This window comes from Streptomyces sp. NPDC004266 (assembly GCF_042874095.1).
Taxonomy (GTDB): Bacteria; Actinomycetota; Actinomycetes; order Streptomycetales; family Streptomycetaceae; genus Streptomyces.
On record NZ_JBIAMM010000001.1, the window covers coordinates 619,814 to 675,928 of the forward strand.

53 protein-coding genes and 1 riboswitch (2 of these 54 only partly in view) are annotated in these 56,115 nt (G+C 71.6%); of the genes, 35 read left to right on the forward strand and 18 right to left on the reverse strand.

Annotation, left to right across the window (positions count from 1 at the left end; genetic code table 11):
* The 3 genes from ACFYUZ_RS02765 to ACFYUZ_RS02775 all read left to right on the forward strand — a co-directional run.
* Nucleotides 1-271, forward strand: the 3' portion of a protein-coding gene (locus ACFYUZ_RS02765) for a sensor histidine kinase (protein WP_389305673.1). Its footprint begins 1,010 nt before the window's first position; the window shows 271 of its 1,281 coding nt (coding positions 1,011-1,281); its start codon lies off the left edge, out of view; its stop codon occupies nt 269-271.
* On the forward strand, nt 268-957 hold the full coding sequence (locus tag ACFYUZ_RS02770) for a response regulator (RefSeq protein WP_389305675.1): 690 nt from the start codon (nt 268-270) through the stop codon (nt 955-957). Before ACFYUZ_RS02765 ends, ACFYUZ_RS02770 begins: the two co-directional genes overlap by 4 nt.
* Nucleotides 958-1,134: 177 nt before the next feature.
* Nucleotides 1,135-4,263: an efflux RND transporter permease subunit gene (locus ACFYUZ_RS02775; protein ID WP_389305677.1), complete on the forward strand. Its 3,129-nt coding sequence runs from the start codon at nt 1,135-1,137 to the stop codon at nt 4,261-4,263.
* 87 nt (nt 4,264-4,350) lie between these two features.
* On the opposite strand, the gene nadA is transcribed toward ACFYUZ_RS02775, so the two are convergent.
* On the reverse strand, nt 4,351-5,547 hold the full coding sequence (gene nadA / locus ACFYUZ_RS02780; RefSeq protein ID WP_389305679.1) for a quinolinate synthase NadA: 1,197 nt from the start codon (nt 5,545-5,547) through the stop codon (nt 4,351-4,353).
* 228 nt (nt 5,548-5,775) lie between these two features.
* On the opposite strand from nadA, the gene ACFYUZ_RS02785 reads away from it, so the two are divergent.
* Nucleotides 5,776-6,132: an iron-sulfur cluster assembly accessory protein gene (locus ACFYUZ_RS02785; protein ID WP_015033024.1), complete on the forward strand. Its 357-nt coding sequence runs from the start codon at nt 5,776-5,778 to the stop codon at nt 6,130-6,132.
* 72 nt (nt 6,133-6,204) lie between these two features.
* On the opposite strand, the gene ACFYUZ_RS02790 is transcribed toward ACFYUZ_RS02785, so the two are convergent.
* Both ACFYUZ_RS02790 and ACFYUZ_RS02795 read right to left on the reverse strand, forming a co-directional pair.
* Nucleotides 6,205-7,680, reverse strand: coding sequence for a hypothetical protein (locus ACFYUZ_RS02790; protein WP_389305681.1), 1,476 nt, complete (start codon nt 7,678-7,680; stop codon nt 6,205-6,207).
* 68 nt (nt 7,681-7,748) lie between these two features.
* Nucleotides 7,749-7,955 (reverse strand): hypothetical protein, encoded by a 207-nt coding sequence (locus ACFYUZ_RS02795; protein ID WP_389305683.1) that lies wholly within the window; start codon nt 7,953-7,955, stop codon nt 7,749-7,751.
* 178 nt (nt 7,956-8,133) lie between these two features.
* Between ACFYUZ_RS02795 and ACFYUZ_RS02800 the strand changes: the two genes are divergently transcribed.
* Nucleotides 8,134-9,108: a carbohydrate kinase family protein gene (locus tag ACFYUZ_RS02800; RefSeq protein WP_389305685.1), complete on the forward strand. Its 975-nt coding sequence runs from the start codon at nt 8,134-8,136 to the stop codon at nt 9,106-9,108.
* Between the two features lie 344 nt (nt 9,109-9,452).
* Here the strand turns inward: ACFYUZ_RS02800 and ACFYUZ_RS02805 are convergent, their stop codons facing one another.
* On the reverse strand, nt 9,453-10,838 hold the full coding sequence (locus ACFYUZ_RS02805; protein ID WP_389305687.1) for a cysteine desulfurase/sulfurtransferase TusA family protein: 1,386 nt from the start codon (nt 10,836-10,838) through the stop codon (nt 9,453-9,455).
* A gap of 542 nt (nt 10,839-11,380) precedes the next feature.
* On the opposite strand from ACFYUZ_RS02805, the gene coxB reads away from it, so the two are divergent.
* The 4 genes from coxB (at nt 11,381) to ACFYUZ_RS02825 (ending at nt 15,850) form a co-directional block, all read left to right on the forward strand.
* Nucleotides 11,381-12,346, forward strand: coding sequence for a cytochrome c oxidase subunit II (gene coxB, locus ACFYUZ_RS02810; protein ID WP_389305688.1), 966 nt, complete (start codon nt 11,381-11,383; stop codon nt 12,344-12,346).
* Nucleotides 12,343-14,079, forward strand: a complete 1,737-nt coding sequence (gene ctaD, locus ACFYUZ_RS02815; RefSeq protein WP_389305690.1) for a cytochrome c oxidase subunit I — start codon at nt 12,343-12,345, stop codon at nt 14,077-14,079. The genes coxB and ctaD overlap by 4 nt, the downstream gene beginning before the upstream one ends.
* The gene (locus tag ACFYUZ_RS02820; RefSeq protein WP_086822830.1) at nt 14,076-14,474 is read left to right on the forward strand and encodes a cytochrome c oxidase subunit 4; all 399 of its coding nucleotides are present in this window, start codon (nt 14,076-14,078) and stop codon (nt 14,472-14,474) included. Before ctaD ends, ACFYUZ_RS02820 begins: the two co-directional genes overlap by 4 nt.
* Before the next feature lie 122 nt (nt 14,475-14,596).
* Nucleotides 14,597-15,850 carry an Ig-like domain-containing protein gene (locus tag ACFYUZ_RS02825; protein ID WP_389305692.1) on the forward strand — a complete coding sequence of 418 codons (1,254 nt, stop codon included), beginning with the start codon at nt 14,597-14,599 and terminating at the stop codon, nt 15,848-15,850.
* 17 nt (nt 15,851-15,867) lie between these two features.
* Here the strand turns inward: ACFYUZ_RS02825 and ACFYUZ_RS02830 are convergent, their stop codons facing one another.
* Nucleotides 15,868-16,269, reverse strand: a complete 402-nt coding sequence (locus ACFYUZ_RS02830) for a hypothetical protein (protein ID WP_351180481.1) — start codon at nt 16,267-16,269, stop codon at nt 15,868-15,870.
* Between the two features lie 202 nt (nt 16,270-16,471).
* On the opposite strand from ACFYUZ_RS02830, the gene ACFYUZ_RS02835 reads away from it, so the two are divergent.
* The 6 genes from ACFYUZ_RS02835 to ACFYUZ_RS02860 all read left to right on the forward strand — a co-directional run bounded on the left by ACFYUZ_RS02835 (nt 16,472) and on the right by ACFYUZ_RS02860 (nt 23,651).
* A complete protein-coding gene (locus ACFYUZ_RS02835; protein ID WP_030693915.1) occupies nt 16,472-17,092 on the forward strand; it encodes a heme-copper oxidase subunit III in 621 nt (206 codons plus the stop codon).
* Nucleotides 17,093-17,166: 74 nt separating this feature from the next.
* Nucleotides 17,167-17,976 carry a c-type cytochrome gene (locus ACFYUZ_RS02840; protein ID WP_389305694.1) on the forward strand — a complete coding sequence of 270 codons (810 nt, stop codon included), beginning with the start codon at nt 17,167-17,169 and terminating at the stop codon, nt 17,974-17,976.
* The gene (locus ACFYUZ_RS02845; protein WP_389305696.1) at nt 17,973-19,025 is read left to right on the forward strand and encodes a Rieske 2Fe-2S domain-containing protein; all 1,053 of its coding nucleotides are present in this window, start codon (nt 17,973-17,975) and stop codon (nt 19,023-19,025) included. The genes ACFYUZ_RS02840 and ACFYUZ_RS02845 overlap by 4 nt, the downstream gene beginning before the upstream one ends.
* Entirely contained in the window at nt 19,022-20,647 is a 1,626-nt protein-coding gene (locus tag ACFYUZ_RS02850; protein WP_389305698.1) for a cytochrome bc complex cytochrome b subunit, read from the forward strand. Before ACFYUZ_RS02845 ends, ACFYUZ_RS02850 begins: the two co-directional genes overlap by 4 nt.
* A 128-nt stretch (nt 20,648-20,775) precedes the next feature.
* Entirely contained in the window at nt 20,776-21,840 is a 1,065-nt protein-coding gene (gene trpD, locus ACFYUZ_RS02855; RefSeq protein ID WP_389305700.1) for an anthranilate phosphoribosyltransferase, read from the forward strand.
* Between the two features lie 87 nt (nt 21,841-21,927).
* A riboswitch (SAM riboswitch) is annotated at nt 21,928-22,044 on the forward strand.
* Nucleotides 22,045-22,253: 209 nt separating this feature from the next.
* Nucleotides 22,254-23,651 (forward strand): aminotransferase class V-fold PLP-dependent enzyme, encoded by a 1,398-nt coding sequence (locus ACFYUZ_RS02860; RefSeq protein WP_389305702.1) that lies wholly within the window; start codon nt 22,254-22,256, stop codon nt 23,649-23,651.
* 71 nt (nt 23,652-23,722) lie between these two features.
* Here the strand turns inward: ACFYUZ_RS02860 and ACFYUZ_RS02865 are convergent, their stop codons facing one another.
* Entirely contained in the window at nt 23,723-24,004 is a 282-nt protein-coding gene (locus tag ACFYUZ_RS02865; protein ID WP_017238849.1) for an Lrp/AsnC family transcriptional regulator, read from the reverse strand.
* Nucleotides 24,001-24,735 carry a rhomboid family intramembrane serine protease gene (locus ACFYUZ_RS02870; protein WP_389305704.1) on the reverse strand — a complete coding sequence of 245 codons (735 nt, stop codon included), beginning with the start codon at nt 24,733-24,735 and terminating at the stop codon, nt 24,001-24,003. Before ACFYUZ_RS02870 ends, ACFYUZ_RS02865 begins: the two co-directional genes overlap by 4 nt.
* Nucleotides 24,736-24,895: 160 nt before the next feature.
* Between ACFYUZ_RS02870 and ACFYUZ_RS02875 the strand changes: the two genes are divergently transcribed.
* The 5 genes from ACFYUZ_RS02875 (at nt 24,896) to ACFYUZ_RS02895 (ending at nt 30,361) form a co-directional block, all read left to right on the forward strand.
* On the forward strand, nt 24,896-25,138 hold the full coding sequence (locus ACFYUZ_RS02875) for a hypothetical protein (RefSeq protein WP_055644001.1): 243 nt from the start codon (nt 24,896-24,898) through the stop codon (nt 25,136-25,138).
* 33 nt (nt 25,139-25,171) lie between these two features.
* Complete coding sequence (locus tag ACFYUZ_RS02880) at nt 25,172-26,536, forward strand: NYN domain-containing protein (RefSeq protein ID WP_389305706.1); 1,365 nt, start codon at nt 25,172-25,174, stop codon at nt 26,534-26,536.
* 255 nt (nt 26,537-26,791) lie between these two features.
* On the forward strand, nt 26,792-27,826 hold the full coding sequence (locus tag ACFYUZ_RS02885) for an NlpC/P60 family protein (RefSeq protein WP_389305708.1): 1,035 nt from the start codon (nt 26,792-26,794) through the stop codon (nt 27,824-27,826).
* Between the two features lie 196 nt (nt 27,827-28,022).
* Nucleotides 28,023-29,054, forward strand: a complete 1,032-nt coding sequence (locus tag ACFYUZ_RS02890) for an NlpC/P60 family protein (RefSeq protein WP_389305710.1) — start codon at nt 28,023-28,025, stop codon at nt 29,052-29,054.
* Nucleotides 29,055-29,089: 35 nt separating this feature from the next.
* Nucleotides 29,090-30,361, forward strand: a complete 1,272-nt coding sequence (locus ACFYUZ_RS02895) for a hypothetical protein (protein WP_389305712.1) — start codon at nt 29,090-29,092, stop codon at nt 30,359-30,361.
* A 22-nt stretch (nt 30,362-30,383) separates the two neighbouring features.
* Here the strand turns inward: ACFYUZ_RS02895 and ACFYUZ_RS02900 are convergent, their stop codons facing one another.
* Complete coding sequence (locus ACFYUZ_RS02900; protein ID WP_389305714.1) at nt 30,384-30,908, reverse strand: helix-turn-helix transcriptional regulator; 525 nt, start codon at nt 30,906-30,908, stop codon at nt 30,384-30,386.
* Nucleotides 30,909-31,010: 102 nt separating this feature from the next.
* On the opposite strand from ACFYUZ_RS02900, the gene ACFYUZ_RS02905 reads away from it, so the two are divergent.
* Nucleotides 31,011-32,348, forward strand: coding sequence for an MATE family efflux transporter (locus ACFYUZ_RS02905; RefSeq protein WP_389305715.1), 1,338 nt, complete (start codon nt 31,011-31,013; stop codon nt 32,346-32,348).
* Here the strand turns inward: ACFYUZ_RS02905 and ACFYUZ_RS02910 are convergent.
* The gene (locus ACFYUZ_RS02910) at nt 32,309-33,637 is read right to left on the reverse strand and encodes a glycosyltransferase 87 family protein (protein ID WP_389305717.1); all 1,329 of its coding nucleotides are present in this window, start codon (nt 33,635-33,637) and stop codon (nt 32,309-32,311) included. The two genes, ACFYUZ_RS02905 and ACFYUZ_RS02910, sit on opposite strands and share 40 nt — an antisense overlap.
* A gap of 73 nt (nt 33,638-33,710) precedes the next feature.
* Here ACFYUZ_RS02910 and ACFYUZ_RS02915 point away from each other — a divergent pair, with 73 nt between their 5' ends.
* Nucleotides 33,711-34,853, forward strand: coding sequence for a glycosyltransferase family 4 protein (locus ACFYUZ_RS02915; protein WP_389305719.1), 1,143 nt, complete (start codon nt 33,711-33,713; stop codon nt 34,851-34,853).
* A 66-nt stretch (nt 34,854-34,919) separates the two neighbouring features.
* On the opposite strand, the gene ACFYUZ_RS02920 is transcribed toward ACFYUZ_RS02915, so the two are convergent.
* Nucleotides 34,920-36,716 (reverse strand): AMP-dependent synthetase/ligase, encoded by a 1,797-nt coding sequence (locus tag ACFYUZ_RS02920; protein ID WP_389305721.1) that lies wholly within the window; start codon nt 36,714-36,716, stop codon nt 34,920-34,922.
* A gap of 255 nt (nt 36,717-36,971) precedes the next feature.
* Here ACFYUZ_RS02920 and ACFYUZ_RS02925 point away from each other — a divergent pair, with 255 nt between their 5' ends.
* The 6 genes from ACFYUZ_RS02925 (at nt 36,972) to ACFYUZ_RS02950 (ending at nt 41,817) form a co-directional block, all read left to right on the forward strand.
* Nucleotides 36,972-37,739, forward strand: coding sequence for a metallophosphoesterase (locus ACFYUZ_RS02925; protein ID WP_389305723.1), 768 nt, complete (start codon nt 36,972-36,974; stop codon nt 37,737-37,739).
* Between the two features lie 89 nt (nt 37,740-37,828).
* Nucleotides 37,829-38,269 carry an SRPBCC family protein gene (locus tag ACFYUZ_RS02930; protein ID WP_030693933.1) on the forward strand — a complete coding sequence of 147 codons (441 nt, stop codon included), beginning with the start codon at nt 37,829-37,831 and terminating at the stop codon, nt 38,267-38,269.
* Between the two features lie 90 nt (nt 38,270-38,359).
* Nucleotides 38,360-39,481, forward strand: coding sequence for an ArsA-related P-loop ATPase (locus ACFYUZ_RS02935; protein WP_389305725.1), 1,122 nt, complete (start codon nt 38,360-38,362; stop codon nt 39,479-39,481).
* Nucleotides 39,482-39,525: 44 nt separating this feature from the next.
* On the forward strand, nt 39,526-39,987 hold the full coding sequence (locus tag ACFYUZ_RS02940) for a DUF5304 domain-containing protein (protein ID WP_389305727.1): 462 nt from the start codon (nt 39,526-39,528) through the stop codon (nt 39,985-39,987).
* 66 nt (nt 39,988-40,053) lie between these two features.
* The gene (locus ACFYUZ_RS02945; protein WP_389305729.1) at nt 40,054-40,995 is read left to right on the forward strand and encodes an ROK family glucokinase; all 942 of its coding nucleotides are present in this window, start codon (nt 40,054-40,056) and stop codon (nt 40,993-40,995) included.
* A gap of 78 nt (nt 40,996-41,073) precedes the next feature.
* Nucleotides 41,074-41,817: an endonuclease/exonuclease/phosphatase family protein gene (locus ACFYUZ_RS02950; protein ID WP_389305731.1), complete on the forward strand. Its 744-nt coding sequence runs from the start codon at nt 41,074-41,076 to the stop codon at nt 41,815-41,817.
* A 10-nt stretch (nt 41,818-41,827) separates the two neighbouring features.
* On the opposite strand, the gene ACFYUZ_RS02955 is transcribed toward ACFYUZ_RS02950, so the two are convergent.
* Both ACFYUZ_RS02955 and ACFYUZ_RS02960 read right to left on the reverse strand, forming a co-directional pair.
* On the reverse strand, nt 41,828-42,481 hold the full coding sequence (locus ACFYUZ_RS02955; protein ID WP_389305732.1) for a hypothetical protein: 654 nt from the start codon (nt 42,479-42,481) through the stop codon (nt 41,828-41,830).
* Complete coding sequence (locus tag ACFYUZ_RS02960; RefSeq protein ID WP_389305734.1) at nt 42,474-43,256, reverse strand: alpha/beta hydrolase; 783 nt, start codon at nt 43,254-43,256, stop codon at nt 42,474-42,476. Before ACFYUZ_RS02960 ends, ACFYUZ_RS02955 begins: the two co-directional genes overlap by 8 nt.
* A gap of 172 nt (nt 43,257-43,428) precedes the next feature.
* On the opposite strand from ACFYUZ_RS02960, the gene ACFYUZ_RS02965 reads away from it, so the two are divergent.
* The 4 genes from ACFYUZ_RS02965 (at nt 43,429) to ACFYUZ_RS02980 (ending at nt 47,179) form a co-directional block, all read left to right on the forward strand.
* A complete protein-coding gene (locus ACFYUZ_RS02965; protein ID WP_174518248.1) occupies nt 43,429-44,175 on the forward strand; it encodes a 1-acyl-sn-glycerol-3-phosphate acyltransferase in 747 nt (248 codons plus the stop codon).
* Nucleotides 44,176-44,205: 30 nt separating this feature from the next.
* Complete coding sequence (gene macS / locus ACFYUZ_RS02970) at nt 44,206-45,426, forward strand: MacS family sensor histidine kinase (RefSeq protein ID WP_389305736.1); 1,221 nt, start codon at nt 44,206-44,208, stop codon at nt 45,424-45,426.
* Between the two features lie 20 nt (nt 45,427-45,446).
* Nucleotides 45,447-46,094, forward strand: coding sequence for a response regulator (locus ACFYUZ_RS02975; RefSeq protein WP_389306258.1), 648 nt, complete (start codon nt 45,447-45,449; stop codon nt 46,092-46,094).
* Nucleotides 46,095-46,180: 86 nt separating this feature from the next.
* Nucleotides 46,181-47,179, forward strand: coding sequence for a 2-hydroxyacid dehydrogenase (locus ACFYUZ_RS02980; RefSeq protein ID WP_389305738.1), 999 nt, complete (start codon nt 46,181-46,183; stop codon nt 47,177-47,179).
* On the opposite strand, the gene ACFYUZ_RS02985 is transcribed toward ACFYUZ_RS02980, so the two are convergent.
* The 3 genes from ACFYUZ_RS02985 to ACFYUZ_RS02995 form a co-directional block, all read right to left on the reverse strand.
* On the reverse strand, nt 47,176-49,047 hold the full coding sequence (locus tag ACFYUZ_RS02985; protein WP_389305739.1) for an anthranilate synthase family protein: 1,872 nt from the start codon (nt 49,045-49,047) through the stop codon (nt 47,176-47,178). The genes ACFYUZ_RS02980 and ACFYUZ_RS02985 overlap by 4 nt on opposite strands.
* Before the next feature lie 106 nt (nt 49,048-49,153).
* Nucleotides 49,154-49,210 (reverse strand): trp operon leader peptide, encoded by a 57-nt coding sequence (locus ACFYUZ_RS02990; protein WP_101392327.1) that lies wholly within the window; start codon nt 49,208-49,210, stop codon nt 49,154-49,156.
* A gap of 94 nt (nt 49,211-49,304) precedes the next feature.
* Nucleotides 49,305-52,106: an N-acetylmuramoyl-L-alanine amidase gene (locus ACFYUZ_RS02995; protein ID WP_389305740.1), complete on the reverse strand. Its 2,802-nt coding sequence runs from the start codon at nt 52,104-52,106 to the stop codon at nt 49,305-49,307.
* A 168-nt stretch (nt 52,107-52,274) separates the two neighbouring features.
* Here ACFYUZ_RS02995 and ACFYUZ_RS03000 point away from each other — a divergent pair, with 168 nt between their 5' ends.
* Nucleotides 52,275-53,627, forward strand: a complete 1,353-nt coding sequence (locus ACFYUZ_RS03000; protein ID WP_389305742.1) for a class II 3-deoxy-7-phosphoheptulonate synthase — start codon at nt 52,275-52,277, stop codon at nt 53,625-53,627.
* A 122-nt stretch (nt 53,628-53,749) separates the two neighbouring features.
* Nucleotides 53,750-53,998 carry a bacterioferritin-associated ferredoxin gene (locus ACFYUZ_RS03005; RefSeq protein ID WP_389305743.1) on the forward strand — a complete coding sequence of 83 codons (249 nt, stop codon included), beginning with the start codon at nt 53,750-53,752 and terminating at the stop codon, nt 53,996-53,998.
* A 16-nt stretch (nt 53,999-54,014) separates the two neighbouring features.
* Here the strand turns inward: ACFYUZ_RS03005 and bfr are convergent, their stop codons facing one another.
* Nucleotides 54,015-54,491: a bacterioferritin gene (gene bfr, locus ACFYUZ_RS03010; RefSeq protein WP_041128810.1), complete on the reverse strand. Its 477-nt coding sequence runs from the start codon at nt 54,489-54,491 to the stop codon at nt 54,015-54,017.
* A 178-nt stretch (nt 54,492-54,669) separates the two neighbouring features.
* Between bfr and ACFYUZ_RS03015 the strand changes: the two genes are divergently transcribed.
* Nucleotides 54,670-55,326, forward strand: coding sequence for a sulfite oxidase-like oxidoreductase (locus ACFYUZ_RS03015; protein ID WP_389305745.1), 657 nt, complete (start codon nt 54,670-54,672; stop codon nt 55,324-55,326).
* 31 nt (nt 55,327-55,357) lie between these two features.
* Here ACFYUZ_RS03015 and ACFYUZ_RS03020 read toward each other — a convergent pair whose 3' ends face one another.
* Both ACFYUZ_RS03020 and ACFYUZ_RS03025 read right to left on the reverse strand, forming a co-directional pair.
* On the reverse strand, nt 55,358-55,987 hold the full coding sequence (locus ACFYUZ_RS03020) for a DUF4396 domain-containing protein (RefSeq protein WP_389305746.1): 630 nt from the start codon (nt 55,985-55,987) through the stop codon (nt 55,358-55,360).
* Between the two features lie 84 nt (nt 55,988-56,071).
* Nucleotides 56,072-56,115, reverse strand: partial view of a deoxyribonuclease IV gene (locus ACFYUZ_RS03025; protein ID WP_389305748.1) — the final stretch only. It continues 817 nt past the right edge of the window; 44 of the gene's 861 nt are visible here — the last part of the coding sequence; the start codon falls outside the window, past its right edge — the gene reads right to left on this strand; its stop codon occupies nt 56,072-56,074.

The window sequence follows — 56,115 nt, forward strand, 5'->3', positions numbered from 1 at the left end:
GGCCGAGGTGAGCGTCGTCCGGGTGGGCCGTACGGTCGAGGTCACCGTCCTCGACGACGGCGCGCCCCCGGCCGATCCGCTCCCGCATGCCGACCCGCCCCCGGCCGCCGAGCAGCCCCCGGCCGGCGGCCACGGGCTGCTCGGCATGCGGGAGCGGGTCGGCGCGCTCGGCGGCACCCTCACCGCGGCGCCCCGCTACGGCGGCGGCTTCCGCGTGCAGGCGATACTGCCGGTGACGTCCCGCACGGGGAAGGACGGGGAGGACACATGACGATCCGGGTACTGCTCGCCGACGACCAGGCCCTGCTCCGCAGCGCCTTCAAGGTCCTGGTGGACTCCGAGCCCGACATGGAGGTGGTCGGGGAGGCGCCCGACGGCGACGGGGCGGTCGCGCTGGCCCGCTCCACGCGGCCGGACGTCGTCCTGATGGACATCCGCATGCCGGGCACCGACGGCCTCGCCGCCACCCGGATGATCACGGAGGACCCCGAGCTGGCCGACGTGCGGATCGTCATGCTGACCACCTTCGAGGTCGACGAGTACGTCGTGCAGTCGCTGCGCGCCGGCGCCTCCGGCTTCCTCGGCAAGGGCGCCGAGCCGGAGGAGCTCCTCGGCGCCATCCGGATCGCCCACGCCGGCGAGGCGCTGCTGTCCCCGGCCGCCACCAAGGGCCTGATCGCCTCCTTCCTCGCCCAGGGCCCGGGCGCGGACGCCGCGGGAGCGCCGGGCGGGGCCCGCGCCGAGCGGCTCGCCGCGCTCACCGCCCGGGAGCGCGAGGTCCTCGTCCTCGTCGCGGGCGGTCTGTCGAACGACGAGATCGCCGAGCGGCTCGACGTCAGTCCGCTCACCGTGAAGACGCACGTCAACCGGACCATGGCCAAGCTCGGCGCCCGCGACCGGGCCCAGCTGGTGGTCACCGCGTACGAGTCCGGTCTCGTACGTCCCCGGGTGGAGTGAGCGCGTACTCCAGACGCGGTATGCGCGGCGTAAGGAAGTGGACCCGGGGGCCGAGGACTTCCGGCCGCGGATGGCAGATCGTATGGACGGGGGGCACCTCCGGCGGATCCAGCGGGTCCGGGCCGGGGTCTTGGCTGCTCCCGCCTGTCGACGAGTACGCCACAGAAGAGAGACCCCATGTCCTGGCTGTCCAGATTCAGCCTCGCGCAACGGGCCCTGATCGGGCTGATGTCCATCGTCGCGATCGTGTTCGGGGCGATCGCGATCCCGCAGCTGAAGCAGCAGTTGTTCCCCTCGATCGAGCTGCCCATGGTCTCGGTCCTGGCCCCGTACCAGGGCGCCTCTCCCGATGTGGTCGAGAAGCAGGTCGTCGAGCCGCTGGAGGACAACCTCAAGGCCGTCGACGGCCTCAAGTCGGTCACCTCCACCGCCTCCGAGGGCATGGCCGTCGTCATGGCCTCCTTCGACTACGGCGACGAGTCGACGAAGCAGCTCGTCGCCGACGTCCAGCAGGCCGTGAACCGGGCCCGCGCCCAGCTGCCCGACTCCGTCGACCCGCAGGTGATCGCCGGTTCGACGGACGACATGCCGACCGTCGTCCTCGCCGCCGCCTCGGACAAGGACCCGCAGGCACTCGCCGACCAGCTGGAGCGGACCGTCGTGCCCGCCCTGGAGGACATCGAGGGCGTCGGCCAGGTCTCCGTCAGCGGCGTCCAGGACCTCCAGGTCTCCGTGACCCCGGACGAGCGGAAGCTCGCCGCGGCCGGGCTGAACACCATGAAGCTCGCCGAGGCCCTCCGCTCCGGCGGCGCCACCATGCCGGCCGGCGCCTTCTCGGAGGCGGGCAAGTCCCGCACGATCCAGGTCGGCGGCGGCTACACCTCGCTGAAGCAGATCGAGGACCTGCGCATCCCCGCGGCCGTCCCCGGCCGGGGCAAGGCGGTGCGCCTCGGCGACGTCGCCACCGTGAAGCAGGAGGAGTCCCCGCGCACCTCCCTCACCCGGACGAACGGCAAGCCCAGCCTCGCCGTGTTCGCCACCATGGACAAGGACGGCAGCGCCGTCGCGATCTCCGACGCCGTCGAGAAGAAGCTCCCCGAGCTGCGCCGCGACCTCGGCGCCGGCGCCGAGCTGACCGTGGTCTCCGACCAGGGCCCGGCCGTCGCCAAGGCCGTCTCCGGCCTGACCACGGAGGGCGCGCTCGGCCTCGTCATGGCCGTCCTGGTGATCCTGGTCTTCCTCGCGTCGATCCGCTCGACCCTGGTGACCGCGGTCTCCATCCCGCTCTCGGTCGTCCTCGCCCTCATCGTGCTGTGGACCCGCGACCTCTCGCTGAACATGCTGACGCTCGGCGCGCTCACCATCGCCATCGGCCGGGTCGTCGACGACTCGATCGTGGTCCTGGAGAACATCAAGCGGCACCTGGGCTACGGCGAGGAGCGCCAGAGCGCGATCCTCACCGCGGTCCGGGAGGTGGCGGGCGCCGTCACCTCCTCGACCCTCACCACCGTCGCCGTCTTCCTGCCGATCGGTCTGACCGGCGGCATGATCGGCGAGCTGTTCGGCTCGTTCTCGCTGACGGTCACGGCGGCCCTGCTCGCCTCGCTGCTGGTCTCCCTGACCGTGGTCCCGGTCCTCTCGTACTGGTTCCTGCGCGCCCCCAAGGGCACCTCGGAGGACCTGGCGGAGGCCCGCAGGCTGGCGGAGGAGAAGGAGGAGAGGAGCCGCCTCCAGCGCCTGTACGTGCCGGTCCTGCGGTTCGCGACCCGGCGCCGCTTCATGAGCCTGGCCATCGCGCTCGTCGTCCTGGTCGTCACCTTCGGCATGGCCCCGCTCCTGAAGACGAACTTCTTCGACCAGGGCGAGCAGGAGGTCCTCAACATCCAGCAGGAGCTGGCGCCCGGCACCGGCCTGAGCGCCTCGGACGAGGCCGCGAAGAAGATCGAGAAGGTCCTCGCGGAGACCGAGGGCGTGAAGGACTACCAGGTCACCGTCGGCTCCTCCGGCTTCATGGCGGCCTTCGGCGGCGCCACCGGCTCCAACCAGGCCTCGTACAAGGTGAGCCTGGACGACTCCGGTGCGTACGAGAAGACCCGTGACGCCATCGAGAAGGGCCTCGGCGCCCTCGACGGCATCGGTGACACCACCATCGCCGCGGGCGACGGCTTCGGCTCGGGCGACCTGCGCGTGATCGTGAAGGCCGCCGACCCGGAGGTCCTCAAGAAGGCCTCCGAGCAGGTCCGGACCGCGATCGCCGGCCTCAAGGACGTCACCGACGTCCAGAGCGACCTCGCGCAGTCCGTCCCGCGGATCTCGGTGAAGGCGAACGCCGGGGCGGCCGACGCCGGCTTCGACACCACCTCGCTCGGCGCGATCGTCGCCCAGTCCGTCCGGGGCACGCCGGCGGCGAAGGCGATCCTCGACGACAGCGAGCGGGACGTCCTCATCACCTCGGCCCACCCGGCCACCACCCTGGCCGCGCTCAAGGCGCTGCCGCTCGGCCCGGTGAGGCTGGGCGACATCGCCACCGTCGAGCTGGTCCCCGGCCCGGTCTCGATGACCCGGATCGACGGCGCCCGCGCCGCGACGATCACGGCCAAGCCCGTCGGTGACAACACCGGTGCGGTGAGCGCCGCCCTGCAGTCGAAGATCAGCGCGCTCGACCTGCCGGAGGGCGCCACCGCGACCGTCGGCGGTGTCTCCGAGGACCAGGACGAGGCCTTCCTCAACCTGTTCCTGGCGATGCTGGCGGCCGTCGCGATCGTCTTCATGCTCCTGGTGGCGACCTTCCGGTCGCTGGTCCAGCCGCTGATCCTGCTGGTCTCGATCCCGTTCGCGGCGACCGGAGCGATCGGCCTGCTCGTGCTCACCGGCACGGCGATGGGCGTCCCGGCGATGATCGGCATGCTGATGCTCATCGGCATCGTCGTCACCAACGCGATCGTCCTGATCGACCTGATCAACCAGTACCGGGCGCAGGGCCTGGGCGTCGTCGAAGCGGTGGTCGAGGGCGGCCGGCACCGGCTCCGCCCGATCCTGATGACCGCCCTGGCGACGATCTTCGCCCTGCTGCCGATGGCCCTCGGCATCACCGGCGAGGGCGGCTTCATCGCCCAGCCGCTGGCGGTGGTGGTGATCGGCGGCCTGATCACCTCGACGCTGCTGACCCTGCTCCTCGTCCCGACGCTCTACGCGATGGTGGAGCTCCGCAAGGAGCGCCGCGCGAAGAAGAAGGCGGCGAAGCGGGCGGCGCGGTCCGGCGAGGTGCCGGTCCCGCCGCAGGCGAAGGAGCCGACGGCGGTCTGATCCGTACGGCACGAGGAAGGGGCGCCCCACGAGCTCGTGGGGCGCCCCTTCCGGCGTACGAACGGCAGAACCGTGACGGCAGAACCGTTACGGCAGGGCCAGCATCCGCTCCAGGGCGAGCTTGGCGAAGCTCTCCGTCTCCTTGTCGACCTGGATCTGGTTGACGAGGTTGCCCTCGGCCAGGGACTCCAGGGTCCACACCAGGTGGGGGAGGTCGATGCGGTTCATGGTCGAGCAGAAGCAGACCGTCTTGTCGAGGAAGACGATCTCCTTGCCCTGGTCGGCGAATCGGTTCGCCAGCCGCCGGACGAGGTTCAGCTCCGTGCCGATGGCCCACTTGGAACCGGCCGGGGCCGCCTCCAGGGTGTTGATGATGTACTCGGTCGAGCCCACGTAGTCCGCGGCGGCGACGACCTCGTGCTTGCACTCGGGGTGGACGAGCACGTTCACGCCCGGGATGCGCTCGCGCACGTCGTTGACCGAGTCCAGCGAGAAGCGCCCGTGCACCGAGCAGTGGCCCCGCCACAGGATCATCTTGGCGGCGCGCAGCTCCTCGACGGTGAGCCCGCCGTTCGGCTTGTGCGGGTTGTAGAGCACGCAGTCGTCCAGGGACATGCCCATGTCGCGGACGGCGGTGTTGCGGCCCAGGTGCTGGTCCGGCAGGAAGAGCACCTTCTCGCCCTGCTCGAAGGCCCAGTTCAGGGCCCGCTCGGCGTTGGACGAGGTGCAGATCGTGCCCCCGTGCTTGCCGGTGAAGGCCTTGATGTCGGCCGAGGAGTTCATGTACGAGACGGGCACGACCTGCTCGGCGATGCCGGCCTCGGTCAGCACGTCCCAGCACTCGGCGACCTGCTCGGCGGTGGCCATGTCGGCCATCGAGCAGCCGGCCGCGAGGTCGGGCAGGACGACCTTCTGCTCGTCGCCGGTGAGGATGTCGGCCGACTCGGCCATGAAGTGCACGCCGCAGAAGACGATGTACTCGGCCTCGGGCTTGGCGGCGGCGTCGCGCGCGAGCTTGAAGGAGTCACCGGTCACGTCGGCGAACTGGATGACCTCGTCGCGCTGGTAGTGGTGGCCGAGCACGAAGACCTTGTCCCCGAGCTTCTCCTTCGCGGCGCGGGCGCGCTCCACGAGGTCAGGGTCGGAGGGCGACGGCAGATCGCCAGGACACTCCACGCCGCGCTCGCTCTTCGGGTCGGCCTCGCGACCGAGCAGGAGCAGGGCGAGCGGCGTCGGCTGGACGTCGAGTTCATGACGGGGTTGGGCCGTGGTCACGTCACGCACCCTTTCTTCGGGGAACCTTTTCGTCGAAATGACGCTATCTATCATAACCCGCTTCACGTCATGTTGACGATGTCCATAGTGTCGATGTGACGAATTCGCCGTCCGCGCTCCGGGACGGGGTGTGCGAGCATGAAAGAGGGAAGACCCCACTCGGCCCGGAATGAATCCGGGGCACCGTCGGTTGCAACCGTCGGCAAGCAGTCTCCGTACACACCGGGAGAGAAGCAGATGTCCGTATCGGACGAGAAGACCACTGTCAGCGACGGCATCCTCCTGTCCGACGCCGCCGCGGCCAAGGTCAAGGCCCTCCTCGACCAGGAAGGCCGCGAGGACCTGGCCCTGCGCGTCGCCGTTCAGCCCGGCGGCTGCTCCGGCCTGCGTTACCAGCTGTTCTTCGACGAGCGTTCGCTCGACGGCGATGTCGTGAAGGACTTCGACGGCGTCAAGGTCGTGACCGACCGCATGAGCGCCCCGTACCTCGGGGGCGCGTCGATCGACTTCGTCGACACGATCGAGAAGCAGGGCTTCACCATCGACAACCCGAACGCCACGGGCTCCTGCGCCTGCGGCGACTCGTTCAGCTAAACCCGCACGTGCGTGAGGGCGGCGGCCCCGGGGATGCCCGGGGCCGCCGCCCTCATGTGTGTCCGGGAAGCGTCAGCGCCGCGGCACCGGCTCCCCGCTCGCCGCGTCGACCACCGGACGGCCGCCCAGCGGGCTCTGGAGGTCCACCGTCAGCGTGATCTCCTTGGCGATCGCGATGCACGCCCGCCCGGGGTCGGACTTCTCGTCGATCCGCACGGTCACCTTCGCCGGCGACTCCACCGCCTTCGCGGTGTACGTGCTGCACACCCCGCCCCAGAAGGTGACCGACAGCTTCCGGCCGTCCTCCGCCGTCCGGTACGACTCGATCCGCCGGACCGGCGCCGTGCCCTCGTCCGGCGAGGGCTTCACCGGCGCCAGGTGCTCCGGGGCGACCGCCGTCTCCGTCACCGTGTACGGCGCCGCGTCCACCGGGTCCGCCGTGAACAGCCACGCCGGTACGAGCAGCCGCTCGCCCGCCACGTCCTGCGCGGCGAGACCGAAGACCGCGCCCGTCACCGGGACCTCGGTCGGCGGAGCCGTGGCCGCGGTCGGCCGGCAGGGCGCGACCGGGTCGGTCCTCCCGCTCCCGTCGACCGGCGCCGGAGCGTCCCCGCCGCTCCCCTCGGCCCCGGCCGGCGGGTCCGTCGCGCAGCCGCCGATGCCGACCGGGCCGGAGCCCTTCGCGTCCTCGTTCAGCTCCGCGAGCGCCTTCTCCGCCCCGATCACGGGATACGCGGCGCCCTTCACGGGCTCCTTCAGCGTGCCGCTCCCGGAGACCGCCCGGCCGTCCGGACCGATGCGCAGCCCCGTCGACCAGCCGTAGGTCGGCAGCCCGTCCACCACCGGATCGGCGTTGACCACCCGCACCGAACCGTCCATCACCTGGGTCGCCGTCACCTTCGCGTCGTCCTGGCCCAGAGCCTTCAGGACGGGGGCGGCCGCCGCCTTCGCCGCCGCCTCGCTCAGCGGCGAACCGCCGCGCGAGGGCTTCGTCTCTCCCGGCGGCGGGCACGCCTTGCCCTTGAGGCAGGTGTCGCCGACCGGGCCGCCGTCGTACCAGGAGTACGTCCAGTTGCCCGGGGCCGCCTTCGCCACGTCCAGGCGCGGACCCTGACCGTCCTTCTCCGGCCGGATCGTCCAGACGTCCCCGACCGCCACGGGCCGGCCCTCGATCCCGAGCGCCTCCGCCAGCCTGGTCACCTCCGCCGAGGTGACCAGGCCCTCGGGCCGGTGGACCGCGGCCGAGGAGGGCCCTTGGGGGAGCGGGCCCTTGGCTTTGTAGACCGTCCCGTGCCCGCCGCCGCTCGGATCCGGCTCGCCGGGGGCGATCCCGGGGCCGCCCCCCGTACCGCCGCCACCGGCCTCCACGGCCGGGGGTGGCGGCGACCCGGCCGCGTCGGCGGCCTTCCCGGCCGCCCCGGCCGGCGTGGCCTCGCCGGACGCCGTGGCCGCCAGATAGACGCCACCGCCCCCGGCGAGCAGCACACCCGCCGCCACCGAGGCGGCGATGACGTTCCGTCGCCTCCGCACGTTCTCCGTACCGCTCACCGCAACGCTCCCTCGTCTCGACCGGACGCCGATGGGACGGAGCGGAGGCGCGGACGGTTCCGTCCCCGTCAGCCGCCGTACTCGGCGGTGGCGGCGATCAGCCGGGCCGAGGCCGCCGGAACGACGACGCCGTGGATCGACGCGGGGGAGACCCGGACGGGGTCCGGGCCGGCCGGAGCCACCCAGTGGGGGGCCATCCGGGCGCCGTCCCCGCGCAGCTGGGCGAGGCTCAACTCGGACTCGTGGCGCTCACGGGGAGCGGGGTACGTGGTCATGGGCGCACCGTATGCACCGCACCGCTCCGGGGAAAAGGCCTACTCTGGGGTAGTTTCCACTGTTCGGCAGCGCGTCCCCCACCCGGTAGCGTGAACTGTCGTTCTCTCCCGTCGCCCATCACCACCTCCGTTCGAGCGCCTCGCGCGCTCCCACCGAATTCCGCAGGAGCACCCAGCCGTGCGTATCGCAGTCACCGGCTCCATCGCCACCGACCACCTCATGACCTTCCCCGGCCGGTTCGCCGACCAGCTCGTGGCCGACCAGCTCCACACGGTGTCCCTCTCCTTCCTCGTCGACAACCTGGACGTCCGGCGGGGAGGCGTCGCCGCCAACATCTGCTTCGGCATGGGACAGCTCGGCAGCCGCCCCGTCCTCGTCGGCGCGGCCGGCTTCGACTTCGACGAGTACCGCGCCTGGCTCGACCGGCACGGCGTCGACACCGGCTCGGTGCGCATCTCCGAGGTCCTGCACACCGCCCGCTTCGTCTGCACCACCGACAAGGACCACAACCAGATCGGCTCCTTCTACACCGGTGCGATGAGCGAGGCCCGGCTGATCGAGCTCAAGGCCGTCGCCGACCGCGTGGGCGGCCTCGACCTGGTCCTCATCGGCGCCGACGACCCCGAGGCGATGCTCCGCCACACGGAGGAGTGCCGGACCCGCTCCATCCCCTTCGCCGCCGACTTCTCGCAGCAGATCGCGCGCATGGACGGCGAGGAGATCCGCACCCTCCTCGAAGGCGCCACCTACCTCTTCTCCAACGAGTACGAGAAGGGCCTCATCGAGTCCAAGACCGGCTGGACCGAGGCGGAGATCCTCTCCCGCGTCGGCCACCGCGTCACCACGCTCGGCTCGCGCGGCGTGCGCATCGAGCGGGTCGGCGAGACCCCCATCGAGGTCGGCTGCCCCGAGGAGACGGCCAAGGTCGACCCCACCGGCGTCGGCGACGCCTTCCGCGCGGGCTTCCTCACGGGCCTGTCCTGGGGCGTCGACCTGGAGCGGGCGGCGCAGGTCGGCTGCATGCTGGCGACGCTGGTCATCGAGACGCTGGGCACGCAGGAGTACACGCTGCGGCGGGCGAACTTCATGGAGCGCTTCACGAAGGCGTACGGCGACGAGGCGGCCACGGAGGTCCAGTCCCACCTCCTCTGACCACCCCTCTCCCGGCGGGGCGGTGCCCCCGGCGCACCTCCGTGCGGGCCGCGCCCGCCGGGGCGGTGCCCCGGCCCACCCGCCCGTGTGGGCAATCGTCCCGCTGGGGCGGGACGGGTGGGCACACGGGACGGCGCCCTTCGCGGCGCCTCCGCGTTCCGCGCCTGGACCCGCACCGTTTTGTGCGGTGCGCATCCGGTACGGGTCCAGGCTCGGGAGCCTCTGGCGCCGGCAAGGGCGCCGTTCCGTTGTGCCCACCCGTTCCGCCCCAGCGGAACGATTGCCCACAACGGGGGGGCGACGGGGCCCCGCCCCGGTGGAGGTGAGGGCGCGGCAGGCGGTGGTCACGACACCCGGCGGACCACGTACGCCGTACCGCCCCCCGCCCCCGGCGACTCCCCCACGTACTCCTGCCCCCGCATCTCGCACCACGCCGGAATGTCCAGCCGCGCCGCCTCGTCGTCCGAGAGCACCGTCACCGTCCCGCCCACCGGCACGTCGCCGATCACCTTCGCGAGTTCGATGACGGGGATGGGGCACCGCTTGCCCAGGGAGTCGACGACGAGCGAGCCCGAGGGCGACGGGGCCGCCGGGGCGGAGGCGGGGGCGCCGAGCCGTTCCCGTACCCCCGCCACCACACCCGGCAGCACGGCCAGGAAGCGGTCCACGTCCTCCTCCGAGGTCCCCGCGGGCAGCGACACCCGGACGTTCCCCTCGCTCAGGACCCCCATCGCGCGCAGCACATGGCTGGGCGTCAGCGTCGAACTCGTGCACGACGAACCGGACGAAACGGAGAAACCCTCCCGGTCCAGCTCGTGCAGGAGCGTCTCCCCGTCGACGTACAGACAGGAGAAGGTGACGAGGTGGGGGAGCCGGCGCACCGCGTCGCCCACCACCTCCACGTCCGGCACCAGCTGGGGCACCCGCGTCCGGATCCGGTCCACCAGGGCCCGCAGCCGCGCCCCTTCGGCGGCCGCCTCCGCCCGGACCGCCCGCAGCGAGGCCGCCGCCGCCACGATCGCCGGCAGGTTCTCGAAGCCCGGCGCCCGGCCCGACTCCCTCTCGTCGGAGGGGCCTTGCGGCGCGAACCGGACCCCCTTCCGTACGGCGAGCAGCCCGACCCCCGCGGGCCCGCCCCACTTGTGCGCGCTCGCCGTGAGCAGCGACCAGCCGCCCTCCACCGGACCCCAGCCCAGCGACTGGGCCGCGTCCACGAGCAGTGGCACGTCCGCCGCCCGGCAGGCCTCGGCGACCTCGGTCACCGGCTGCTCGGTGCCCACCTCGTGGTTGGCCGACTGGAGGCACGCCAGGGCCGTGCCGGGGGTGAGCGCGGCCGCGAAGGCGTCCGCGTCCACGGCTCCCGACCGGTCCACCGGCACCTCGGCCGTCGTGCCGCCCGCCGCCGCGTGCGTCTCGCCCGCGTGCAGGACGGAGGAGTGCTCGACCGCGGAGACGACGAGCCGGTTCCCGACACGCCGGCGTCCCGCGAGCGCGCCGGAGACTCCGGCGTGAACCGCGCGTGTCCCCGAAGGAGTGAACGCGAGCTCGTCCGGACGGCACCCCACGGCCTCCGCGGCGGCCTCCCGGGCGGCGTCGAGCAGCAGCCGGGCGCGTCGCCCCTCCCGGTACAGCCGGGCGGGGTCGGCCCAGCCCTCGTCGAGGGAGGCGAGCAGCGCCTGACGGGCGACGGGGTGCAGCGGGGCGGCGGACGCGGCGTCGAAGTACGGCATCCGCCCACGGTAGAGCCTGGGGCCGACCGCCCCTCGTCGACCCGGGGCCGAACCCCCGCAGACCCGGGGAAGAACCCCGCCGACCCGGGGAAGAACCCCCCGCCGACCCGGGGTCGAACCCCCCGTCGGCCTAGGGGCGAACCCCCGCCGACCCAGGGGCGAACGCCCCGGCCCGTCCCCGCCCGCACCGGGCACCCCCGCCCGTCCCCGCCCGCACCGGGCACCCCCGCCCGTCCCCCTCCGCCGGGCCCCTGCCCAGCCCTCCGCCCGCCCCCGATGAGCCCCCGTCAAAAGCCCGTCCCACCACCCCGGCAGCCCGCCGAACGGCCGTCTCCGGGCACCCCCCGGAACCCCGGAGTCCACCCCTTCGGGGGCTCGGACGGCGCGTTGGGCACCCTCCCCGCGCGACCCCAAATAGCGTCCAGTAGGGTTTGGTCCGCATAAACATCCAAACCCCTGCCCGCGGCCGGGGCGGCGACCGACCAGCGAGACGGACGGCCGTGGCCGACCACTGCGGGCCGAGACTCTCGGGAAGGCGCTACGTGAGTCCCAACGGCTCCGACCGCTCGTCGCGGCGCCCGATGCGGCGGAAGCTGCCGCAGGTGCTGACTGCGGGCCTGATCCTGGCGACAGCCACCGGCTGCTCGTACAACTGGGAAGACTTCCCCCGCCTTGGCATGCCCACCCCCGTCACGGAAGAGGCGCCTCGGATCCTCTCCCTGTGGCAGGGCTCCTGGGCCGCCGCCCTGATCACGGGCATCCTGGTGTGGGGCCTGATCCTCTGGGCCACCATCTTCCACCGGCGCAGCCGGACCAAGGTCGAGGTACCTCCGCAGACCCGTTACAACATGCCCATCGAGGCGCTGTACACGGTCACCCCGCTCATCATCGTCTCGGTGCTCTTCTACTTCACCGCGCGTGACGAGTCGAAGCTCCTCTCACTCACTCCCAAGCCCGCCCACACCGTCAACGTGGTCGGCTACCAGTGGAGCTGGGGCTTCAACTACATCGAGAACGTCCCCGGTGTGCGCGGCGACGCCCAGAAGGCCCCGAACCTCGCGGCCATTCCGGACAAGTACAAGGACGACTTCCCGGCGAACGCCGGTGGTGTCTACGACGCCGGCATCCCGGGCGACCGCAACCCGCAGACCGGCAACCCGGGTCCGACCCTGTGGCTGCCCAAGGGCGAGAAGGTCCGTTTCGTCCTGACCTCGCGTGACGTCATCCACTCCTTCTGGGTGGTCCCCTTCCTCATGAAGCAGGACGTCATCCCGGGTCACACCAACGCCTTCGAGGTCACCCCGACCCAGGAAGGCACCTTCCTGGGCAAGTGCGCCGAGCTCTGCGGTGTCGACCACTCCCGGATGCTCTTCAACGTCAAGGTGGTCTCCCCGGAGCGCTACCAGCAGCACCTGAAGGAGCTGGCCGAGAAGGGGCAGACCGGCTACATCCCGTCTGGCATCGAGCAGACGGACCCGGCTAGGAATGCGGAGAAGCACCAACTGTGAGCATCCACAACGAAACCCAGGGTGCCGCCGCAGCTGAGGACTCGTACGAGAACGAGTTGCCCGTACGGCGCAAGCAGCCCGGCAACGTGGTCATCAAGTGGCTCACCACCACGGACCACAAGACCATCGGTACGATGTACCTGGTCACGTCGTTCGTCTTCTTCTGCATCGGTGGCCTGATGGCGCTCTTCATGCGCGCCGAGCTGGCCCGTCCGGGTACGCAGATCATGTCGAACGAGCAGTTCAACCAGGCGTTCACGATGCACGGCACGATCATGCTGCTGATGTTCGCGACGCCGCTGTTCGCCGGATTCGCGAACTGGATCATGCCGCTGCAGATCGGCGCGCCCGACGTGGCGTTCCCGCGGCTGAACATGTTCGCCTACTGGCTCTACCTGTTCGGCTCGATCATCGCGGTGGCCGGCTTCCTCACCCCGCAGGGTGCGGCCGACTTCGGCTGGTTCGCCTACTCCCCGCTGTCGGACGCCGTCCGCTCGCCGGGCGTCGGCGCCGACATGTGGATCATGGGTCTGGCCTTCTCCGGCTTCGGCACGATCCTCGGTTCGGTCAACTTCATCACCACGATCATCTGCATGCGAGCTCCGGGCATGACGATGTTCCGCATGCCGATCTTCACCTGGAACGTGCTGCTGACCGGTGTCCTGGTCCTGCTCGCCTTCCCGGTCCTGGCGGCCGCGCTGTTCGCCCTGGAGGCGGACCGCAAGTTCGGTGCCCACGTCTTCGACGCGGCCAACGGCGGAGCGCTGCTCTGGCAACACCTCTTCTGGTTCTTCGGACACCCAGAGGTGTACATCATCGCGCTGCCGTTCTTCGGCATCATCTCCGAGGTCATCCCGGTCTTCAGCCGCAAGCCGATGTTCGGCTACATCGGTCTGATCGCCGCGACCATCGCGATCGCCGGCCTGTCCGTGACCGTGTGGGCGCACCACATGTACGTCACCGGTGGCGTGCTCCTCCCGTTCTTCTCCTTCATGACGTTCCTCATCGCCGTTCCGACCGGCGTGAAGTTCTTCAACTGGATCGGAACGATGTGGAAGGGCTCGCTGTCCTTCGAGACCCCGATGCTCTGGGCCGTCGGCTTCCTGATCACCTTCACCTTCGGTGGTCTGACCGGCGTCATCCTGGCCTCGCCCCCGATGGACTTCCACATCTCCGACTCGTACTTCGTGGTCGCGCACTTCCACTACGTCGTCTTCGGCACCGTCGTCTTCGCGATGTTCTCCGGCTTCCACTTCTGGTGGCCGAAGTTCACCGGCAAGATGCTCGACGAGCGCCTCGGCAAGATCACGTTCTGGACGCTGTTCATCGGCTTCCACGGCACCTTCCTGGTGCAGCACTGGCTCGGTGCCGAGGGCATGCCGCGTCGTTACGCGGACTACCTGGACGCCGACGGCTTCACCACGCTGAACACGATCTCGACGATCTCCTCGTTCCTGCTCGGCCTGTCGATCCTGCCGTTCCTCTACAACGTCTGGAAGACCGCCAAGTACGGCAAGAAGATCGAGGTCGACGACCCGTGGGGCTACGGCCGTTCGCTCGAGTGGGCGACCTCCTGCCCGCCCCCGCGGCACAACTTCCTCACCCTGCCGCGGATCCGTTCGGAATCCCCGGCGTTCGACCTGCACCACCCTGAGATCGCCGCTCTCGACCAGCTCGAGAACAAGCCGCACGAGGCCGCGGCCCTCTCGGGCAGCAAGGAGGCCGGCAAGTGAAGATCCAGGGCAAGATGTTCATCTGGCTGAGCGTCTTCATCCTTGCCATGGCGATCCTCTACGGCGTCTGGTCCAAGGAGCCGGTCGGTACGACGGCGCTCTTCCTGGCCTTCGGCCTGGCCATCATGATCGGCTACTACCTGGCCTTCACGGCCAAGCGTGTCGACGCGATGGCGCAGGACGACAAGGAGGCCGACGTCGCGGACGAGGCCGGTGAGGTGGGCTTCTTCGCCCCCCACAGCTGGCAGCCGCTCTCGCTGGCCGTCGGTGGTGCGCTCGCCTTCCTCGCCATCGCGATGGGGTGGTGGATCCTGTACTTCTCCGCCCCGCTGATCCTCGTCGGCCTGTTCGGCTGGGTCTTCGAGTTCTACCGCGGCGAGAACCAGAACCAGTAGCGATACCCCGCTCCGCACCGGAGCACACCGAGGGGCCCGGACACTTCGTCACCGAAGCGTCCGGGCCCCTCTTTTGCAGTACTCGGCGCGCCGGTCGCGAGGAACGTATCTAGCGTGAAGTCATGAACGACACGCCGCGCATTCGGACTGTTCTGAGCTGCACCCTTCTGGCCGTCACCGTCACCGCGGGCGCCTCCGCGTGCTCGGGATCCGACGGTCACCCGCTGTCGGAGAAGGCCTACGACGCGGCGGACCAGCTCACGGTCAGCGCACCCGCCGACGGCGCCAAGGCGGACCCCGACAAGCCCCTGGAGATCACCGCCAAGGGCGGCGAGGGCCGGATCACCGACGTCACGGCCACCGACGCCTCGGGGCACCACCTCGCCGGCGAACTCACCGCGGACGGACAGCGCTGGCGCTCCACGGCGGCCCTGGCGGCCGGCGCCCGCTACACGGTGCAGGTGACCACCGAGGACGAGGACGGCGCTCCAGGAGCCCGCACGTTCACTTTCGAGACGGCTCCGGCCAAACGGGCCCTGACCGTGACCTTCGGGCCGGAGGCGGGCACGTACGGCGTCGGGCAGCCCATCACGGCGGAGCTCAGCCTCCCCGTCAAGGACCGGTCGGCCCGCGCGGTCGTCGAGCGGGCCCTCAAGGTCCGCTCCACGCCCGCCGTCGAGGGCGCCTGGTACTGGGTGGACGACAAGAAACTGCACTTCCGCCCGAAGGAGTACTGGCCGGCCGGGGCGCAGGTCTCGGTCACCGGGAACCTGGACGGCCTCAAGGTCGGCGACAAGCTCTACGGCGGCGCGTCCAAGCCGCTGAAGCTCACCATCGGCGACCGAATCGAGGCGGTCGCGGACGCCGGCGCGCACCAGATGACCGTGACGCGCAACGGAGAAGTGATCAACACCATGCCGGTGACCACCGGCAAACCGGGTTTCTCCACCCGCAACGGGATCAAAGTGGTGCTCGGCAAGGAGTACTTCGTCCAGATGCGGAGCACCACCGTCGGCATCGCGGAGGGCAGCTCCGACTCGTACGACCTGCCCGTGTACTACGCCACCCGGGTCACCTGGAGCGGCGAGTACGTGCACGCCGCGCCCTGGTCCGTCGGCTCCCAGGGCGTCGAGAACGTCAGCCACGGCTGTGTCGGCATGTCGACGGAGAACGCCGCCTGGTTCTTCAAGACCGTCCGCCCCGGCGACGTCGTCCGCGTCGTCAACAGCCTCGGCGACACGATGGACACCTTCGGCAACGGCTTCGGCGACTGGAACATGGAGTGGGACAAGTGGCGCCAGGGCAGCGCCCTGGTGGAGGCCGCCGGAAACCCGGTGGCCTCCACGGAGAAGGCCCGGCTCAGGCCCTCGATCTGAACCGGGGCCCGGCCGGCTCAGGCGTCGATCGACAGGCGCGAGCGCAGCAGGGCCGCCAGGGACGCCGCGAACTCGACCGGTTCCACCGGAAGGGTGACCGCGGCGTCCGCGCGGCTCCAGGTGGCCAGCCAGGCGTCCTGAGGGCGGCCGATCAGCAGCAGCACCGGCGGGCAGCGGAAGACCTCGTCCTTGATCTGCCGGCAGACCCCCATGCCTCCGGCGGGCACCGCCTCGCCGTCGAGCACGCACACGTCGATCCCGCCCTCGTCCAGGCGCTTCAGCACCGCGGGCAGCGTCGCGCACTCCACGAACTCGACCGGGGGAACGTCGGTCGCGGGCCTGCGTCCGGCCGCGAGCCGCACCTGCGCGCGGGTGTTCGCGTCGTCGCTGTAGACCAGGACCGTGGCACTCGACTGCATCGTTCCTCCGTGGGGAAGTCCGTGGGAAGGTCGTCGATCGATGCGCCGGATGCTACTCCGGTCCACACCCCGTCAACACCCGTTCAACACCTGTTCGAACGGTGCTCGGGGGCCCCGGCGCTGGGCCGTTCGGGCTGGACACACCCCTCTGACACTCCGAACGGCACCCCCCGGAGTGAGGGCGGGATAAGCGACCGACATAATGTCGGTCGTGGCGACAGTAACGACAGTAGAAACAGGGCACGCGCACCCCTCGGTCAATCGACCGAACCTCACCAGCGTCGGAACCATCATCTGGTTGAGCTCCGAGCTGATGTTCTTCGCGGCCCTCTTCGCGATGTACTTCACCCTTCGATCGGTGATGGGCCCCGAGTTCTGGGCGGAAAAGGCCTCGGCCTTGAACTTCCCGTTCTCGGCCACCAACACCACGATCCTGGTGCTCTCCTCCCTCACCTGCCAGCTCGGCGTCTTCGCCGCGGAGCGGGGCGATGTGAAGAAGCTCCGGACGTGGTTCATCATCACGTTCGTGATGGGTGCGATCTTCATCGGCGGCCAGGTCTTCGAGTACACCGAGCTGGTCAAGAAGGACGGCCTCTCGCTGTCCTCGGACCCGTACGGCACGGTGTTCTACCTGACCACCGGCTTCCACGGCCTGCACGTGACGGGCGGTCTCATCGCCTTCCTGCTGGTCCTCGGCCGGACGTACGCCGCCAGGAGGTTCACTCACGAGCAGGCAACCGCCGCCATCGTCGTGTCCTACTACTGGCACTTCGTCGATGTCGTCTGGATCGGCCTCTTCGCCACGATCTACATGATCAAGTAATCGGCTCCGCCCCCGCGGCGGACCGAGACATCCAGCAAGCATCGACGCAGAAGATCCTGACACCGGGGTAATCCGTGAAAAAGCTCTCCGCACGACGACGCCATCCGCTGGCGGCGGTCGTCGTCCTACTTCTCGCGCTGGCGGCCACTGGGGGGCTGTACGCCGCGTTCGCGCCCGCGGGCACGGCGAAGGCCGATGAAACCGCCCAGTCCCTCGCCATCGAGGAGGGCAAGAAGCTCTACTCCGTCGGCTGCGCCAGCTGCCACGGAACCGGCGGTCAGGGCACCTCTGACGGCCCGTCCCTGGTCGGCGTGGGTTCGGCGGCCGTGGACTTCCAGGTCGGCACGGGCCGCATGCCGGCCCAGCAGCCGGGCGCCCAGGTTCCGAGGAAGAAGGTCATCTACTCGCAGGCTGAGATCGATCAGCTCGCGGCGTACGTCGCCTCCCTCGGCGCCGGCCCGATCAAGCCGACCGAGGGCCAGTACAGCCCTGACGGTGCCGACATCGCCAAGGGTGGCGAGCTGTTCCGCACCAACTGTGCCCAGTGCCACAACTTCACCGGCGAGGGTGGCGCGCTGACCTACGGCAAGTACGCCCCCAGCCTCGAGGGCGTGGACCCGAAGCACCTCTACGAGGCCATGCAGACCGGCCCGCAGAACATGCCCTCCTTCCCCGACACGACGATGCCGGAGAAGGAGAAGAAGGACATCATCGCGTACGTCCAGGCCGTCAACAGCGACTCCTCCGAGAGCCCGGGCGGTCTCAAGCTCGGTGGCCTCGGCCCCGTCAGCGAGGGCCTGTTCGCCTGGGTCTTCGGCCTGGGCGCGCTGATCGCAGTTGCCATCTGGGTCGCGGCCCACACCGCTAAGGCCAAGAAGTCATGAGTAGCCAAGAGATTCCAGAAGAGACCCTGCCGGCAGGGCAGGACACCGCGCACGGCGCGGTGACGGTCGCCGACGACCCGTTCGCCGACCCGGGCCTTCCGCCCCACAAGCCCCGCATCCAGGACATCGACGAGCGGGCCGCCCGCCGGTCCGAGCGTGCGGTCGCCTTCATGTTCACGCTGTCGATGCTGGCCACCGTCGGCTTCATCGCCTCGTACGTGATCTTCCCGGTCGACAAGATCGTGTACATCTGGCCCTTCGGTCACGTGTCCGCGCTCAACTTCGCCCTGGGTCTGACCCTCGGTGCCGCCCTCTTCTTCATCGGCGCGGGCGCGGTCCACTGGGCCCGCACCCTGATGTCCGACGTCGAGGTCGCCGACGAGCGTCACCCGATGGCGGCGTCGCCCGAGGTCAAGGCGAAGGTCATGGCGGACTTCGCGGCCGGTGCCGCGGAGTCGGGCATGGGCCGCCGCAAGCTCATTCGCAACACGATGTTCGGCGCGCTGTCGCTCGTACCGCTCTCCGGCATCGTCCTGCTGCGTGACATGGGCCCGCTGCCCGAGAAGAAGCTCCGGACCACCATGTGGACCAAGGGGCTCCAGCTCATCAACATGAACACGCACGAGCCCCTGCGTCCCGAGGACGTCGCGGTCGGCTCGCTGACCTTCGCGATGCCCGAGGGCCTCTCGGAGCACGACGAGCACTTCCAGACCGAGATCGCCAAGGCCGCCCTGATGATCGTCCGGATCCAGCCGGAGGACATCAAGGACAAGCGCGAGCTCGAGTGGTCGCACCAGGGCATCGTCGCGTTCTCGAAGATCTGCACCCACGTCGGCTGCCCGATCTCCCTGTACGAGCAGCAGACGCACCACGTGCTCTGCCCGTGCCACCAGTCCACCTTCGACCTCTCCGACGGCGCCCGCGTCATCTTCGGCCCGGCCGGTCACCCCCTCCCGCAGCTGCGGATCGGCGTGAACGACAAGGGCTTCCTCGAGGCGCTCGGCGACTTCGACGAGCCCGTCGGCCCGGCATTCTGGGAGCGCGGATGAGCACCGTGACCAACACGCAGAAGAAGGCGCCCGCCGGCGAGCGGGTCGCGGACTGGGCCGACGGTCGCCTGGGGATCTACACGCTGGCCAAGGCCAACATGCGGAAGATCTTCCCGGACCACTGGTCCTTCATGCTGGGCGAGGTCTGCCTCTACAGCTTCCTCATCATCATCCTGACGGGCGTCTACCTGACGATGTTCTTCCACCCGTCGATGAACGAGGTGGAGTACGTCGGACCGTACGTCCCGCTCCAGGGACAGCTGATGTCCGAGGCGTTCAACTCGACCATGCACATCTCCTTCGAGGTGCGCGGTGGTCTGCTGATCCGGCAGATCCACCACTGGGCGGCGCTGATCTTCCTCGCCGGCATGTTCGTGCACATGATGCGCGTCTTCTTCACCGGCGCGTTCCGCAAGCCGCGTGAGATCAACTGGCTGTTCGGCTTCCTGCTGTTCTTCCTGGGCATGTTCACCGGCTTCACCGGTTACTCGCTCCCGGACGACCTGCTCTCCGGCACCGGTGTCCGCTTCATGCAGGGCGCGATCCTGTCCGTGCCGGTCCTCGGCACGTACCTGTCGATGTTCCTCTTCGGCGGCGAGTTCCCCGGCGGCGACTTCGTCGCCCGGTTCTACTCGGCGCACGTGCTGCTGCTCCCCGGCATCATGCTGGGCCTCGTGGTCGCCCACCTCATCCTGGTGTTCGTCCACAAGCACACCCAGTTCGCCGGCCCCGGCCGGACGAACAACAACGTCGTCGGCATGCCGCTGCTGCCCGTGTACATGGCGAAGGCCGGAGGCTTCTTCTTCCTGGTCTTCGGTGTCATCGCGGTCATCGCGGCGATCGCCTCGATCAACCCGATCTGGGCCATCGGCCCGTACCGCCCGGACCAGGTGTCCACCGGCGCCCAGCCCGACTGGTACATGGGCTTCGCCGAGGGTCTGATCCGTGTCATGCCGGGCTGGGAGATCAACCTGTGGGGCCACACGCTGGTCCTCGGCGTGATGATCCCGCTGGCGATCTTCCCGGCGGTCCTCGCGGCCATCGCGGTCTACCCGTTCATCGAGTCGTGGATCACCGGCGACAAGCGCGAGCACCACATCGCGCAGCGCCCGCGCAACGCTCCGACGCGCACCGCCTTCGGTGTCGCCTGGATCACCGCGTACATGATCATGCTCGTGGGTGGTGGAAACGACCTCTGGGCGACCCACTTCCACCTGTCGCTGAACTCGATCACCTGGTTCGTGCGGATCTTCTTCTTCGTCGGCCCGGTCATCGCGTTCGTCGCCACCAAGCGGATCTGCCTCGGCCTCCAGCGCCGCGACAAGGACAAGGTGCTGCACGGCCGCGAGTCGGGCATCATCAAGCGCCTGCCGCACGGTGAGTTCGTCGAGGTCCACGAGCCGCTCAGCCAGGGCGAGCTGCACCGCCTCACGGCGCACGAGCAGTACGAGGCCGCCGAGCTTCCGCCGGCCGTCGACGAGAACGGCGTGGAGCGCAAGATCGGCGCCATGGAGAAGCTCCGGGTCAAGCTCAACAAGGGCTACTACGGCGAGGACAGCCAGATCGCCAAGCCCACGGTCGAGGAGTACAAGGAGATCCAGAGCGGCCACGGCCACCACTGATCACCTGAACACCTGACCTGAAGGTCGCCACGGCAAGAGCCCCGTCCATTCGATGGACGGGGCTCTTTGCCGTCCCCGGAGGTCGATAGGGTGGGACCGTATCCGTCACGTGATCACCTGGAGCTGCCATGAGCGCTGCGAACCCCGCTGGAGGACCTACGTCGGCGGGCCGCTCCTGGCCCGTCCTACTGAACGGTCTGCTCGACGGCAAGGACCTCTCCGCCGACGACACCGCCTGGGCGATGGACCTGATCATGAGCGGCGAGGCGACCGACGCCCAGATCGCCGGATTCATGGTGGCGCTGCGGGCCAAGGGCGAGACCGTCCAGGAGATCACCGGCCTCGTCCGCACCATGTACGCGCACGCCAACACGATCGAGGTGCCCGGCCCCGCCGTCGACATCGTCGGCACCGGCGGCGACGGCGCCAAGACCGTCAACATCTCCACGATGGCCTCCATCGTCGTCGCCGGCACGGGCACGAAGGTCGTCAAGCACGGCAACCGCGCCGCCTCCTCCGCCTCCGGCTCCTCCGACGTCCTGGAGAAGCTCGGCATCAACCTCAACCTCACCCCCCAGCGGGTCGCCGAGGTCGCCGAGGAGGCCGGCATCACCATCTGCTTCGCCGTGAAGTTCCACCCCTCGCTGCGGCACGTCGCCGCGGCCCGCGGCCAGCTGGGCATCCGGACCACCTTCAACGTCCTGGGCCCGCTGACCAACCCCGCCAAGGTGAAGGCCCAGGCCGTCGGGGTCGCCGACCCGCGCATGGCGCCGATCGTCGCCGGCGTCCTCGCCGAGCGCGGCAACTCCGCCCTGGTCTTCCGCGGCGACGACGGCCTGGACGAGCTGACCACCACCGCCACCTCGCGGGTCTGGGTGGTCCGGGACGGCGGCGTCACCGAGGAGCGCTTCGACCCGCGGGACGTCGGCATCGAGCTCGTCCCCCTGGAGGCCCTGCGCGGCGCCGACGCCTCGTACAACGCCGACGTGGCCCGTCGGCTGCTCGCGGGGGAGACCGGGCCGGTACGGGACGCGGTGCTGCTCAACGCGGCGGCGGCGCTCACCGCCCTGGAGCCCGGCACGGGCACCCTGGCGGAGCAGCTGGGCGCGGGCATCGCGAAGGCGGCGGAGTCGATCGACTCCGGCGCGGCCCTGCGGTCCCTGGAGCGGTGGGTCGCCGCCAGCAACGCCTGAGCGCGTGTGAACGGCGCGTTGCGGCCCCGTCCCGGATGCCGGGACGGGGTTGCGGCGTCGTGATCGTCTGGCGTAGTTTCTGGAACAGGTCACGAGTGACAGCGTTTTGGCCCCGGCTTGCTGTCCGGCAACCCTCCTTCCGTGGCGGGGTGCCCCGGGTGATGACCAGGCCGTAGGCAGCGAGGTCTACGGCAAGCGCGGATCCCTCGAACACCAGGGGTCCTGGTCAGTCGAGGAGCGTTTTCCGTGAGCAAGCGAATGCGATAGGGCGAGTCCGCCCCTTCTTCACCCTCGGAACAGGGTCGCCTCCGCGTACCCGCACGTCCTCCGAGGCATCACCCGTACCCCGCCGCACCCGGCCGCGTACGGGATCCACCGAAGCCATTCCGCACCGCCCGCCGGGAGATACCGCCATGTCCGCACGCCCGAACGCCGCCGTCGCCACCGCCTCCGCCTCCGCCGAGTCCGCCGACCCCTGCTGCGCCGCCCCGCTGCCGGTCCTCGGCCGGGACGTGACCGTCCCGCTCGTCACCGGCGGCGAGGTGACCTACGCGGCGCTCGACTACGCGGCCAGCGCGCCGGCCCTCCAGCGGGTCTGGGACGACGTCGCCGCGTACGCCCCCTACTACGGCAGCGTCCACCGCGGCGCCGGCTACCTCTCCCAGCTCTCCACCGACCTCTTCGAGAACAGCCGCGCCACCGTCGCCGAGTTCCTCGACTGCCGCCCCGACGACCAGGTCGTCTTCACCCGCTCCACCACGGACTCGCTCAACCTGCTCGCCCAGGTCCTCCCGGCCGGCTGCGAGGTCTTCGTCTTCGAGACCGAGCACCACGCCTCGCTGCTGCCGTGGAGGGACGCCGGCGTCACCTACCTCGACGCGCCGCGCACCCCCGCCCAGGCCGTCGAGACCCTGGAGCGGGCCCTCGCCGACCGCGACCCGCACGGCCCCGCCCTGGTCTGCGTGACCGGCGCCTCCAACGTCACCGGCGAGCTGTGGCCGGTGAGGGAGCTGGCCGCCGCCGCGCACGCGCACGGCGCCCGGATCGTGCTCGACGCCGCCCAGCTCGCCCCCCACCACCCCGTCTCCGTGCGGGAGTTGGACGTGGACTGGGTCGCCTTCTCCGGGCACAAGCTGTACGCGCCCTTCGGCTCCGGCGTCCTCGCCGGCCGCGCCGACTGGCTGCAGGATTCCGAGCCCTACCTCGCGGGCGGTGGAGCGTCCCGCAAGGTAGCCCGTCGGGCCGACGGTGGTGTGGACGTGGAGTGGCACACCACGTCGGCCCGACATGAAGCCGGTTCGCCGAACGTCATCGGCGTCTACTCGATCGCCTCCGCCTGCAAGGCGCTCACCGAGGCCGGCTTCGACTCCCTCGTCGCCCGTGAGCGGCACCTGATCGCGAAGGTCCGCGAGGGCCTGGCCGAGATGCCCGAGGTGCGCGTGCTCTCGCTCTTCGGCGACGACGCGCCCCGCGTGGGCGTCATCTCCTTCGTCGTGGAGGGCTGGAACAGCTCCCACTTCGCCGCCGCGCTCTCCGCCGAGTACGGCATCGGCGTCCGCGACGGGCTCTTCTGCGCCCACCCGCTGGTCCGCACCCTGCTCGGCAGCGACCCGCAGGACCCGGGCGAGTGCGGCGCGCCCGAGGCGGCCCCGGGGGAGCGGTCGCTCAACGCCATCCGGGTGAGCTTCGGCGCCGGCACGCCGGACGAGCACGTGGAGCGGTTCGTCGGAGCGGTGAAGGAGCTCGTCCGGGACGGCGCGCAGTGGAAGTACCGCACCGAGGACGGCCGCTGCGTCCCCGACCGCGGCTGATCACTCACTCGTACGGGTGAAGGGGGCCTCCCGATCGGGAGGCCCCCTTCAGCCATGCCGGGCGCGCGGTGTCAGGACTCCAGGCCGATGGCGAAGGCCGCCTCCAGGTCGTGCTGGGAGTACGTCCGGAAGGCGACGTGCGTGTCCGTGGCCTCGACGCCGGGGATCTTGCTGATGCGGCCGGGGATCACGTCCGCCAGGTCGTCGTGGCGCGGCACCCGGACCATGGCGATCAGGTCGTACGTACCGGTGACCGAGAAGACCTCGCTGACGCTGTCGAGCGCGGCGATCGACTCGGCGATCTCGGGGATGCGGTCCACGCTGGTCTTGATGAGCACGATCGCGGTGATCACGGCTGGCTTTCTCCCTCGGTCGCCGCGGCTTGGGCTTTCACTCTATCCCCACCGCGGAAGCGCCCCCAGGCGTAGAGGAAGCCGACCGAGAAGCCCACGACATGGGCCAGATAGGCGACGCCGGGCCCCGCGCCCGCCGCCCGGGCGGCCAGCCACTGCAGCGTGAACCAGAAGATCAGCACGATCCAGGCCGGGAAGCGCAGCGGCAGGAAGAACAGGAAGGGGAAGAGGCTGGTGACGCGGGAGCGCGGGAAGAGGAAGAGGAAGGCCCCGAGCACCGCCGAGATCGCCCCGGAGGCCCCCACCAGGGTCTGCCCGCTGTCGGCGTGCGCCACCGCGTACCCGCACAGGGCGACGTAGCCGGTGCCCAGGTAGAAGAGGCAGAACCCGACCGGGCCCATGCGCTCCTCGGCCATCGCCCCGAAGACGTACAGGAAGAGCATGTTGCCGAGCAGGTGGAGCCAGCTGCCGTGGACGAAGAGCGCGGTCAGCGGGGTGAGCAGGGCGCGCGGGTCGCCGCTCGTCAGCTCGGCGGGGATCACGCCCCAGCGGCGGAAGTAGGCGCCCTGGGCGGCCAGGAGCTCGTCGCCGGTGCCGTACACCGGGTTGAGTCCGGCGACCGGGCTGCTCACGAAGAGGAGGCAGCAGGCGGCGATCAGTCCGTACGTCACCAGGGGGCCGCCGCGGACGCCCCGCCAGGCACCGAGGGCCCCGCCTCGCCAGTCGATCATGGACAGATCATGGCGTACCGGGGCCGAAGTGGACAGAGTGCCTCGCCGTGCCCCGCCCTCCCCGTGAGGCCGTAGGGTTACGGGCACCACCGACCGCAGTTCGACGGCGCACCGCGGCTCCCGTACCTGGTACCACGCAACAGGAAGAAGGACGGCACCGATGACGACGGTTCCCCTGCCGACCGACGAGACCCGCTGGCGCTGCACGCTCTGCGGCAATCTGACCCGCTTCGACGTGACCCGCTCCTCCAAGGTCGTGGAGTACGTCCATCTGGACCTCGCCGGGGACCCGACGGTCGAGGAGCGGCAGGTGGTGAGTGAGACCATCGAGTCGGTCCGCTGCCGCTGGTGCAACGCGGTGGACCAGATCGAACTGGTGGACAGGCCGGGCGCCGCCTCCTGAGGGACGGCGCGGACGACATAGGGGTGACGGATCGTGGAGCAGCCCGCGCACGGTGGTGAGCCGGCCGGCGCGGCAGGTGACGCTGCCGAGACGCTCGACCACCCATTGCCGGAAGGCGTACGGCGACGGGTCGTCGCGCTGGTCGCGGACGCCTTCGGCGGGCTCACCGTCGCGGAGCTGCCCGCCCCCCTGCGGCAGTACGCCCGCTTCACCGCGAGCCGGCGGGCCAAGTTCGCCGGCAACGCGATGGCCGCCGCGCTGGAGAGCGACCCGCTCTTCCGGCAGCGGATCGGCGAACGGTTCAAGCAGGGCCAGCCCGAGCTGGCCGGAGCCGTGGAGACCGGCACCCCGCCCGCGGCCGCCGACCCCGTCGACGTGGCGGCGGCCGCCTATGTGCTGCGCCCGCCCGGCTGGGTCAAGCTCGTCGCCGCCGCCGGCGAGGAGGTCCAGCGGGCCGACGCCGAGCGGGCCGACGAGGCCGGCCGGCGCGAGCTGGAGCGGCTGCGCGAGGAGCTCGCCGCCGCCCGGGAGCGCTCCCGGGGCGAGACCGAGCAGCTCCGGCACGACCTGGAGGCCGCCCGCAAGGAAGCGGAATCGCTTCACCGCAAGCTGCGCAGCGCCCAGAGCGACGTCAAGCGGGGCGAGGCCGCGCTGCGCAGGGCGCAGGGCGAGATCGAGGCCTCGCGGGCCGAGTCGGCGGCGCAGGTCTCGGCCGCCGAGAGCGAGACGCGGCGGCTCAGGGCGCGGCTCGGCGAGGTCGAGGCCGCCCTGGAAGCGAGCCGCAGGACCGCCCGCGAGGGCCGCTCGGTGGAGGACATGCGGTTGCGGCTGCTGCTCGACACGGTCCTCGACGCGGCCCAGGGGCTGCGCCGCGAACTCGCGCTGCCGCCCGTCTCGACGCACCCGGCGGACACCGTGGACGCGGTGGAGCCGGGGCGGATGTCCCCGAAGGACATCGCGGCGCGGGCGCTCTCCGAGACGGACCCGGCGCTGCTCGACCAGCTGCTGGCGCTGCCGCAGACGCACCTGGTCGTCGACGGCTACAACGTCACCAAGACCGGCTATCCGACGATGCCGCTGGAGAAGCAGCGGCTGCGGCTGCTCGGCGGGCTCTCGGCGCTCGCGGCGCGCTCGGGGGCCGAGGTCACCTGTGTCTTCGACGGGGCGGAGCTGGCGGCCCCGGTGCTGCTCGCGCCGCCGCGCGGGGTGCGGGTGCTGTTCTCCAAGCCCGGTGTCACGGCGGACGAGTTGATCCGGCAGCTGGTCCGGGCGGAGCCGCCGGGGCGGCCGGTGGTGGTGGTCTCCACCGATCGCGAGGTCGCCGACGGCGTCGCGAAGGCGGGGGCGCGGCCGGTGGCGTCCGCCTTGTTGCTCAAGCGGCTTTCGCGGCTCTCGTGACGCATCGCAACTCCTGCGAGTTATGCCCGAATTCTGGACGGCGCACCGTCAAGTACCCATCACGGGCCGTGTGATGTATGTAAATAAAGTGGTGCGTGGGCGAGATTTTTGCCAGTGGGATTTGAACTGATCACAACTTGGTCACTAGGGTCGGCCTTCGAACCTTCGCGCGGTTGATCACCCATCCGGGGTGGCAGCGGAGGAACCGCCTGCCCTGACCGGTTGGGCGGCTCGAGGAAGAAGGAGCTCGCCTTCGTGGCGTCCCACCGTCGACCCAAGCAGCCGAGCCGTACCCGTGTGACCGTGTTCACCGCGGCAGCGGCCGCCGCCGTCGCGCTCTCCGCCCAGTCCGGAGCACAGGCGGCCCCCGCCAAGCCCAAGATCGACGAGGTCAAGTCGAAGGTCGACAAGCTGAACCACGAGGCCGAGGAGGCCACGGAGCAGTACAACCTCGCCGAGGAGCGGCGGGGCAAGCTGCAGAAGGAGATCAGCAACCTCCAGGACAAGGTGGCCCGCGGCCAGGAGGAGCTCAACACCCTGCGCGACCAGATCGGTTCGGTCGCCAGCGCCCAGTACCGCTCCGGCGGCATCGACCCGGCGCTCCAGCTCTTCCTCTCCGCCGACCCGGACACCTACCTCGACAAGGCGTCCGCGATCGACCAGCTGAGCGCCCAGCAGGCCGACGTGCTCACCTCGATCCAGGCCAAGCAGCGCACGCTCGCCCAGCAGCGGGCCGAGGCCACCTCGAAGCTGGCCGACCTCGAGGACGTCCGCAAGACCCTCGGCGCCAAGAAGCAGAAGTTCCAGAGCAAGCTGGCCGAGGCCCGCAAGCTCCTCAACACCCTCACCGCCGAAGAGCGCGCCCGGGTGCAGCAGCAGGAGCAGCGCGCCAGCCGCGCCGCCGGCGAGCGCGTCGACCTGGGCAACGAGGTCCCGGCCTCGCAGCGCGGTGCCGCCGCCCTCGCCGCCGCGGCCACCCAGATCGGCAAGCCGTACGCCTCGGGCATGGAAGGCCCCAACTCGTACGACTGCTCGGGTCTGACCCAGTGGGCCTACGGCCAGGCCGGCGTGGACCTCTCCCGCACCACGTACACCCAGCAGAACGACGGCGTGAAGATCGGCCGCAGCCAGCTCCGGCCGGGTGACCTGGTCTTCTTCAACGGCCTGTCGCACGTGGGCCTGTACGCGGGCAACAACACGGTCCTGCACGCCCCCTACACGGGCGCCTACGTCCGCTACGAGTCCATGAACACCATCGGCGGGTTCATGTTCGGCGTCCGCGTCGGCTGACCCGCCGCGACCCGCTCCGGCGTGCCGCCCAATCGGGTGGTTCGCCGCGACGCACACTGACCTGACGCCCCGCCGGTGACCTGTGTTCTCCGGCGGGGCGTCACTTTGTGTGCCCGGCGCCTTCGTTGGACGGGGACTGATCAGCGGCTACTGTCTGCCGCGCCAGTCTGCGTCGAGCCGAACGGAGCGCGAATTCGTGGCGTCCCACCGCCGACCCGTGAGGGTCACCGTCCTCACCGCCGCCGCCGCGGCCACCGCGGCGGCCTCCCTCGGGGCCGTCCCCGCGAGCGCCGACCCCGGGCCCACGCCCGCGGCCACCCGCGCCACGGTCGACCGCCTCTTCGAGGAGGCCGAGAAGGCGACCGAGGGCTACAACCGGGCGGACGAGAAGGCGGACGCGCTGCGCCGGACGGTCTCCCAGGCGCAGGACAGCCTCGCCCGCGGCCAGGAGCGCATCAACCGCATGCGGGGCGCGCTCGGTTCGGTCGCCGGCGCCCAGTACCGCTCCGGCGGCATCGACCCCGCCCTCGCCCTGCTGCTCTCCTCCGACCCGGACACCTATCTGGACCGGGCCTCCGCCCTGGACCGGGTCACCGCCCGCCAGGGCGCCGCGCTCGCCGAACTCCGGCGCGAGCAGCGCCGCCTGGGCCAGCAGCGGACCGAGGCCCGCGCGGTCCTCGCCGAACTGGAGCGCAGCCGGGCCGAGGTCGCCCGCCACAAGCGCACCGTCGAGAAGAAGCTGGCCGAGGCCCGCCGGGTGCTCGCCTCCCTCACCGTCGAGCAGCGCGCCGACTACGACCGCGCCTCCCGCACCGGGGAGCGCGCCGGGGACCCGGCCGGGGGGCCCGCCGCGGAGCTGCCGCCGCTCGCGGACCTCGGCCCCTCGCGGGCCGCCGCCGCGGTGATGGCCGCCCGCAGCGCGATCGGCAGGCCGTACGTGTGGGGGGCGACCGGTCCCTCGGCCTTCGACTGCTCGGGCCTGATGGTCTGGTCGTACCGGCAGGCCGGGATCAGCCTCCCGCGCACCTCCTCGGCGCAGCGGTACGCGGGCCGGCAGGTGCCGCTCTCGCAGGCGCAGCCGGGCGACCTCGTCACGTACCGCGGCGACGCCAGCCACGTGGCGATCTACGCCGGCAACGGCCAGGTCATCCACGCCCCCTACCCGGGCGCGCGGGTCCGCTACGACCCGGTGAACATGATGTCGCACGTGACCGTCACCCGGGTCTGAGGCCGTGCCCCTCCCCGGCTGCGTACGATCGGGGCGTGGCGGGACGGCGGAGCACAGTGGCGCGCGGCGCGGCGGCGGGGCTGCTGGCCGCGGTGCTCGCCCTCGCCGGGTGCGCGGCCCCCGAGCCGGCCGGACCGGCGACCGGGGAGATCCAGGGCCTGCTCGACCGGCACGCGCGGGCGCTGCTCGACCGCGACGAGACCGGCTATCTCGCGGCCCTCGACCCCGCGCTCGCACCGGCCGCCCGCACCGAGTTCGACCGGCTCGCGGAGATCCCGCTGGGCGGCTGGACGTACCGGGTCACCGACCTCGACCGGACCGGCGAGGGCCGGGCCACCGCCAGGGCCGAGCTCGGCTACCGGATCAAGGGCTACGACTCCGGGCCCGCCACCACCGAGCGCGTCCTCGACCTCGCCGAGCGGGACGGCCGCTGGTACGTGACCGGGGACCGCGCCGCCGACGGCGCCCCGCAGCAGCTGTGGCAGCAGGGCGAGGTCACGACCGTGACCGGCCGGCGCAGCCTCGTCCTGGGCGTGGGACAGAGCCGGGAGCGGCTGCGGGAGATCGCGGCGGCGGCGGACCGGGCGGTGCCCGCGGTCGGGGACGCCTGGCGCGGGAACTGGGCGGGCCGGGTCGTGGTCCTCGTCCCCGCGTCGATCGAGGCGATGGGCCGGCTCCTCGGCGGGCCGGCCGCCTCCTACCGGGGCATCGCGGCCGTCACGACCGGCCGGGCGGGCGGCGGCCCGACGGCCCCTGCGGACCGGGTGATCGTGAACCCGGACGCGTACGCGGTGCTCGGCGCGTTCGGCCGGCAGATGGTCCTCACCCACGAGACCACCCACGTCGCGACCCGCGTCCAGACCACCACGGCCACCCCGGTCTGGCTCTCCGAGGGCTTCGCCGACTGGGTCGCCTACCGGGGCACCGACCGCACCGCCGCCCAGGCCGCCCCCGAGCTGCGCCGCTCGGTCCGGGCGGGCGAGCTCCCGGCGGAGCTCCCCGACGACGGGGCCTTCACCTTCGGCGGCGACGCGGAGGCGATGGCCCGGGCCTACGAGGGCGGATGGCTGGCCTGCGAGCTGATCGCGGACCGCTGGGGCGAGGAGGGGCTGACCGCCTTCTACCGGGCGGTGGGCGTGCACCCGGGCCGGGAGGGCGCGGTGGAGAAGGCGCTCCGGGACGTCCTGGACACCACGCCGGAGGATTTCACCGCCGACTGGCGCGCGTACCTGACCGAACGGCTGGGCCAGGGCCCGGGCGGGACTTCCCGGACCCGCCCCGGGGCCCGGCCCGAAGGCGCGTCCTAGGGCCTGATCCGAAAGACAGGCCCTAGCCCTCCAGGACGTCGAGGGCCTCCGCCAGCCAGGCCTTCTCCTCGGTGCCCGTCGCGCGGGCGATCCGCAGCATTCCCTGCCGGAAGAGATCGGGCTCCCGCTCGACGCTGACCGCGGTCCCGTCCTCGTAGAAGAAGCTGGCGGGGGTGAGCAGGAACTCCTGGCGGCGACGGAGGACGGCCGCCTGGTCCGCCCGGTCGGGGAGGTGCCCGAGGAAGGCGAGCAGGGTGAACCAGCGCTGGCCGTCGGTGATCTCGGCGTCCCTGGGCGCGCGCAGCCGGGCGAGGAGCTCCCGGCGGCCCTCGGGGGTGAGCGAGAGCGTCCGGCGCGGGGCCGCGCTCGCGCCCGGCTCCGTACGGCTGTCGACCAGGCCGTTCTTCACCAGGCGGGTGATGGCGGGGTAGAGGGCGCCGTCGCTGACCGGGCGGACGTGGCCGCTCAGGCCCTGGATGCGCTCCTTCAGCTCGTAGCCGTGCAGCGGCTTCTCGTACAGGAAGCCCAGGATCGACAGTTCCAGCACCGGGCACCTCTCCTTCGCGCTTGTCGGCGGACCGCCACCCATGCTACCTCTTTTCGAGGTGCCTCTATTCGAGGTACATCGGAAAGAGGGGGCTCCTTCGTCATGTCCGCACACCGCCGCACGCTGGTCCGGCTCGCCCGCCCGGTCTACCTCGAACTCCTCGCCGGAGTCGCCGCCGGCATCATCAACATGGTCTGGGTCGCCCGCCTCGGCGGCGACGCCGTCGCCGCCGTCGCCCTCGCCGGGAACGTCGAGAACCTCCTCCTCGGCGTCGTCCTCATGGCCGGCTCCGGCACCACCGTCCTCGTCGCCCGCGCCCGCGGCGCCGACGACCCCGGCGCCGTCCGCGCCGCCGTCCGCGGCGGCACCGCCCTCTGCGCCCTGCTCGTGCCGCCCGTCGCCCTCGGCGGATTCGCCCTGCGCGACCCGCTCGCCGCCCTCCTCCTCGGCGGCTCCGGCCACCCGGCCCACGCCCTGGCCACCGCCTACCTCGCGATCTCGCTCCCCGGCACGGCCGTCTTCTTCGCCACGAACGTGCTCGACGGGATCCTCAAGGGCGCCGGCGACACCCGCACCCCCATGCGGCTCGCCTTCCTCGCCAACGGGCTGATCCTCGTCCTCGACCCGCTGCTCATCCACGCGTACGGGGTGCCGGGCGCCGCCCTCGCCACCGTCACCGGCCGGAGCGTCGCCCTCGCCGCGGGCCTCGTCGTCCTGCGCCGCGACCCGCTCCTCAAGGCCGCGCGGGCGGCCCGGGCGGCGCTGCCCACGGCCGCCGCGCTGCGCCGCACCGCCGCCACCGGACTGCCCATGTCCGTCGACTTCGTGGTCCGGATGGCCGGCGCCCTCGCGCTCGTCTCCGTCGTCGCCCGGCTCGGCGTCGCCGAGATCGCCGCCTACGGCATCGCCACCAAGGCCATGTACGTGGCGACCATGGCCTTCTACTCCGTCCGGCAGGCCGCCGCCATCCACAGCGCCCACCTCCTCGGCTCGGGCCTGGACGAACGCCGGGCCGTCGGCCGGCAGGCCCTCCTCCTCGGCGGGACCCTCGGCGCGGGCGCGGCCGGGCTGCTGCTCCTCGGCGCGGGACCCGTCATGCGGGCCTTCGGCGCCGAGCCCGAGGTGGCGGCGGCGGGCGCGCTCTTCCTGCGCTGCCTCGGCCCCTACCTGCTGCTCATGGCCGGGTACATCGCGCTCGCCGGCGTCTTCGAGGGCACCGGGGCCGCCCCGTACCTCGCGCGGATCACCGTCGTGGGGGTCCTCGTCCAGCTCCCGCTCGCGTACGTCCTGTCAGGCGCCGGCCTCCCGGGGATCTGCCTGGCGATGGCCCTCGCCATGGGAGCCCAGTGCGCGGCCCTCGGCCTGCTGCGCCGCCGCACCCTCGCCGTCCCCCGGGAGTCTCAGCGCGAGCCGGACAGGGCCTTCTCGCGCTCCGGCTGAGTCGCCTGCGCCGGGATCCTCCCGGCCGCGGCCGCCGCGAGACGCGGCTCCGTCACCGTGTGCCGCCACAGGATCCGGCAGGCGATGACGGTGGCGGCGATCAGCAGGCCGTTCCGGGTGAAGAGCACCGCCATGCCCAGCGGATCGCTCCGCGTCACGTGCGAGAACCACACCGGGAACTCGAACTGCGTCACCGCCGTCGCCCAGAGCACCAGGTGCGCGGGCCGCCGCATCCGGCTCGACCGGTAGGCGAGGCACACCGCGGCCAGACCGACCAGCCACAGCATGTACTGGGGGGAGAGCACCCGGCTCGTCGTCGTGAACAGCAGCACCGCGACGAAGGCCGCGTCCGCCACCGTCGACGAGGCGAAGTGGCGCGCCCGCAGCCGCCACACGAGCAGCCACCCGAACGCGGCGATCGTGAGGACCAGCGCGGCCGTCGAGACCGTGGACACGTACGGGCCGAGGAACTCGATCGAGCCGTAGTTCATCCTCGCCTCGCCGTCCCAGCCGAAGTGCCGGGCGACGTGGAAGACCATCGCGCCCAGCGACTCGACCTCCGTGCCCCGGTCGCGCTGGAAACCGAGGAAGGCCAGCGCTCCCGGCATCCACGCCACGCAGAACGCGAGGACCGCGGCCGCCGCGCCCACCGCCGTCGACCAGGAGCGGAGCGTCGCCCGGCCCTTCGGGGCGCCGGCGAGCAGCAGCACCGGCCACACCTTCAGGACCGCGCCGAAACCGGCGAGGGCGCCGAGCACGCGCGGGCTGCGGCCCGCCGCGAGCAGCCCCGCCACCGCGACGGCGGTGACCATCACGTCGTACCGGGCGTACGCCGTCGGCCCGAGCAGCGGGACGCCCGCGAGCCAGAACCAGGCGCCCCGGAGCGAGCGGCCGGAGCGGCGGCCCGTATGGAGGAGCAGCCCGAAGACGAGCGCGTCGCAGAGGAAGGCGAGGACGAAGAAGGCGGAGGCGTAGCCGAGGAACGGCAGCAGGGCGGGGGAGAGCATCGCGAAAGCGGCGGCCGGCGGGTACTGCCAGGTGATGTCGTCCAGCGGGTACGTGCCCGTCCGCAGGACCTCGTACCAGCCCTGGTAGATGTTCGAGACGTCGAAGGTGATGTCCGGTCCGGGGATCACCACGACCTTGAAGACGCACAGCAGCAGAAGGACCCGGGACAGACCCCAGAGACCGACCGGAAGCCGCAGACCCGTGCGTGACCCGTTCCCCGCCGCACCCGTCGTCACTGTCGCGTCCTTCTCCTGTCGGCCCGCGGTGGCGGGGGCGGTCATGGTCCTGTCGGCCCGCGGTGGCGGGGCAGGCGTGTTGCCGGGTGGTGCAGGCGATCGCGTACTGTCGGCCACGATGCACAAGACCCTGATCGTAACCAACGACTTCCCGCCGCGTCCCGGCGGAATCCAGGCCTTCCTGCACAACATGGCGCTCCGCCTGGATCCCGACCGGATCGTGGTCTACGCCTCCACCTGGAAGCGCAGCCGCGAAGGGGTCGAGGCGACGGCCGCGTTCGACGCCGAACAGCCTTTCACGGTCGTACGGGATCGCACCACCATGCTGCTGCCGACTCCTCGGGTCACCGCCCGCGCCGGCGCGCTGCTGCGCGAGCACAACTGCGAGTCCGTGTGGTTCGGCGCGGCCGCGCCGCTCGGCCTGATGGCCCCCGCGCTGCGCCGGGCCGGCGCCCGCCGGCTCGTCGCCACCACCCACGGGCACGAGGCCGGCTGGGCCCAGCTCCCCGCCGCCCGGCAGCTCCTGCGCCGCATCGGCGAGGGCACGGACACGATCACCTACCTCGGCGAGTACACCCGCTCCCGGATCGCGAGCGCCCTCACCCCGGCCGCCGCCGGCCGCATGGTCCAGCTCCCGCCCGGCGTCGACGAGAAGACCTTCCACCCCGACTCCGGCGGCGACGAGGTCCGCGCCCGCCTCGGGCTCAGCGACCGCCCCGTCGTCGTCTGCGTCTCCCGGCTCGTCCCCCGCAAGGGCCAGGACACCCTGATCCGGGCCATGCCGGCGATCCTCCGCCGGGTCCCGGACGCCGTCCTCCTGATCGTCGGCGGCGGACCGTACGAGAAGGACCTGCGCCGCCTCGCCGCCGAGACCGGCGTGGCCGGCTCCGTACGCTTCACCGGCGCCGTGCCCTGGTCCGAGCTGCCCGCCCACTACGGCGCCGGCGACGTCTTCGCCATGCCCTGCCGCACCCGGCGCGGCGGCCTCGACGTCGAGGGCCTCGGCATCGTCTACCTGGAGGCCTCCGCCACCGGCCTGCCCGTCGTCGCCGGCGACTCCGGCGGCGCCCCCGACGCCGTCCTCGACGGCGAGACCGGCTGGGTCGTCCGCGGCGAGTCCGCCGAGGAGACCGCCGACCGCGTCGCCACCCTCCTCCTCGACCCCGGGCTCCGCGCCCGCATGGGCGAGCGGGGCAGGGCCTGGGTGGAGGAGCGCTGGCGCTGGGACCTGCTGGCGGAACGGCTGCGCGAGCTGCTGTAGCCCCGGGACGCGGAGAAGGGGCCCGGGGCGGTCGAACCGCCCCGGGCCCCCTCTCCGCACCCGCTCCTACTTGGTGTAGATCGCCTCGATCTCGTCCGCGAAGTCCTTCGCCACCACGTTCCGCTTCAGCTTCAGGGACGGGGTGATGTGGCCCGCCTCCTCGGTGAACTGGGCCGGGAGGATGCGGAACTTGCGCACCGACTCCGCCTTGGAGACCGCCGCGTTGCCGTCGTCGATCGCCCGCTGGACCTCGGCGATCAGCTCCGCGTCCTCCCGCAGGGACGCCGCCGTCGAACCGGCCGGCTTGCCGTGCTCGCTCGCCCAGCGGCCCAGGAACTCCTCGTCGATCGTGACCAGCGCGCCCACGAACGGACGCCCGTCGCCGACCACCATGCACTCCGCGACCAGCGCATGCGCCCGGATCCGGTCCTCGATGACCGCCGGGGCGACGTTCTTGCCGCCCGCCGTCACCAGGATCTCCTTCTTGCGGCCGGTGATCGCGAGGTAGCCGTCCTCGTCGAGCGTGCCGATGTCACCCGTGTGGAACCAGCCGTCCGCCAGCGCCTCGGCCGTCGCCGTCGGGTTGTTCCAGTACTCCGTGAAGATGTGCTCGCCGTGCAGCAGCACCTCGCCGTCGTCGGCGATCCGCACCACCGAGCCCGGCAGCGGCTGGCCGACCGTGCCGATCTTCTGCCGGTCCCACGGGTTGAACGCGGTCGCCGCGCACGACTCCGTCAGGCCGTAGCCCTCCAGGACGGTGAAGCCGATGCCCCGGAAGAAGTGGCCGAGCCGCTCGCCCAGCGGCGCGCCGCCCGAGATCGCGTACTCGCCGCGACCGCCGAGCACCGCCCGCAGCTTGCTGAAGACCAGCTTGTCGAAGACCTTGTGCTTCAGCCTGAGCCCGAAGGACGGGCCCTGCGGGGTGCCGAGGGCCCGGCTGTACGCGATGGCCGTGTGCGCGGCCCTGTCGAAGATCTTGCCCTTGCCGTCGGCCTGGGCCTTCGCACGCGCCGAGTTGTAGACCTTCTCGAAGACGCGCGGCACGCCCAGGATCAGCGTCGGCCGGAACGAGGCCAGCTCGTCCGTGAGGTTCTTGATGTCCGGTACGCAGCCCAGCCGGATCGGCGCCATCACGGACGCGACCTCGACGAGCCGCCCGAAGACGTGCGCGGCCGGCAGGAACAGCAGCACCGAGCACTCGCCCGTGCGGAAGAGGGGCTTCAGCCGCTCCACCACGTTGCCGCACTCGGCGAAGAAGGCCCGGTGGGTCAGGACGCAGCCCTTGGGGCGGCCCGTCGTGCCCGAGGTGTAGACGATCGTCGCCGGGTCGTCCGCGTGCGCCGCCGACATGCGCTCGTCGAGCAGCTCGTCGGAGACGTCCGCGCCGGTGGCCGTGAGCCGCGCGACCGCGTCGTCCTCGATCTGCCAGACGCCCTTGAGCGCCGGGAGCCGGTCCCGTACGGACTCCACCGAGGCCTGGTGCGCCGGGCTCTCGACGAGCACCAGGGCCGCGCCCGAGTCGCCCAGGATCCACTGGATCTGCTCCGGCGAGCTCGTCTCGTACACCGGCACGGTCACCGCGCCCGCGCTCCAGATCGCGAAGTCGAGGAGCACCCACTCGTAGCGGGTGCGGGAGAGCAGCGCGACCCGGTCGCCCGGCTCCACGCCGGAGGCGATCAGGCCCTTGGCGACGCCGCGGACCTCGGCGAGGAACTGCGTGGCGGTGACGTCCGTCCAGACGCCGTCGACCTTGCGCCCCATCACGGCGACGTCTGGATGCTGGGAGGCGTTGCGGCGGATGAGATCCGTCAGGTTGCCGTCCGTGGGGACCTCGTACAGGGCCGGAAGGCTGAACTCGCGCAAGACTGCTGCTCCTCATCGGGCGCCGGCGCCACGGCTCTGTGTGATGCACCGGTGAAGTCCATGATCGGGCAGGTGCTCAGTGGGGGTGAGCACGACTGGACTGCCCGGACGTTACTCGTCGGTACGCGGTTCCCGATAGGGGGTCCCGGCCAGATGTTCCGTGCGTCACACCGGCGTGACAGTGCTCTGCGCACAGTAATCCACAGGTTTCGCGACTCCCAAGTAACCGCAGGTGACACCCCCTAAGGTGGGCTCATGCGAGTCCATGTGGTCAGTGACGTACACGGCAACGCCGGCGACCTCGCCAAGGCGGGAGAGGGCGCCGACGCCCTCATATGTCTCGGTGACCTGGTCCTCTTCCTCGACTACGCCGACCACAGCCGGGGGATCTTCCCCGACCTCTTCGGCGCCGAGAACGCCGACCGGCTCGTCGAGCTCCGCACCGCCCGCCGTTTCGACGAGGCCCGCGACCTCGGCCGCCGCCTCTGGGCCGGACTCGACGTCGACCGCGACACCGCCATCGAGGCCGCCGTCCGCCGCCAGTACGCCGAACTCTTCGCCGCCTTCCCCACCCCCACGTACGCCACCTACGGGAACGTGGACATCCCCCGGCTCTGGACGGACTTCGCCGGGCCGGGGACGACGGTCCTCGACGGACAGCGGGTCGAGCTCGGCGGCCTGGTCTTCGGCTTCGTCGGCGGCGGGCTGCGCACGCCCATGCGCACCCCGTACGAGATCTCCGACGAGGAGTACGCCGCCAAGGTCGAGGCCCTCGGCGACGTCGACGTCCTCTGCTCCCACATCCCGCCGGAGGTGCCGGAGCTGACGTACGACACCGTGGCCCGCCGCTTCGAGCGCGGCAGCCGGGCGCTGCTCGACGCCATCCACCGGGTCCGGCCCCGGTACTCCCTCTTCGGCCACGTCCACCAGCCGCTGGTCCGGCGCATGCGGATCGCCTCCACCGAGTGCGTGAACGTCGGCCACTTCGCCTCGACGGGGAGGCCCTTCGCCCTGGAGTGGTGACGGCGCGGGCGCGGGGGCGCGATAGCCTTCCGTCGGCACGTCTGTGCCCTTTCGCTTCCGCCGGACCGCACAGTGGAGGAGCCACCGCGATGGCCGAACACACCAGCTCGAGCATCACCATCGAGGCGGCGCCGGCCGACGTCATGAGCGTGATCGCCGACTTCGCCCGCTACCCCGAATGGACCGGCGAGGTGAAGGAGGCCGAGGTCCTCCAGGCCGACGACGCCGGACGCGCGGAGAAGGTCCGCCTCCTCCTCGACGCGGGCGCCATCAGGGACGACCACACCCTCGCGTACACCTGGACCGGGGACAACGAGGTCAGCTGGACCCTCGTCAAGTCCCAGATGCTCCGCTCCCTCGACGGCTCCTACCTCCTGAAGCCGCTCGGCGGCGACCGCACCGAGGTGACGTACCAGCTGACGGTCGACGTCAAGATCCCCATGCTCGGCATGATCAAGCGCAAGGCGGAGAAGGTCATCATCGACCGGGCGCTGGACGGCCTGAAGAAGCGCGTCGAATCGGGTGCGTGACGCTCCGCTCACGGGCCCGCCCCCGCCCTCGCGCGGGCGGTCGCCCCGGCGGAACGACCGCCCACGACGGGGCCCGGTAAGTTCGGGCCCATGCGGATCATCCTTGTCACCGGTCCCGGCGGCGCCGGGCGCACCACCCTGGCCGCCGCCACCGCACTCGCCGAGGCGCGGGCGGGGCGTCGGGTGCTGCTCGTCTCCGAGGACGCGGAGCCCGTGGAGGGGCTCCGCGTCCTGCGTCCGCAGCCCGGCGCCGACTTCCGCCGGGAGTTCCTCGCCCTCCAGGCCCGTTCCGCCGCCGCCCTCGACCTGCTCGGAGCCACACCCTTCGAGGACGCCGAGCTGACCGAGCTCCCCGGCAGCCGCCCGTTCGCCCTGCTGCGGGCCCTGCGCGACGCCGCCGCCGGCGACCACGACCTCACGGTCGTCGATCTGCCCCCGCTCGACGAAGCCCTCGCCCTCCTCGCCCTGCCCGCCCAGCTCCGCCGCTACCTGCGCCGCCTGCTGCCGCCGGAGCGCCAGGCCGCCCGCGCCCTGCGCCCGATGCTCGCCCAGCTCGCCGGCGTGCCCATGCCCGCGCAGTGGCTGTACGAGACGACGGCCCGCTGGGAGGCCGAGCTCGCCGCCGTCCAGGCCGTCGTCGAGGACCCCGCCACCACCGTCCGCCTCGTCCTCGAACCCGGCCCCGCCGCCGCCCGCGCCCTGCGCACCGCCCGGCTCGGTCTCGCCGTCCGGCGCCTCGCCCTCGACGCCGTCGTCGCGAACCGGATCCTCCCGGCCGGCTCCGAGGACCCGTGGCTGGCCGGGCTCACCGCCGAACAGCACCGGCACCTCGCGGAGCTCCGCACCGCCACCGACGGGCTGTACGAGCTCCCGCACCTGGGCCGCGCCCCGCGCGGAGCCGAGGACCTGGTCCTCCTCGCACCCCTCCGGCCCGAGCCGGCCCCCGTCCCCGTCCCGGAGTGGACCGTCGAGGACCGGCGCGAGGACGACGGCGTCCTCGTCTGGCACATCCCCCTGCCGGGGGCCGTCAAGGAGGAGCTCTCGCTCGTCCGCCGCGGCGACGAACTGCTCCTGACCGTCGGCGCGTTCCGCCGGGGCGTCCCGCTGCCGGGCGCCCTGCGCCGCTGCACGGTCACCGGCGCCGGGCTCGTCGACGGCGACCTCCGGGTGCGCTTCACGCCCGACCCCGGGCTCTGGCCCCGCACCCCCTGAGGCGGCGTGTACCGTCGAAGTACGCAGCCATTGAGGAGTACGCCATGAGCGATTCGGACGCCTGGGCCAAGGCCTGTGCCGAGGACCTGGAGGCGGAGAAGGCCCGCCGCCGGGCGCGGCACGCGACCGAGCCCGGCTCGCCCGCGGAGGAGTTCCGCCGGCTCTTCGAGGCCGTGGCCGACAAGGTCTCCGGCGGTCTCGGGAACCCGCTCCTCGGCGGCCGGGCCGCGCAGACCGCCGCGCAGACCGTGCAGCAGCTCGTCAACCAGGCGAAGGCCGCCGTCGAGCCCGTCATCGAGCGCAACCCGCAGGTCTTCGACCACCTCGCCGCCGCCGGCAGCGAGCTGCTCGCCGCCTACCGCTCCGCCGTCGAGGGCCACGAGAGCCGCTGGGCCCGCGGCGGCGCCGTACCCGAGGACGACGACCCGCGCCGGGACGCCGACCCGGACGCCCCCCGCAAGGACGACGGGGGGCCCGGAACCGGCCAGCACATCGACCTCGACTGATCGGTGGGGCACCTCCCCTCGGGTACGGTGGGCCTTAGCGGGGCTCGACCGAAAACTGAGGGACACATGGGACTCACCATCGGCGTCGACATCGGCGGCACGAAGATCGCGGCCGGCGTGGTCGACGAGGAGGGCAACATCCTCGACACGCACACCGTGCCCACCCCGCCGACCCCCGAAGGCATCGTCGACGCCATCTGCGCCGCCGTGTCCGAGGCCGGCAAGGGCCACTCGATCGAGGCCGTCGGCATCGGAGCCGCGGGCTACGTCGACGACAAGCGTGCCACCGTCCTCTTCGCGCCGAACATCGACTGGCGGCACGAGCCGCTCAAGGACAAGGTCGAGCAGCGGGTCGGTCTGCCCGTCGTCGTCGAGAACGACGCCAACGCGGCGGCCTGGGGCGAGTACCGCTTCGGCGCGGGCCAGGGCCACGAGGACGTCATCTGCATCACCCTCGGCACCGGTCTCGGCGGCGGCATCATCATCGGCAACAAGCTGCGCCGCGGACGCTTCGGCGTGGCCGCCGAGTTCGGCCACATCCGGGTCGTCCCGGACGGCCTGCTGTGCGGCTGCGGCAGCCAGGGCTGCTGGGAGCAGTACGCCTCCGGGCGCGCGCTCGTCCGGTACGCCAAGCAGCGCGCCAACGCCACCCCGGAGCGCGCGGAGATCCTCCTGGGCCTCGGCGACGGCACCCCGGAGGGCATCGAGGGCCGGCACGTCAGCGAGGCCGCCCGCGCGGGCGACCCGGTGGCCATCGACTCCTTCCGCGAGCTGGCCCGCTGGGCGGGCGCCGGTCTCGCCGACCTGGCCTCGCTCTTCGACCCGTCCGCGTTCATCGTCGGCGGCGGCGTCTCCGACGAGGGCGACCTGGTCCTCGACCCGATCCGCAAGTCCTTCCGGCGCTGGCTGATCGGCGGCCGGTGGCGCCCGCACGCGCAGGTCCTCGCGGCCCAGCTCGGCAACAAGGCCGGCCTGGTCGGCGCCGCGGACCTGGCCCGCCAGGGCTGAGCCCCCGTACGGAGCCGTACGACGACCGCCCGTCGCGTCCTCTCGGACGCGACGGGCGGTCGTCGTATGTTGACCGTCATGGCGATCAGTGAGCTGCCCAACTCCCGCACCGAGAGCGACGGTTCGGCCGTCCTCCGGGTCATGAGCTACAACGTCCGCTCGATGCGCGACGACGAGGACGCCCTCGCCCGGGTGATCCGCGCCTGCGCCCCGGACCTCGTCTTCGTCCAGGAGGCCCCCCGCTTCTTCCGCTGGCGCAAACACGCGGCCCGGCTCGCCGCCAAGAGCGAGCTCGTCGTCCTGAGCGGCGGCGCCACCGCGGCGGGGCCGCTCCTGCTCTGCTCCCTGCGGGCCACCGTGGAGCGGACCGAGGACGTCCTGCTGCCGCTCACGCCGGGCCTGCACCGGCGCGGCCTCGCGACCGCGGTCGTCCGCTTCGCCGGGGCCCGGCTCGGTCTCGTCAGCTGCCATCTGAGCCTGCGGAAGGACGAGCGGTACGCCCAGGCCGGGATGGTCCTCGACCGGGTCGCCGCCCTCGGCACCCCGCACGTCCTCGTCGCCGGCGACCTGAACGAACGCCCCGGCGGTCCCGCCTTCACCCGCCTCACCGAGGAGCTCCAGGACGGCTGGGCGGTCAGCCCCTGGGGCGGCGAGTACACCTCGACCCCCGCCGACCCGCACCAGCGCATCGACGCGATCCTGGCGACCCCGGGCGTCGAGTTCCTCGGCTGCGGAGTCCCCACGGACCTCGACCCCACGGACCTGCGGGCCGCCACCGACCACCTCCCGGTGCTGGCGGCGGTCCGCGTCCCCGCGACCTGAGTCCCGGCGGCTACACCACCGCCCCGCGTCCCGGGTCGTCGAAGCCGTCGTCATCGTCGTCGTCGTGCTTCATGCGGGCCACCAGGGTGACGAAGCCCCCCAGGAAGCCGCCGACGCAGAGCGTCGTCAGCCACCAGGTCATGTCCCACTGGAGCAGGACGGCGAGCAGCATCAGGACCGGGCCGCCGACGACCGCGAGCCAGGCGAACTTGGTGGTGGTGTCCGCCTCGGGCAGCGGGGGCGGCTCCGGCGGGACGAAGTGGCCCTCGTCGGCGCCGCCCGCCGCGTCGTCCGGCTCGGCCGGCGAGTAGTCCCGGGGGCCGCCCGTCCGCACCCCGGGCGCGAACACGATCGAGCTGCCGAGCGCCGGCCGCTCGGGACCCGCCTCCGGCTTCTCCTCCTCCGGCCCGCCGTCCTCCGGCGCGGGCTCCACGGGCTTCGGCCTCGGCTTCCAGGCCGTGCCCTTCACGGGCCGGATCTCCCCGGCGGCCTCGTCCTCCCCGTCCTCCGGCTCCGGCAGCGACAGGTTCTCGACGGGCCGGAACGGCTTCGTCCCCGGAGGGTCCGCGGGCTCCTCGCCGTACCCGGCGACGATCGCGGCCCAGGCCGCCTCCTCGTCGATGGGCTGCGGCTCCCGCCCGTCGCCGTCCTGCTGCTCAGCCACCGCTCCTGCTCCCCTTCCCGTCGACCAGTTCCGGGGCCAGACGCTCGACGAAGGCCAGGCTCTCGTCGAAGATCCGCTCCGCGTCATGGTCCAACGTCGCCACGTGGTAGCTCTGTTCCAGCAGGACCTCCTTGACGTCCGTCGAGGAGATGCGGGAGAGGATCCGGGCCGAGTCCGCGGGCGGCACGACGTGGTCCTGGGGGCTGTGGAGCAGTACCACCGGCTGGGTGACCTGGGGGAGCTGCGCGTCCACCGTCCGGAAGAACCGCCGCAGGGAGTGCGCCGCGTGCAGCGGCACCCGGTCGTAGCCGATCTCGCTCACGCCCTCCTTGGCGATGTCGCTCGCGATCCCGTTCGTCGAGGGGACCAGATGCCGGACGACCGGCAGCGCGTGCGCCGCCACGCCGTGCACCTTGTTCCCCGGGTTGACCAGGACGATGCCCTTCACGGCGTCCCCGTGCTGGGCCGCCAGCCGCAGTGCCAGGGCCCCGCCCATGGAGAGGCCGAAGACGAAGACGGTCCGGCACCGCTCCAGGAGCTCGCCCAGGGCCCGGTCCACCTCCGCGTACCAGTCGTGCCAGGTGGTGAGCTGCATGTCCTGCCAGCGGGTGCCGTGGCCCGGCAGCAGCGGCACCGACACCGACAGGCCGCGCTCGGCCAGGTACTCGGCCCACGGACGCATCGACTGCGGGGAACCGGTGAATCCGTGACAGAGAAGGACGCCGACCTCTCCGCCTTCGTGGCGGTACGGCTCGGCTCCGGGAAGGACCGGCACCGGGGTCTCCTGTTCGTTGCGACTCCGGCGTCTTCGGGTGCGCCGGAGCGACGGAATATGGGGAAGGACCTTCACGGTACGCGACCGGACCGACACCGACCAGGGCCGTAGCCGGGGGCGTACGCCGGTACGGGATAAAGTCGGGGCGACGGCACACGGAAGGCATGGCGAGTTGATCTACGGCGCAATGAAGTTCTCCATCGGAGGGTCCCTGAAGCTCGCCTTCCGGCCCTGGGTGGAGGGCCTGGAGAACATCCCCGCCGAGGGGCCCGCGATCCTCGCGAGCAACCACCTGTCCTTCTCGGACTCCTTCTTCCTGCCCGCGGTCCTGGACCGCAAGGTCACCTTCATCGCCAAGGCCGAGTACTTCACCACCCCCGGTGTGAAGGGCAAGCTCACCGCCGCCTTCTTCAAGGGCGTCGGCCAGCTCCCGGTGGACCGCTCGGGCGCCCGCGGCGCGGGCGAGGCCGCCATCAAGGCCGGCATCGAGGTCATCGAGGGCGGCGGCCTCTTCGGCATCTACCCCGAGGGCACCCGCTCGCCCGACGGCCGCCTCTACCGGGGCAAGCCCGGCGGTCTGGCGCGCGTCGCCCTGGCCACCGGCGCGCCCGTGATCCCGGTCGCCATGATCGACACCGAGAAGATCCAGCCGCCCGGCAAGGTCGTCCCCAAGCTGATGCGTCCGGGCATCCGGATCGGCAAGCCGCTGGACTTCACCCGCTACCAGGGCATGGAGGGGGACCGCTTCATCCTCCGCTCGGTGACCGACGAGGTCATGTACGAGATCATGAAGCTGTCCGGCCAGGAGTACGTCGACATCTACGCGACGGCCGCCAAGCGGCAGATCGCGGAGGCGGAGAAGGCGGCCAAGGAGGCCGTCAAGGCCGAGATCGCCGCTCGGGAAGAGTCCGGCGCGTAGGTCCCCGCGGGGGACACGGGGGTGGGGGAGATGGCCAAGCGCGAGCGTGTCGTGCGCATGTCGGTCGAGCAGCCGCTGTGGCGGGCGCTGACCGGCTACCGCGTCCTGACGATGGTCTACGCCGTCCTGATCTTCGGCTTCGGCCGCGACCGGTACGAGCGGCCCTGGATCGCCGTCGTCTACCTGGCGGTGCTGTGCTGCTGGACCCTCGCCACCCTCCCCAAGGTGGCGAACGCGGCCGGCTGCACCAAACGCTTCCTCGTCGCCGACCTCACCGTCGCCCTCGTCGGCATCCTCCTCACCCCGCTCGCCGACGCCCAGGCCCAGTCGGTCGACGGCCCCACCCTGCCGTCGATATGGACCGCCGGCTCCGTCCTCGCCTACGCCATCAAGGGCGGCTGGCGCTGGGCCGGCGTAGCCTCCTCCCTGGTCGCCGTCGCCAACATCGTCGAGCGCGGCCACCCCAGCCGGGACACCTTCCACAACGTCCTCCTCGTCTGGGTCGCCTCCATCGCCATCGGCTACGTCGTCGAGGTCGCCCGCGCCTCCGAGCGCACCCTCGCCCGCGCCCTGGAGATCGAGGCCGCGACCCGGGAGCGGGAGCGGCTCGCCCGCGACATCCACGACAGCGTCCTCCAGGTCCTCGCGATGGTGCAGCGGCGCGGCACCGCGCTCGGCGGCGAGGCGGCCGAGCTCGGCCGGATGGCGGGGGAGCAGGAGATCGCCCTCCGCACCCTCGTCGCGGGCGGCCTCACCCGGCCCAGCCTGGTCTCCGAGGACGAGTCCGAGGGCGCCTTCGTCCGGGTCGTCGAGGTCGACGACGATCCCCCTTATGGCGCGGACGACGCGCCCGTCGACCTCCGCGTCCTGCTCGCCCCGCGCGCCGGGGCCCGGGTCACCCTCTCGGAGCCGGGCGCCCCGGTGCTGCTGCCGCCGGCCGCCGCCCGTGAGCTGGCCACCGCCGCCGGTGCCGCCCTGGACAACGTCCGGGTGCACGCCGGCGAGGACGCGCACGCGTGGGTCCTGATCGAGGACTGGCCGGACGAGGTGATCGTCACCGTCCGGGACGACGGCCCCGGCATCCCCGAGGGCCGCCTCGCGGAGGCCTGGGGCGAGGGCCGGATGGGCGTCGCCCTGTCCATCCGGGGGAGACTGCGGGACCTGGGCGGCTCGGCCGAGCTGATCTCGGTCCCGGGCCAGGGCACGGAAGTCGAGTTGAAGGTCCCGCGGGGGAAGGCAGGGGAGAAGTGAGCGAGCAGCTGATCAAGGTGATGGTCGTCGACGACCATCCGATGTGGCGGGACGCGGTCGCCCGCGACCTCGCCGAAGCGGGCTTCGACGTGGTCGCCACCGCCGGCGACGGCGAGCAGGCCGTGCGCCGCGCCGTCGCGGCCGGACCCGACGTCCTCGTCCTGGACCTGAACCTGCCGGTCAAGCCGGGGGTCCAGGTCTGCAAGGAGCTCGTCGGCGGCCGGCCCGAGCTGCGGGTCCTCGTCCTGTCGGCGAGCGGCGAGCACGCCGACGTCCTGGAGGCGGTCAAGTCCGGCGCCACGGGCTACCTCCTCAAGTCGGCCAGTACGGAGGAGCTGATCGACGCGGTCCGCCGGACGGCCGTCGGCGACCCCGTCTTCACGCCGGGCCTGGCCGGACTGGTCCTCGGCGAGTACCGCCGGCTGGCCTCCGAGCCCGCCCCGGCGACCGGCGCCGACGAGCCGAAGGCCCCGCAGCTGACCGAGCGCGAGACGGAGGTCCTGCGGCTCGTCGCGAAGGGGCTCAGCTACAAGCAGATCGCCGAGCGCCTGGTCATCTCGCACCGCACGGTGCAGAACCACGTCCAGAACACCCTGGGCAAGCTCCAGCTGCACAACAGGGTGGAGCTCGTCCGGTACGCCATCGAGCGCGGCCTCGACGACGCCTGAGGCGCCGGGAGGGACGAAGGGCCGTATATTCGCGATATTCGTGTACTCGTGCATATGCGGCCCGTCGTGACGAAGAGGGGAATCCCGTGGAGATCCTGGCGTTCGGTGTGCAGGCGGACGAGAAGCCCCTCCTCGCGAAGGCCTTCGCGGGACACCACGACGTCCGCTGCCTCGACGTCTTCCTCGACGAGGACACCGCCCCCATCGCCGCCGGCTACGAGGTCGTCTCCACCAGCGTCAACGCCGACCTGAACCACCGGGTCCTGCAGACCCTCGCGGCCGGCGGCACCCAGCTGATCGCCCAGCGCTCCACCGGCTTCAACAACATCGACCTGGACGTCGCCGAGCGCCTCGGCCTCACCGTCGCCCGGGTCTCGTCCTACTCGCCGTACTCCGTCGCCGAGTTCGCCTGGACCCTCGCCATGGCCGTCAACCGCCGGATCGTCCGCGCCTCCAACCGGACCCGCGACTTCGACTTCCGGCTCGACGGACTGATGGGCCGTGACCTGCGGGGCCGTACCGTCGGCGTCCTCGGCACCGGCAGGATCGGCGAGGCCTTCACCCGCATCGCCCACGGCTTCGGCATGAGGCTCCTCGGCTGGGACGTCGCCGAGAACCCCGCCTGCGTGGAACTCGGCATGAAGTACGTCGACAAGAGGCGGCTCCTCGCCGAGGCCGACCTCATCAGCCTCCACGTCCCGCTCGTGGAGGCCACCCACCACCTCGTCGACGCCGCCGCCCTCAAGGCCATGAAGGACGACGCCATCCTGGTGAACTCCAGCCGCGGCGGCCTCGTCGACACCGAGGCCCTCGTCGCCGAGCTCCGCGCCGGCCGCTTCACCGGCGTCGGCCTGGACGTGTACGAGGCGGAGGCCGGACTCTTCTTCCTCGACAAGTCCCTGGAGGCCGTCGAGGACGACACCCTGGCCCGCCTGGTCACCTTCCCGAACGTGGTGGTCACCTCCCACCAGGCCTACTACACGGTCGAGGCGGTCACCCAGATCATCGACACCACCCTCCAGAACGTCCTCGACCACACCGCCGGGCGGCGCAGCGAGAACGTCCTGGTGCCGAGGGCCTCCTAGACCAGCACGCCCGCGAGCAGGGAGGCGGTGAGCGCGGCCCCGTCCGTCGTGAGCACCGACTCCGGGTGGAACTGCACGCCCGCGAAGCCCGGCCCGCGCAGGGCGTGCACCTCGCCGGTCTCCGCGTCCCGGCTCACCTCGATGCGGTGCAGCGCCAGCTCCGTCGCCGTCCGGTCGTCGCACCGCGCCGTGAAGCTGTTGTAGAAGCCGACCGTCTGCTCCTGGCCGAAGAGGTCGATCCGCAGCTGCGCCCCCTGGAACGGGGTCCGCTTGCGGACGATGTCCAGGCCCAGCTCCGCCGCGATCAGCTCGTGCCCGAGGCAGACGCCCAGCAGCCCGTGGCGGTGGTCCCGCACCAGCTCGGCCGTCAGGCCGCGCAGGAAGCGCATCTTCGGGTCGGCGGCGTCCGACGGGTTCCCGGGCCCGGGCCCCAGGACGACCGGGCCCTCGTGGGCGAGGGCCAGCTCCCGCAGCCCCGGCTCGTCGTAGCGGAGCACCGACACCTCCAGGCCGGAGGAGCGCAGGACGTGCGCCAGCATCGCCGTGAAGGTGTCCTCGGCATCGACCACGAGCGCGTGCCCGGACAGCTCCGCGGACCGGGCCTGCATCTTCAGCCAGAACGGCGCGAGGTCCGCGCGTCGCGCGTCGAGCGCGGCCCGCACCCGGGGGTCGTCGGCGAGCCGCGGCGGCACCGGCGCCGACGGGCCGGACGGCCGCCCCTCCCGGACCCCCAGGGCCGTGAGGACGCCCGCCGCCTTGGCGTGGGTCTCGGCGACCTCGCCCTCGGGGTCCGAGTGCCGCACCAGCGTGGCCCCCACCGGCACCCGCAGCCGGCCGTCGGCGGCGATGTCGGCGGTGCGGATCAGGATGGGGGAGTCCAGCGTCTGGGCCCCGCTCGCGTCCGTGCCGAGCAGCGCGAGCGCGCCCGCGTAGTATCCCCGGCCGCCCTCCTCGTGGCGCTCGATCACCCGGCAGGCGTTCTGCACCGGCGACCCGGTCACCGTGGCCGCGAACATCGTCTCCCGCAGCACCTCCCGCACGTCGAGCGAGGACCGGCCCCGCAACTCGTACTCCGTGTGCGCGAGGTGGGCCATCTCCTTCAGGCGCGGCCCGACCACCACCCCGCCCATGTCGCCCACCGTGCACATCATCTTCAGCTCCTCGTCCACCACCATGGAGAGCTCCTCGGTCTCCTTGCGGTCGGCGAGGAAGGCGAGCAGGTCCTCGGCGGTCGGGGCCGCCCCGGCCGGGTAGCGGTACGTGCCGCTGATCGGGTTCATCACGACCGTCCCTCCCGACATCCGGACGTGCACCTCGGGGCTCGCACCGACGAGCGTCCGCTCCCCGGTGTGCACGACGAACGTCCAGTACGCGCCCCGCTCGCCCGCGAGCAGCCGCCGGAACAGGGCGAGCGCGTCGGCGCGCCCGAAGCCCGGGATCTCACCGGTGTAGGTGCGCCGGATCACGAAGTTCGCGCCCTCGCCGGAGCCGATCTCCTCGTCGACGACCCGTCGCACGGTCCGCGCGTAGGCCTCGTCGGAGACGTCGAAGCCGCCGCCCTCCACCCGTACGTCATGGGAGGGCAGCGCGGCCAGGGCCTCGGCGAGCGGCAGCTCGTGCGCCTCGTCGGCGACGAGCACGGAGAGCGGGGTGCCGTCGTCCCGCACGTCGAAGCCGCGCTCCCGGATCTGCCGGAACGGCACGAGGGCGAGCGTCGGCATCGGGCCCACCGGCAGCTCCGCGAGGCGCTCGGCCTCGTGGACCCGGCCGATCAGCACCTCGACGGTGTCGTGGTCACGGCCGGGGGTGCGGCGGCGCAGCAGGGCGAAGGGAGGGCAGGAGTCGTCGAGGAGACGGGAGAGGTCCATGAGGGGCGTGTTCCTTCCGGGAGCTTCGGATCGGAGAGGAACGGCCTCGCGGGTACGAGAAAGGCCGCCCCTCGGGCGGCCTTCGCGTGGTCGTGGATACGCGCAGTCAGTGGGCCGCCGGATGAGCGGTCCACCACCAGTTCTGGTTCGAGTGCGCGAACATGCGAGCACTGTAACGCAACCGGGCACGGGAACGGGGCCCGGTCCGCACCGTGGAGGTGCGGGCCGGGCCCCGGACGATCGAGTGATCCGTGGGATCAGAAGATCAGGTTGTAGATCTGCCAGCCGCCGCCGACGCGCACGCGCGGCGCGAAGAGGGTGCTGGTGCCGGTGCCCGGGAAGGTCCACAGCACGCCCGTGCTGTCACGGCCGGTGAAGTCGACCTTGCCGTCGCGGGTCAGGTCGCTCGGACCGACCAGGCTGTTGTAGGTCTGCCAGCCCGCGCTGATCTTCACCCGGGGGGAGAAGAGCGTGCTCGTGCCGGTGCCCTTGAAGATCCACATGTTGCCGGAGGTGTCGCGCGCCATGACGTCGGGCTTGCCGTCACCGGTCAGGTCGCCGGTGCCGACCAGCTGGTTGTAGATCGTCCAGCCGGCGCTGACCTTCACCCGCGGGGCGAACGGCGTCGCCGGGGTGCCGGTGCCCTTGAACAGCCACAGGTTGCCCGAGGGCTCGCGCGCCAGCAGGTCGGCCTTGCCGTCGCCGGTGATGTCGCGGACGCCCACCATGCGGTCGTAGATCTGCCAGCCCGCGCTGACCTTGATCCTCGACTTGAACGGCATCGACGGGTTCCCGCTGCCCGGGAAGTACCACATGACGCCGGTGGTGTCCCGGGCCATGACGTCGCCGGTGCCGTCCGCCCGCAGGGCGGTCATCGGGGTCACGGTGTTGTACGTGTTCCACCCGGCGCTGATCCGGTACCGGGTCAGGTAGGGGGCGGAGACGCTGCCGGTGCCCTGGTACTGCCACAGGACACCGGAGGTGTCACGGGCGAGCAGGTTGTAGCGGTTGGTCGCGGAGACGGGCGCCTTGCCGGCGACCTCCTTGACGTCGCTCGCCTTCACGAACGCCAGGCGGTGGTTGTAGCGGATCGGGATGAACAGGTTGGTCGTGCCGACGACGCGGGTGCCGTCGGTGTTGTAGGCGCTGTAGTAGTAGTCGCCCGGGACGGCGTCGCCGGCCTTCGCGTAGAACTGCCCGGCCGGGAGGCTGTACTTGGTCAGCGAGGCGTTGTTGTTGGCCTGGACCGGGACGCCGGTGCCCGTGTAGGCGGCGTCCTCGGGGTAGGCGCGGCCGTAGACCGGGATCGAGGTGGCGCCGTCCTTGGCGGTGATGGCCGTCTTCCCGCTCACGGGGGCCGTGTACTGCCCGCCGGGGTTGCGGAACCAGGCCTTCTTGCCGCCGTACCAGATGGCGGTCCAGTCGGTGCGCGACTCGGCGACGACGTGGGTGCTGCCGGCCGTGACCTTGTTCGCCCAGTTGGAGCCGGACTGCCAGTCCGAGGAGAAGTACGGGTCGGTCAGCGCCTTGGTCTGGTCGGCCACGGGCTCCGAGTAGAGGTAGCCGAAGTTGACCGGCAGCGCCGGGGTGGTCTTGGCGACGCCCCCTTCCGTGTACTTCATCGACTGCTGGTTGGCCGAGGTGAACGGCGGGACGATCCGCACCAGCTGCCCGGCCTGGAGCGGGGCGCCCGCGCCACCGGCACCGGTGGGGGCGCCCACCAGGCTCATGAAGTGGTTCCAGTCCCAGAACGGGCCCGGGTCCCAGTGGTCCTGCCGCGGGCTGTCCAGGATGCTCGGCACGTCGTCGTGGCCGATGACGTGCTCGCGGTCCAGCGGGATGGAGAACTTCGCGGCCAGGTACTTCACGAGGGCCGCGGAGGACTCGTACTCCGGCTCGGTGTACCAGCCGGCGTCGCCCTTGATGGCGTAGCCCTCGTGCTCGATGCCGATCGAGTGCATGTTGAGGGTCTTGTTGCCGGCGTGGTACGCCTCGTTCTTGGTCTCCACCATCTGCGTCACGCGGCCGTCGGCGCGCACGATGTAGTGGGCGCTGGCGTAGCTCAGGGGGTTCTGGAAGACGGAGACCGCCCCGTCGTGGGTGCCCTCGATGTCGTGGATGACGATCTGGCGGACGTCGAAGCCGTTCGCGGGACGGCTCGCGATGTTGTAGTTGCCGTCGTTCTGCGAGTAGGCGGCCGGGATGAAGGTGCAGGCGAGGCCGGAGGGGCACTCGGCCGTCGGGGTGTCGGTCGTGGCCGTGAAGCTCGCCGCCAGCGGCACGTTCGACGGCTTGACCGGCTCCACCGACGGGTCCGCCGGAAGGACGACCTGCTCGCCCTCGGCGGTGATCTCGCGCTCGCCCGTCCTGATGGACTCGAAGACGCGCTGCGCGAAGAGGTCGGCGCCCTTGCGGTCCTCGGACTGGCTGTAGCGGGCCACGGCCGGGTACCAGTCGCCCGGGTCGTCGGACAGCTCGGCGCCGGCCTGCTTCTGGTACTCGGCGAGGAGCGCGGCACCGGCGCGGATCGAGGCGGCGCTGTCGTTCTGCACGGACTCGGTCGAGCCGTCGATCAGCTCGGCGGCCTTGTCGAGCGTGTGCAGCGTCGGGTCGGAGGTGTCGACCTTCTTCTTCGCCGCGGGGAGGCCGGCCAGCGCCTTCTTCCCGTCGAACCGCTTCTCGACGCGCGGGTCGCCGCTGCGGTTCATCAGGTCGAGCAGGTGCTCGTCCGTGTCCTGCTCCACGTCCTCGGGGTCGACCTTCGTCAGACCCATGACGTTGTACGCGCCCGTGGTGCTCGGCTGCCCCTCGTGCGACTCCCACCGCGTCTGGCGGTACGACACCGCCATCAGCACGCTCTGCGGGACATCGAATTCGCGGGCCGCGTTTGCGAACTGCGCCTGGAGGGAAGGGTCACCCCCGGGCTTGTCGCCCGTCGCGCCGAGGAGGCCCGGCGAGGCGACCGCGATGGTGCCGATCGTGGCGGTGGCGACGACAGCAGCCGCCGCTCCGTACAAGAGCCGTTTCTTCTTGCGATCCCTGCGGTGCCTCTGGGTCACGCCCACCCCTGTGAACTCGACTTTGCTTTTGTCAAACGGGCCGCAGGGTAACACCACTCGGTGGCGTGAAGATCTTCGGGGGACATTTCGGACAGGGGTTCGAGACGCGCGTCTCAGCCACTGGGCAGAGGGACAGGACCGGACGAAGAACCCCTTACTGTGGTGCTTGTGACCGTGAACGCTGATTCCCACGCCGTCGCCAAGGCGACCTGGCGAGACCTGCCCGCGGCGCAGCAGCCCGAGTACCCCGATGCCGAGGCTCTGCGCGATGTGATCGCGGACCTCGAGTCGTATCCTCCGCTCGTCTTCGCCGGCGAGTGCGACCAGCTGCGCGCCCGGATGGGAGCCGTCGCCCGTGGCGAGGCGTTCCTGCTCCAGGGCGGCGACTGCGCCGAGGCATTCGACGCCGTGTCCGCCGACCACATCAGGGCCAAGCTCAAGACGCTGCTCCAGATGAGCGCCGTCCTCACCTACGCGGCCTCCGTGCCCGTGGTGAAGGTCGGCCGCATCGCCGGCCAGTACTCGAAGCCCCGCTCCAAGGGGACCGAGACCCGCGACGGCGTGACGCTCCCGACCTACCGGGGCGACTCCGTCAACGGCTTCGACTTCAACGAGAAGGCCCGCGTCCCGGACCCCGAGCGCCTGAAGCGGATGTACAACGCCTCCGCCTCCACGCTCAACCTGGTCCGTGCCTTCACCACCGGTGGCTACGCCGACCTGCGCCAGGTCCACGCCTGGAACCAGGACTTCGTGAAGTCGTCCCCGTCGGGCCAGCGCTACGAGGCGCTCGCCCGCGAGATCGACAACGCCCTGAACTTCATGAAGGCCTGTGGCACCGACCCGGCCGAGTTCAAGGCCGTCGAGTTCTACGCCTCCCACGAGGCGCTGCTGCTCGACTACGAGGGCGCCCTGACCCGTACGGACTCGCGCACCGGCAAGCTGTACGACACCTCCGGCCACATGGTCTGGATCGGTGAGCGCACCCGCCAGCTGGACCACGCGCACATCGAGTTCTGCTCGCAGATCGCCAACCCGATCGGCATCAAGCTCGGCCCGACCACCACGGTGGACGAGGCGCTCACGTACATCGACCGTCTCGACCCGGACCGCGAGCCGGGCCGTCTGACCTTCATCGTCCGCATGGGCGCCGACAAGGTCCGCGACAAGCTCCCCGAGCTGGTCGAGAAGGTCACCGCCTCCGGTGCGGTCGTCGCCTGGGTCACCGACCCGATGCACGGCAACACCTTCGAGGCCGCCTCCGGTCACAAGACCCGCCGCTTCGACGACGTGCTCGACGAGGTCAAGGGCTTCTTCGAGGTCCACAAGGCGCTGGGCACCCACCCGGGCGGCATCCACGTCGAGCTCACCGGTGACGACGTCACCGAGTGCGTGGGCGGCGGCGACGAGATCTTCGTCGACGACCTGCACCAGCGCTACGAGACGGCCTGCGACCCGCGGCTCAACCGCAGCCAGTCGCTCGACCTGGCCTTCCTGGTGGCGGAGATGTACCGCGATCAGTGAGTGGGTTCCTACGGGGACGGGGCACGGATCGCTGTGATCCGTGCCCCATCGTCGTCTCCGGGGCTTTCGGGGCTCCGGGCCGCCAGGTAAGGTTAGGTTAGCCTTAACGATCTCGGCGGGAGGTGAACCGCGTGTACGTCTGCTCATGCTTCGGTGTCACGGAGAAGCAGGTCAAGGAGCATGCGGACGCGGGCGCGTGCACGCCCCGCCAGATAGCCTCGGCCTCCAAGGCCGGCACGGACTGCGGTTCCTGCGTCCGTCGGATCCAGGCCATCCTCGGGCGCGGCAGCTGCCCGCGACGCGAGCTCCTGGACCAGGGCGTGCCCGCCCTGACGGCGGAGACGGTCGCGGAGCTCCGGGAAGCCGCCTAGGACCTCCGGGCGGTTCCTAGCTGGGCTGCTCGATCAGCGTCGAGAGGTACAGCGCCTCACCCAGGGACTCGATCAGCTCCAGCTGCGTGTCCAGGTAGTCGATGTGGTGCTCCTCGTCGGCCAGGATCTCCTCGAAGAGGTTGGCGGACGTGACGTCCCCCTTGGCGCGCATGACCTCGATCCCGCGCCTGAGGCGGTCGATCGCCTCCACCTCGACCTGGCGGTCCGCCTGGAACATCTCGGTGATGGTCTGCCCCACCCGCACGTGGAAGAGTCGCTGGTAATTGGGCAGGCCGTCGAGCATCAGGATGCGCTCGGTCAGCTTGTCCGCGTGCTTCATCTCGTCGATGGACTCTTCGCGGGTGTACTTGGCGAGCTTCGTCCACCCCTTGTTGTCCTGGATGCGGTAGTGCAACCAGTACTGGTTGATGGCCGTCAGCTCGCCGGTCAGCTGCTCGTTGAGGAACTCGAGGACCTCGGGGTCGCCCTGCATCGCTCCAGGCTCCTTCCACGTTACGTGTCCACGCCGTCACCGGGCGGGATGGCCGCATCCTCGCACCCCGAATGGGGGGCGTCCAGTAAGTGCAGGCTTAGTCGTCCTTGCCCGAATCGTGCCGCCCGGACGGTCGCTTGGTCATGACCACCCCTCGCCGTCTGTCACCATGGAGGACATGGGTCAGCCGGAGAGCGGAGTACACCGGGAAGCGGGTCAGCCGGATCGTTCGCCGGACTCTCCGCCGGATCTGCCTCCGGGGCAGCGGCTGCAGCGCGGCTGGCCGGTCACCCATTACGGGCCCGTCCCCAAGTTCAAGCCGGACCGCTGGGAGTTCCGCGTCTTCGGGGCGACCGCCGACGGCGACAAGCGGTGCTGGAACCACGAGGAGTTCTCGGCCCTCCCGTTCTCCACGGTCGTGGCCGATCTGCACTGCGTCACGAAGTTCAGCATGCTCGGGGCCGAATGGGGTGGTGTCCCCGCCCGCACGATCCTGGAGCTCGCCCCGCCCGCACCCCATGTGACGCATGTGATGGTCTGGGCCGAGTACGGATACAGCGCCAACATGCGGCTCGCCGACTTCGCCGCCGACGGCACGATCTTCGCCACCCACAAGGACGGGGAGCTGCTCACCGCCGAGCACGGCTTCCCGCTGCGGCTCGTCGTCCCGCACCTGTACGCCTGGAAGGGGCCCAAGTGGGTCCGGGGCGTGGAGTACATGGCGGCCGACCGCCGGGGCTTCTGGGAGGAGCGCGGCTACCACAACCTCGGTGATCCGTGGACGGAGCAGCGCTACTCGTACCAGGAGGAACCGGGGGACGGCCCGGAGCTGTAGGAGCTCCGGGCCGCCTGCCGGGGGCGTCCGCTCAGTGGTGGTACCGGTGGACCACCGCGTGGCCCTTGCCGCGGCCGATCATCCACTTGTTGACCGGAGTGGTCAGCAGGAAGGCGATGCCGAGCGAGATCGCGAGCACGATCCAGAAGAGCGGCTCGTCGAGGTGCGCGTCCATGGCGCCGGGCCAGAGGGCGATGACGCCGTTGTCGATGATCTCCATGACGGCGATGGAGAGGGTGTCGGCGGCGAGGGCGACCTTGAAGGCCGTCCTGAAGTCGACGCCGGCGGCCAGGATGCCGCGCAGGGTGAGGGCGTAGCCGAAGAAGAAGGCCAGGACGATCGCGAGGACCATCGTCGGCACGTTGCCCCAGCCGAAGGCGGTACCGATGATCATGCCGAGGATCTCGCCGATGGCGCAGCCGGTGAGGCAGTGCAGGGTGGCCTGGGCGGCCATGGCCCAGGAGACGCCGCCGCCGGGGGTGTGATGGTCGGCGTGGCCCTCATGGCCGGTGTGGCTCTGGTGGTCGGTGTGGCTGGTGTGACCCGCGTGACCGGTGTGGTCTGCGTGGCCGGAGTGCCCGGCGTGACCTGCGTGGCCTTCGGGGCCCTGGTGACCCTGGTGGCCTTCATGACCGTGGTGTGTGTGCGCTTCGTGTTCCATGAGAGGTGCCCCCAGCCTCGTGTACGGTTCCTGCCATCGCTAGGAACCGTATACCCCCCTAGGGTATTCCTCAAGGGGAGATGATCAACCTCGGCGCTCGCGGAGCTTCTTCAGGAGCTCGATGTCGG

Excerpts from the sequence above, each read along its gene's own strand:
- ACFYUZ_RS02770 (WP_389305675.1), top strand. The coding sequence starts at position 268 with ATGACGATCCGGGTACTGCTCGCCGACGACCAGGCCCTGCTCCGCAGC.
- ACFYUZ_RS02775 (WP_389305677.1), top strand. The coding sequence starts at position 1,135 with ATGTCCTGGCTGTCCAGATTCAGCCTCGCGCAACGGGCCCTGATCGGG.
- ACFYUZ_RS02785 (WP_015033024.1), top strand. The coding sequence starts at position 5,776 with ATGTCCGTATCGGACGAGAAGACCACTGTCAGCGACGGCATCCTCCTG.
- ACFYUZ_RS02795 (WP_389305683.1), bottom strand. The coding sequence starts at position 7,955 with ATGACCACGTACCCCGCTCCCCGTGAGCGCCACGAGTCCGAGTTGAGC.
- ACFYUZ_RS02805 (WP_389305687.1), bottom strand. The coding sequence starts at position 10,838 with ATGCCGTACTTCGACGCCGCGTCCGCCGCCCCGCTGCACCCCGTCGCC.
- ACFYUZ_RS02825 (WP_389305692.1), top strand. The coding sequence starts at position 14,597 with ATGAACGACACGCCGCGCATTCGGACTGTTCTGAGCTGCACCCTTCTG.
- ACFYUZ_RS02830 (WP_351180481.1), bottom strand. The coding sequence starts at position 16,269 with ATGCAGTCGAGTGCCACGGTCCTGGTCTACAGCGACGACGCGAACACC.
- ACFYUZ_RS02835 (WP_030693915.1), top strand. The coding sequence starts at position 16,472 with ATGTCGGTCGTGGCGACAGTAACGACAGTAGAAACAGGGCACGCGCAC.
- ACFYUZ_RS02845 (WP_389305696.1), top strand. The coding sequence starts at position 17,973 with ATGAGTAGCCAAGAGATTCCAGAAGAGACCCTGCCGGCAGGGCAGGAC.
- ACFYUZ_RS02850 (WP_389305698.1), top strand. The coding sequence starts at position 19,022 with ATGAGCACCGTGACCAACACGCAGAAGAAGGCGCCCGCCGGCGAGCGG.
- trpD (WP_389305700.1), top strand. The coding sequence starts at position 20,776 with ATGAGCGCTGCGAACCCCGCTGGAGGACCTACGTCGGCGGGCCGCTCC.
- ACFYUZ_RS02860 (WP_389305702.1), top strand. The coding sequence starts at position 22,254 with ATGTCCGCACGCCCGAACGCCGCCGTCGCCACCGCCTCCGCCTCCGCC.
- ACFYUZ_RS02870 (WP_389305704.1), bottom strand. The coding sequence starts at position 24,735 with ATGATCGACTGGCGAGGCGGGGCCCTCGGTGCCTGGCGGGGCGTCCGC.
- ACFYUZ_RS02875 (WP_055644001.1), top strand. The coding sequence starts at position 24,896 with ATGACGACGGTTCCCCTGCCGACCGACGAGACCCGCTGGCGCTGCACG.
- ACFYUZ_RS02905 (WP_389305715.1), top strand. The coding sequence starts at position 31,011 with ATGTCCGCACACCGCCGCACGCTGGTCCGGCTCGCCCGCCCGGTCTAC.
- ACFYUZ_RS02910 (WP_389305717.1), bottom strand. The coding sequence starts at position 33,637 with ATGACCGCCCCCGCCACCGCGGGCCGACAGGAGAAGGACGCGACAGTG.
- ACFYUZ_RS02915 (WP_389305719.1), top strand. The coding sequence starts at position 33,711 with ATGCACAAGACCCTGATCGTAACCAACGACTTCCCGCCGCGTCCCGGC.
- ACFYUZ_RS02925 (WP_389305723.1), top strand. The coding sequence starts at position 36,972 with ATGCGAGTCCATGTGGTCAGTGACGTACACGGCAACGCCGGCGACCTC.
- ACFYUZ_RS02930 (WP_030693933.1), top strand. The coding sequence starts at position 37,829 with ATGGCCGAACACACCAGCTCGAGCATCACCATCGAGGCGGCGCCGGCC.
- ACFYUZ_RS02935 (WP_389305725.1), top strand. The coding sequence starts at position 38,360 with ATGCGGATCATCCTTGTCACCGGTCCCGGCGGCGCCGGGCGCACCACC.
- ACFYUZ_RS02940 (WP_389305727.1), top strand. The coding sequence starts at position 39,526 with ATGAGCGATTCGGACGCCTGGGCCAAGGCCTGTGCCGAGGACCTGGAG.
- ACFYUZ_RS02945 (WP_389305729.1), top strand. The coding sequence starts at position 40,054 with ATGGGACTCACCATCGGCGTCGACATCGGCGGCACGAAGATCGCGGCC.
- ACFYUZ_RS02950 (WP_389305731.1), top strand. The coding sequence starts at position 41,074 with ATGGCGATCAGTGAGCTGCCCAACTCCCGCACCGAGAGCGACGGTTCG.
- macS (WP_389305736.1), top strand. The coding sequence starts at position 44,206 with ATGGCCAAGCGCGAGCGTGTCGTGCGCATGTCGGTCGAGCAGCCGCTG.
- ACFYUZ_RS02975 (WP_389306258.1), top strand. The coding sequence starts at position 45,447 with ATGGTCGTCGACGACCATCCGATGTGGCGGGACGCGGTCGCCCGCGAC.
- ACFYUZ_RS02985 (WP_389305739.1), bottom strand. The coding sequence starts at position 49,047 with ATGGACCTCTCCCGTCTCCTCGACGACTCCTGCCCTCCCTTCGCCCTG.
- bfr (WP_041128810.1), bottom strand. The coding sequence starts at position 54,491 with ATGCAGGGCGACCCCGAGGTCCTCGAGTTCCTCAACGAGCAGCTGACC.
- ACFYUZ_RS03015 (WP_389305745.1), top strand. The coding sequence starts at position 54,670 with ATGGGTCAGCCGGAGAGCGGAGTACACCGGGAAGCGGGTCAGCCGGAT.
- ACFYUZ_RS03020 (WP_389305746.1), bottom strand. The coding sequence starts at position 55,987 with ATGGAACACGAAGCGCACACACACCACGGTCATGAAGGCCACCAGGGT.